Source organism: Bartonella sp. MF74HXZ, assembly GCF_042194445.1.
Taxonomy (GTDB): Bacteria; Pseudomonadota; Alphaproteobacteria; order Rhizobiales; family Rhizobiaceae; genus Bartonella; species Bartonella grahamii.
In genome coordinates, this window is the sequence record NZ_JBHIMW010000003.1 from 173015 (window position 1) to 230685 (window position 57671).

The window sequence follows — 57671 nt, forward strand, 5'->3', positions numbered from 1 at the left end:
TTTTTAGCAAAAGCATCTTTTGCATATCCAGAAACGAAAAGAAATTTGATATCAGGATAGTTTTTACGTACTTCCTTCAATAAAGTGGGCCCATCCATTTCTGGCATCACCACGTCGGAAACAATAATATCAACAGCTCCTTTTTGTTCCTCAAGAATAGAAAGTGCTTCCACCCCACTCGCTGCCTCTAAAACCGTATATCCCCTCATTTGAAGAGCTCTTACCCCCCCCATTCTAACCGCATCTTCATCTTCAACCAATAAAACAGTTGCAGATCCTGTTAAGTCTATATTTTTATCTTTCTCTTCATCTTTTTCAATTTTTTGAGAAGTTTCTCCTTTTATATTGGGGATATAACGGGGAAGAAAAATATGAAATGTTGCTCCTTCACCTTCTTTACTTTCACAATAAATGTACCCACCACTCTGCTTGATAATTCCATAAACCATTGATAAACCAAGTCCAGTTCCTTTTCCAACTTCTTTTGTTGTAAAAAATGGCTCAAACATTTTTTCTTGTATAGCAGCAGATATACCAGCCCCTGTATCTGAAATAGTCAATTGTACATACTCACCAATTGCTAAACCAAGATGATTAAATTCAGCACTTTGTTGCTTTGTAATATTGTTTGTCGCAATCGTAACAATACCTCCATCTAACATGGCATCACGCGCATTAATAACCAAATTCATAATAACACGCTGAAAAGATGCTTGATCAACTTCAACGCTCCACAAATCTCTTCCATGGATAATTTTTAACTGAATATTATTTCCCAAAAGTGGTACAATAAGATTGCGAATATCTGATAAAAATTCAGTAAAATCAACTTCTTCAGGTCGAAGTGTTTGCTTTCTAGAAAAAGCTAATAATTGCTGTACAAGAGCAGCTGCACGATTAGCATTATTTTTAATATTGATCAGATCAGCATGAGCCGGATCAGAACTACGATGCGTATTTAAAAGAAGATCACACGACATTAAAATTGCTGTTAAAACATTATTAAAATCATGAGCAATGCCGCCAGCCAATTGTCCAACAGCTTGCATCTTCTGACTTTGCATCATTTTATCTTCAAGCGTTTTTTGTTCGGTTGTTTCAATCACAGAGATAATAAGCAAATCTTGCAATGCATCACCATGATAAGGCGGTACAGACATAATATGGAGCCGTAAATGGCATTCTTCATTTTTTTCTAAAACAGTTTCTAGAGAAACAACATAATTTTTATTTGTCGCAATTCTCTGAAAAGAACGTTCTAACTGCACACAATCACGACGAGAAATAACATCATAAAAATTAACAGCTTTGTCCGTACATCCCGTGAGTGATGAAAAAGCTTTATTCATATGAACCAATTGCCCTTCATGATCCACCACAGCTATTGCAAAAGGACTCGCATCAAAATATTCTCCTAATATAGTGGGTAATTTTAATTGGTCGTCCTCTTCTTTTTGTATTTGTTGTGGAATGATCACAATACGATAAACGGCTTCCTCTTCTAAGAGAGAAGAAACAGAGATAAGACAATGGAATATTTTCTCACAAGTCGCTTGTGAATTTAAACATAACGAAAACTTATAAGGTAAAGAATAGCCTGAACTTTGATATCTGTTGGTTTGCAAACAGATATCACTCCATGAGCTCTTAGCGCCAACGCTATCAAATAACGAATCAAAATTATATTGACCAACTGAGAAACTCGCTAAATCAATTGAAAACCATTCGGCAAAAACCGCATTAGCATAAAGAATAGTTCCTTGTGTATTAACTGATACAAAACCAATAGGAGCTTGATCCAAGTGATTGATAGCTTCTTGAAGGTTCGAGAAAAAAACTTCTCGCGTTTGTTGTAAATGCGAAATATCAGCAATACGCCAAAATAAAAGCTTTTTTTTCTGTTTTGTGATAGGTTGAACGGAAATATTATACCAAACAGATTTTTTTGGTGTAGAATCGGTAAAAATTGGTTGTTCTACTCTTAATTCCTCTTGTGCTGCAAGATTATTACAGGCTGCAACCTTTAAACGGTACGAAAGTGCACCAGCTCCTGGAAGATCAGCAATAACCATATAACAAGACACTTCAGGCTTATAGGTCAGAATTTTTCGATAGTTTTGATTAGAATAATAAACAAAACCAGAAAGGTCAGAGATTACAATTGCATCATCGCTCCCATTAAAGATGCTAAAATCAAAATCTTCATGCGACCACACATGGTATCTTAAAATTCCCATTCCACACAAAACAAGTGTTGCAACGCCGATAATTGCTAGAATCAAAAAAGATATCAATATAGCCTTTTGCAAATAGCTTTGCGGATAAAAAAAACCTAAAATACCCACAATGAAAAGAGAAACTAATATAAAAACAGTACTAAAAATCACAACTCTTCGATGAACAGAAGACGCTGATCTTTTATTATTATCAAAACCTTTATCCATCTCTCATTGCCTTAGATTTAGCTGTTTCTTATATCACAAAACTTCCTTTATATTCATTGTTATAAAGTATATACTATGATATTATCCTTCTAAGAAAGCTCACTTAATGTTAAAAAGTTTATTTCTTGTATTTAAGTGAACCTTTTAAGGGTGTGTTTATAAATTTATCTCGATAAAAAACGATATTTTCACACAAAAATGGGAGAAAATCTATGTATATCTGGTTATCAGAGCAAATAGGTGTATCTGCTGCGAAAATAACGATAAGCTTTTTGTTTTTTATAATAACAATCGTTGCTATTACCATAATTATCTTGTTTTTACGTCGTTTAAGTACGAAAAGATTCAGCATTAATAGAAAAAAAAGTCTATCACGGTTAGCATTATGTGAAGTAATTTCTATAGATCGAGCACGCCGCCTTGTTTTAGTCCGTTGCGATAATAAAGAACATTTGCTCCTTATTGGCGGATTAACAGATGTGGTTGTAGAATCCGATATTACCGGTACATCCAAAATACAAAAGAGAGAAACACTTACACATCCAAATTCCGCCCCTACAGAAAGAAACGATATACCGGATAAAAATCCCTCTCCTTTTACGAATCAAGCGGTAAAAGATTCAGCAATTACCGCCGAAATTGAGGGGCGGCAAGAACCATCTTTATTCATTCCTACCCCTCAAAAATAAAAATATACAATTTTATCACCACGAGTTTTGTTTGTTTATCATTTCAATGACCTTAATCATCGCGATAAACTCTTTCACGTCGTTCGTGACGTTCTTGCGCTTCCAATGACAAAACGGCTATTGGCCGAGCCTCAAGACGCTTTATACTAATGGGTTCGCCGGTTTCTTCACAAAAGCCATATGTCCCATTATCAATACGCTCTAAAGCAGCATCTATTTTTGAAATAAGTTTCCTCTGACGATCCCGCGCACGTAATTCGATTGTACGATCAGTTTCACAAGAAGCCCTATCAGTCAAATCAGGCTGACCAACGTTCTCTTCCTGCAAATTTTCCAAAGTCTCACGAGCTTCTTTTAATATATCATTCTTCCAAGAAACCAATTTAGCACGAAAATACGCCTTTTGCCGCTCATTCATAAAAGGCTCATCTTCACTAGGGCGATATTGACCATCAATCTCTTCGCTCATGCAATAAAAAACCTCCACATATGCTATGTGCGGTCTATATATTGTGCAATACCCATCAACACAAGAGTAAAATGTTTTTTCATAACAATCTACAAATATGTCTAAATACACTGTTTAGATTTGATCGCTTTTCTATGTAGGTTGGATTCTTGATCAAATCTCATCCAGAACATTTTTCTTGCTTACTGAGAAACTTCAAAAAGAAGGAAATCTAATATCAGAGTCATCCCTCCCCTGCTTTCTCATTGTTTAAAATCTAAATGAAGAAACAATAAATCATTTCAGCAATGCAAAAAAATAAAATCTTTATAAAGGCAAAGTGTGATATTCACGTTTCAAATACATCAAAGCATCTTTTTCTTTATTACAGTTGATTGCAACAACCTCACCAATCAAAACACAATGGGTTGCATGCTCATGCCAACAAATCAAACGACAATCAAACGACGCTAGAGCGTCTGAAAGACTAGGCGCCCCCGTTTGCAAAACTCCCCATTGAGCAGCATCAAAACGCTCATTTTGTGTAAGAGTGCAACACCTCGAAAAAACATCCGCTAATGGACGATGTTTTCCTGCCAAGCTATTAACACAAAAATTTCCATTCTCCATAAACACCTGATTCTTTAAATTATGGCGCATGAGACAGACAAGAAGGGTTGGAGGATTATCAGATAAAGAACAACACGCCGAAACAGTCACCCCACGTCTTCCCTTAATGCCATTTGTTGTCACAATATGCACAGCTCCTGCAAAAAGACTCATGGCATCTCGATATTCTTGGGAAGAAACCGCAATATTATGTTGAAGTTTAGGCATCAAATATGTTTTATGATTCGACATATCTTTCACTTATAAAGCTTTAAAATTTCAAGCGATCTTTCCATAACAAAGACCTATAATACATATTTTTCTTTTCCGTCATAACACAAAAGATATTTGTGTATACACAGCGATATGATAAAAACAGCCAATCAAGGAGATTTTAATGCCCCATTCTCATCTCATTTCGCCTTCACTCTTGGCTTCTGATTTTTCTAAACTTGGACAAGAAATGTTAGATGTTGTTGATGCTGGTGCAGATTGGCTTCATCTTGATATCATGGATGGACACTTTGTTCCTAACATCACCTTTGGTCCTGAAATAGTCAAGGCTCTGCGCCCATTAACCAAAGCAACATTTGATGTCCACCTGATGATCGCACCGGTAGACCCTTATTTGGAAGCTTTTGTAAAAGCGGGTTCAGATATTATAACCATTCATGCTGAAGCAAGTCCACATCTTCATCGTTCATTACAAACAATAAAAAAAATGGGAAAAAAAGCAGGAATTGCACTCAATCCAAGCACCCCAGAACATGTACTTGAATATTTGCTTGATCAATTAGATCTCATTCTCATCATGACGGTTAATCCCGGTTTTGGTGGACAAAGTTTTATTCCAGAAATAAAAGATAAAATTAAGCGCGTTAAAAGCATGATTGCAAACCGCCCTATTGATCTTGAAGTTGATGGTGGTATCACCGTTGATACAATTGGGATAGCTGCAAAAGCTGGTGCAAATGTATTTGTCGCAGGCTCTGCAATTTATAAAAACGGAAATAAAGAGCTTTACAAAACACGTATTAATGCATTGCGCCAAGCCGCAATCCTCTCACAAGAAGGAAAAAAATAATGATCGCACGTTATTCCCGCCCTGCAATGGTAGCAATTTGGTCTCCCGAAACAAAATATCGTATTTGGTTTGAAATTGAAGCCCATGCCTGTGATGCCCTTGCTCACTTAGGGATTATTCCGAAAGAAGCCGCCAAAGTCATTTGGGAAAAAGGAGCAGCAGCTAAATTTGATATCAATCGCATTGATGAAATTGAAGCAATTACCAAACATGATGTTATCGCATTTCTGACCCACCTAGCTGAATTCATTGGACCAGAGGCACGTTTTATCCACCAAGGCATGACATCATCTGATGTTCTAGATACAACGCTAAACATTCAATTGATGCGTGCTAGTGATATTTTGCTAGAGGATATAGATCAACTTCTTGAAGCATTAAAAAGGCGTGCTTTTGAGCATAAAGAGACAATCACCATTGGGCGGAGTCATGGCATTCATGCTGAACCGACAACATTTGGAGTAAAATTTGCTCTCGCATACGCTGAATTTTCCCGTTGTCGCAAACGTCTTCTTGCAGCACGAGAAGAAATTTCTACTTGCGCAATTTCAGGAGCTGTAGGAACTTTTGCAAATATCGATCCCCGCGTTGAAGAACATGTAGCAAAAGCCTTGAGGATGCGTGCTGAACCGGTTTCCACCCAAGTAATACCAAGAGATCGTCATGCTATGTTTTTTGCAACACTTGGTGTTATTGCTTCCTCTATTGAAAGGTTAGCAATAGAAATACGCCATTTACAACGAACAGAAGTTCTTGAAGCAGAGGAACATTTCTCACCTGGGCAAAAAGGTTCATCGGCGATGCCTCATAAACGTAATCCAGTTTTAACAGAAAATCTAACTGGATTAGCCCGCATGGTACGTGCATTTGCACTCCCAGCCATGGAAAATGTTGCACTTTGGCATGAACGTGATATTTCCCATTCATCTGTTGAGCGTTATATTGCTCCAGATGCGACTATTACACTTGATTTTGCTCTTTCTCGCCTCACATCTGTCATTGAAAATCTCATTGTCTATCCAGAAAATATGCAAAAAAATCTCAATAAATTCCGTGGTCTTGTTCACTCACAACGGGTGCTTTTAGCACTTACGCAAGCAGGAATCAGTCGTGAAGATTCTTATCGGATTGTACAACGAAATGCGATGAAAGTTTGGGAACAAGGAAAAGATTTTTTAGAAGAACTCCTCAACGACAAAGATGTTACCAAAGTTTTAAGTGAAGAAGAACTTCGTGAAAAATTTGATCTTTCTTACCACACCAAACATATCAATACGATTTTTAAACGTGTCTTTGAAGAACAATAAAGCGACATAGAAAACCCAAATCTGTTCCACCTATGATCAAAAATCTGTTGTAACAAAGAAAACAATTCATGAAAGCAAATCAACTCGATATTCTTATTGTTCCTGGCTACAAAGGATCTGGTCCAGATCATTGGCAAACACGCTGGGAAAAAAAATTGTCGACAGCCCGCCGCATTGAACAACTCCATTGGTCAAAGCCTGTTTGTGAAGAGTGGGTTAACAAAATTAAAACTGCCATCGCAAAAGCTCAAAGGCCTGTTATGCTTATTGCCCATTCATTAGGAGTTCCCAGCGCTATTCATGCAACTGTACAAAATACAGAAAAAATTTGTGGCGCTTTCTTTGTTGCACCTCCAGATGTCGCCAATGAGAAAATACGTCCCAAACATTTAATGACATTTGGCCCCTATCATCGTCAAAAACTGCCTTTTCCTTCTATTGTCGTAGCCAGTCGCAACGATGAGTTTTGTCAATTCTCAGTAGCAGAAAAAATTGCCAATGATTGGGGATCACTCTTTGTTGATGCTGGGTATTCTGGCCATATTAACGCAGAATCCGGACACGGACCTTGGCCTGAAGGGCTTATGGTCCTTTCTCACTTTCTTGCAAAAATTTGATCAAAGAGAGGTAATCTTCTTTCTCATCACTTATGTATTTCACCTTTGGGTAGACGTGTAATGACAAAAATTATAAAAGTATCATAGCAATATCATTGAGAAATTCTATCAATTAGGATAGTATCATTTACCAATGTTATTAAAAAACTCTCAAGATAAATAGAGAATCATGATGAATCGTCGCCACCGTATTTATGAAGGCAAGGCTAAAATTTTATATGAAGGACCTGAACCAGGAACTTATATTCAATTTTTTAAAGATGATGCAACTGCCTTTAATGCAAAAAAACATGAAATTATCGACGGAAAAGGGGTTTTAAACAACCGAATTTCGGAACATATCTTTAGCCATCTTGGGCGTTTGGGCATCCCAACACATTTTATCAAACGTATAAACATGCGCGAACAGCTTATTAAAGCAGTGGAAATCATTCCGTTGGAAGTTGTTGTTCGCAATGTTGCTGCCGGCTCTCTTGCTAAGCGCTTAGGACTGGAAGAAGGAACCCCACTTCCGCAATCCATCATTGAGTTTTACTATAAAAATGATTCTCTCGATGATCCTATGGTAACGGAAGAACATATCACAGCTTTTGGATGGGCTGTCCCACAAGAGATAGAAGATATCATGCAACTTTCAATTCGTGTTAATGATTTTCTTTCTGGGCTTTTTGCCGGTGTTAACATCCAATTAATTGATTTTAAAATGGAATTTGGTCGCCTGTGGGAAGATGAAACGATGCGCATTGTTCTTGCTGATGAAATCTCACCTGATTCTGCACGACTATGGGATATGCACACACAAGAAAAAATGGATAAAGACCGTTTTCGTCGTGATATGGGTGGGCTTATTAATGCCTATCAAGAAGTTGCCAAACGCCTTGGTATTATGAATGAAAACGAACCAACACGACCAAGTGGTCCCGTTCTCGTAAAGTAAAAACAGGGCAAAAAAACATCACCTTATATAAATACCTCTCTTCAAAGGAGAGGTTCTTTTAACAAGCAGGAAGCAAAAAATGAAAGCACGCATTACAGTTACTTTAAGAGAAAGCGTTCTTGATCCACAAGGAGAAGCAATTGTCGGTGCTTTAAAAAGTTTAGCTTTCGAAGGCATTCAATCCATTCGTCAAGGAAAGGTTTTTGATATTGTTCTTGATGATCTACCTTCTGAAACCGCAAAGAAAAAACTTGAACAAATGTGTGAAGAGTTACTCGCAAATACTGTCATTGAAAATTATACAATCGAACTTTTTTAAGTGGAACACTCATGAAAACTGCCATCATTCAACTTCCTGGATTAAATCGTGATCGAGATATGGTTGCAGCATTACATCATATAACGGGAGTTGAGCCACTAAAAATTTGGCAAACAGAAACAACAATTCCAGATGTAGATGTTATTATTATTCCTGGTGGTTTTTCCTATGGCGACTACTTAAGATGTGGTGCTATTGGAGCGCGAACTCCCATCTTAAAAGCCATTCGTGAAAAAGCACAAGAAGGTACTACAATAATAGGTATCTGTAATGGATTTCAAATTTTGTTGGAAGCAGGATTATTACCTGGAACTTTAATGCGTAACGCTTCTTTAAAATTTGTTTGTCGTGAAATCAAACTTGAAGTCGTTAACGCCAAGACGAAATTTTCTCGATATTATTCTCAAGGACAAATTATTCGTTGTCCTGTTGCCCATCACGATGGAAATTATTTTGTTAATAGTGAAACATTAAAGCAAATGGAAGACAATGAACAAATTGTTTTTCGCTATGCAGAAAATACAAACCCGAACGGCTCAATGAAAGATATTGCTGGTATTGTTAATAAAGCTGGTAATATTCTTGGTATGATGCCTCATCCTGAAAACTTTATTGAACCCGCCCACGGAGGTATTGACGGTCGTTTACTTTTTCAAAGTGCTTTAGAGTTGGTAAATGGATGATGTTGCAAAAATACTCGCGCTCCATGATTGTCAAAAACAAGGATCTATACTATTCCTCGCATCGTAAATCTATGAACAAAGCTCTTCACAAACAACAATGGATATTATTTTCTAAACACACAAGTATTTAAGACCATTTTAGTCTTAAATCCCACCAAACAAACGAACAAAATCTTCAGCTTACTATCATAACTATTTATTATTAAACAACATTATTGCTTATAATATAAACTACTAGATTAAAAAAATAAAAATGCTAAATTTCGATTAATTTAACGGATAAATACTCATGAAGCCTTGCAATAACATCACTATTACACCAGAACTCATTGCACAACACGGGCTAAAAGAGGATGAATATCAACGTATCCTGACGTTAATCGGTAGAGAACCAACATTTACTGAACTAGGAATTTTTTCTGCAATGTGGAACGAACATTGTTCCTATAAATCATCTAAAAAATGGCTAAAGACTCTTCCGACAAAAGGAAAATGTGTCATCCAAGGACCTGGTGAAAATGCTGGTGTTGTCGATATTGGTGAAGGGCAATGTGTTGTTTTCAAAATGGAAAGCCATAACCACCCTTCTTATATTGAACCTTATCAAGGTGCAGCGACAGGTGTTGGTGGTATTTTACGTGATGTCTTTACAATGGGAGCCCGTCCTATTGCTGCTATGAATGCATTGCGATTTGGTGCTCCTGATCACCCAAGAACACGCCATCTTGTTTCTGGTGTTGTTTCTGGAATTGGTGGTTACAGCAATGCTTTCGGCGTTCCAACTATTGGTGGAGAAGTAAATTTTGATGAGCGTTATAATGGCAATATCCTTGTTAACGCTTTTGTCGCCGGTATTGCAAAGACAAACGCCCTTTTTTATTCTAAAGCGCAAGGTATTGGACTCCCTGTTGTTTATCTTGGTGCAAAAACAGGACGTGATGGTGTCGGTGGAGCAACAATGGCTTCTGCTGAATTTGATGATTCAATCAGTGAAAAACGCCCAACTGTTCAAGTAGGTGATCCTTTTACAGAAAAATGTCTTCTTGAAGCATGTTTAGAGCTCATGGAACTTGGAGCCGTAGTTGCTATTCAAGATATGGGGGCAGCAGGACTCACCTCTTCTGCCGTTGAAATGGGTGCAAAAGGAAATCTAGGGATACAGCTTAATCTCGATACAGTTCCTGTTCGAGAAGAAAACATGACAGCCTATGAAATGATGCTTTCTGAAAGTCAAGAGCGCATGCTCATGGTTCTTAAACCAGAACTAGAAAAGCAAGCAGAAGCAATTTTTCATAAGTGGGGGCTGCATTTTTCTATCATTGGAAAAACAACCGATGATTTGCGTTTTCGTGTATTTCATCAAGGAGAAGAAGTTGTCAATCTTCCCATCAAAGAGCTTGGTGATGAAGCGCCTGTTTATGATCGTCCTTGGAGTGAACCGGCCAAAAAAACACCCTTGAAAGCAGAAGACGTCAAAAAGGTTGAAAATCTTGGTGATGCGCTTCTATCCTTATTGAATTCTGCTGATCAAAGTTCACGGCGATGGGTTTATGAACAATATGATACCCTTATCCAAGGAAATAGCCTTGTTTGTCCAGGAGGTGATGCAGGCGTTATCCGTGTAGGAAACAACAGCAAACGTGCTCTTGCTTTTTCTTCTGATGTAACACCTCGTTATTGTGAAGCAGACCCTTATGAAGGAGGAAAACAAGCTGTCGCAGAATGCTGGCGAAATATTAGTACGACAGGTGCAACACCACTGGCTGCGACAGATAATCTCAATTTTGGTAACCCTGAAAAACCTGAAATTATGGGACAGCTGGTTTTGGCTATTAAAGGTATAGGAGAAGCTTGTAGAATCCTCGATTTTCCTATCGTTTCAGGCAATGTTTCTCTTTACAACGAAACAAATGGGGAAGCCATTCTTCCAACCCCCACAATTGCTGGTGTAGGACTTCTTAATGATTGGTCTAAAATGGTAACAATAAGTGGTATGCAAAATGGAGATATTCTTGTTTTAGTAGGAAATTGCGGCTCTCATTTAGGACAATCAATTTATGCACGTAACATTTTAAATATTGATGCAGGTGCCCCCCCCCCTGTAGATTTACAACTTGAAAAAAAGCATGGTCAATTTGTTCGAGATGCCATTAATAGCGGTTTTATTCATGCTGCTCATGACATTTCTGACGGAGGATTAGCGATAGCACTTGCCGAAATGGTGATTAAAGCAGGTAAAGGAATCAAAGTAACGTTAAGCAATAAATCACCCCATCATGCAGAACTTTTTGGAGAAGACCAAGGACGTTATCTTTTAGCCGTCAAACCTCACTCTCTCAATAGTCTTAAAGAGCGTGCACAAATCAATACAGTTTCTTTAACAGAGCTAGGTCAAGTTGAGGGAACTTCTCTCAATATAGATGGGATATTAACACTTTCAGTAGACAAACTCACAAAAGCCTATGAAAACTGGTTTCCACAATTTATGGGTGAGGAGTAAAAATTGTTTTTTTCTCTTAAACAGCCTTTATAAAAAATGAATAACATAGGAGAATAATGATGGCAATGAGTGCCCATGCAATTGAAACGCTTATTCGTGAAGGCATTCCTGATGCTACTGTAACAATTCGTGATCTTGCTGGAGATGGAGAACATTACGCTGCAGAAGTTATTTCTGAAAGTTTTCGTGGTAAAACCCGTGTTCAACAACATAAAATGGTCTATGATGCCCTTAAAGGCAATATGGGAAATGACCTTCACGCCTTAATGTTGCAAACAAATATCCCAAAATAATCTAAAATTTCTTCTTGCATTCACTCATTTAATACGATTAAAAACAGTATGAATATAAATTACACACTTATAAAAATCTGAAATATCGAGGGATAAAAATGACCACTGTTCATGATTTTATTGACAACGAGATTAAAACAAACGACGTCATTTTATTCATGAAAGGAACACCTGACGCTCCGCAATGCGGGTTTTCAGGACAAGTTGTTCAAATCCTTGACTATTTAGGATTGAATTATAAAGGAATTAATATCTTAACTTCTAACGAATTGCGTCAAGGAATTAAAGATTACTCAAATTGGCCAACAATTCCACAGCTGTATATCAAGGGTGAATTTGTCGGAGGCTGTGATATTGTTAAAGAGATGTTTCAAAACAATGAGTTACAGGAACTTTTGAAAGAAAAAAACATTCCCTGTAATCAATCATAGGTATCTTTCATTTTATTCAGACTCTTAAAAAGAGCTGTTTTCAGACGAAATTTATATTTCAAGGATGCCGTATGTCATATTCAGTCGACGAACAAAAGCATAGTGATGCGATTAGAAAAAAAATTGGCTATAAAGAATTTGTTATTCTCATTGCTTCACTCATGGCCATCAATTCTATAGCTGTTGACATTATGTTGCCAGCTATGCCCAACATTTTAAACAGTTTAAATGTTATCAATGAAAACGATCAACATTATATCATTTCGAGTTATCTTATCAGCTATGGCGTCACACAGATATTTTTTGGTCCTATAAGCGATCGTTATGGGCGACGTAAACTTATTCTTATTGGTCTTGCTTTTTATTCATTTACAGCGATTGGCTGTGCATTTGTATCTAATTTTTCTCTCTTGCTTATTTTGCGTATCCTGCAAGGTATGGGAGGAGCTGCTATGCGCGTGCTCACAGTTTCCATTGTACGTGATCTCTATAGTGGTCGGAAAATGGCCGAAGTGATGTCTATCGTAATGATGGTTTTCCTTATTGCACCAATGATTGGACCAGCAACAGGACAGATCATTTTACTGTTTGGAAACTGGCAATTTATTTTCATATTCATGGCAATTATTGGTTTAGGACTGATGATTTGGATTCAACTGCGCTTGCCTGAAACTCTTTATGCGCAACGCTCTCTTTCCTTTTCTTCGGTCAAACATAATTTATGGATTGTAATAACCAATCGCACAACACTTTGCTATACACTAGCAACTTCCATTATTTTAGGCTGTATCTTTACTGCTGTTAATACATCACAACAAACGTATGAAGGGATCTATAATCTAGGACTTTGGTTCCCTATTGCCTTTGCAGTTGGTGCTGCATTTCAAGCTCTATCATCATTCTTTAACTCTCAACTCGTTGGACGCCTTGGAATGCGGCGTATTGCTCATACTATGCTTTTGCTCTTTTCTATCACTTCATGTGTATGGTTTGTTGGCTCTATCTTAACAGATGGTATTCTTCCTTTTTCTTTTTACATGCTGTTATTCTGTATACTGATGTTTGCCTGCGGTGGTATTATGGCAAACTTCAATACACTCGCTCTTGAACCTGTAGGAGAAATAGCTGGAACGGCGTCGTCTATATCTGGTTTTCTGCAAACATCTATTGGCACAGGTCTTAGTTTTTTTATTGCTCAACAATTTAATGAAACAACCATCCCAAACTCAGCAGGATTTTTCTTTTTGAGTCTCGCTGCCATACTTCTCGTCTTATGGGCTGAACGTGGGCATCTTTTTAGGCAATATCATAGCAATCCTAACGAATAAATATTACTACGAAAGATTAATAACATCTCTCTTAAACAATAAGGAGATAAACCGATCAGACAAATAAAACATCTCCAAATAGAACACTCTTGTGTTAAACATTCACATTGTTTGTTTAAAGATACAGCTCTCAAAATATCAAATCATTTCACGACAGCACCCATAAATGCTGTAATGTTAAAAAACAGTTTTGATTGATTTAACCTGAACAAGATCGAAATAGAAAAAACTCACGCTTTAGTTTTTTTTCAATATAAAAAATAATAAATTATCCTTATAAATTAATATCTTACACAATCATAAAACCATAGGGAATTTTCCCCATTTATAAAATACATTTAATTAATAAATTTTCCTGATTTTGGAAATCCTTTTGGAACCAAACGCCCGACGCCTGCACGCGTCCCCATCCATTCAAAGAGATCGTCCGCCTGACGGTTAAAGATTCGTTCAGCTGTATCTTGCCAACTTAAGCCTTCTGATAAATTGAAAGTCTTGGCATCAACAACACCACCTTCTTTATAACGCTGTAAACGAACACCTTTACCGCGATTCATTTCTGGTATTTGTTCAATAGAAAAAATAAGCATTTTACGGTTTTCTCCAACCACCGCAACATGATCACCATTTACTTGAACACAAAGCTTCACCTTATCAGGAGCTTTCACATTCATCACTTGCTTTCCTTTTCGTGTATTGGCGATCACTTCTGCAGAAGGAACAATAAAACCATTACCGTGAGATGAAACCAAAAGCAATTTTTCCTCGGCGTGATGCACAAAAGCTGTAAGAACATCGTGCTCATCATCCATATCAACTAAAAGACGAATAGGTTCACCATGCCCCCGCCCTCCAGGTAAGCTATTTGCACCAATAGCAAAAAACTTTCCCCCCGTACTTATCAGCACAATCTTGTCGGTCGTAAATGCTGGAAATGCTAACTTTAAACTGTCTCCTTCTTTAAAAGAAAGTGCTTTATAATCGCTCAAATGTCCCTTCAAAGCACGCATCCATCCCTTTTCAGAAATAACAATAGTAATCGGCTCTTTTTCGATCATTGCCTGTTGAATATCATCAAGATCATGTCTAGGTGCCTCTTCAAATGTCGTACGTCTTTTCCCTAAGAGTGTTTCAGGACCAAAAGTATTTCGAACTTTTTTGATTTCTTCTGAAATTATTTTCCATTGTTTTATAGGAGAAGCCAACAAATTCTGTAGCTTTTCTTTTTCAGCTTTCAAACTTTCAAATTCTTTACGAATTTCAAATTCCTCAAGCTTACGCAAAGAACGCAAGCGCATATTAAGAATAGCTTCAGCTTGATTTTCTGTTAATTCAAAACGACTAATGAGCTGCTTTTTAGGTTCATCCTCTTCACGAATAATCTGAATAACCTCATCGAGATTTAAATAGGCAATAAGATATCCATGAAGAATTTCTAATCGACAATCAATTTGATCAAGCCGATAATGAGAGCGACGAATAAGGACTTCTTGACGATGTTCGAGCCATTGCTGTAAACTCTCACGCAAAGAGAGAACATTGGGTATTTTTCCCAAAGACAAAACATTCAGATTAAGGGGAAATCTTACTTCAAAATCAGTCAATTTAAAAAGAGACTCCATAAGAAGCTCCGGATCAACCGTACGATTTTTAGGAACCAGCACAATTCTGATATCTTCTGCTGATTCATCTTGGATATCCTCAAGCATTGGCAATCGCCGTGCAAGCAATAACTCTGCTGTTTTTTCAATAAGACGTGACTTTTGAATCTGATAGGGAATTTCAGTCACAACAATCACATAAGAACCACGGCTACCCGATTCCTGATGCCAACGTGAACGCAAACGAAAGAATCCACGCCCAACACGATAAGATTCCTCAATACTTTTTTTAGGCTCAACTAAAATTCCCCCTGTCGGGAAATCAGGACCAAGAACGAATTGATTTAATTCCTCATCATTTACATCGGGATGCGCAATCAAATGGAGCGCTGCATCACAAAGCTCAGCAACATTATGGGGTGGAATAGATGTTGCCATACCAACAGCAATACCAGAAGAACCATTTGCTAAAAGATTAGGGAAAGCTCCTGGTAAAACAACAGGCTCTTCATCTTCTTCATTATAGGTTAAACGAAAATCAATAGCATTCTCATTAATTCCTTCAAGTAACAATGCAGCCACTTCAGTCATACGTGCTTCCGTATAACGCATGGCAGCAGCATTATCACCATCAATATTACCAAAATTGCCTTGCCCATCAACCAACGGATAACGAACAGCAAAACTTTGAGCCAAGCGCACTAAAGCATCATAAATAGACGCATCCCCATGAGGATGAAATTTTCCCATGACATCACCGACAATCCGCGCGCATTTCGCATAAGACTGTCCAGGATTTAGTTTGAGAAGACGCATCGCATGAACAATCCGCCGGTGGACAGGCTTCAATCCATCACGTACATCAGGCAATGCACGATGTGTAATCGTAGAAAGTGCATAAGCCAAATAACGTTCCTGTAAAGCAGAACGTAATTCTATTGGTTCAATATGTTCTTTATCAAAAGGTAAATTCATTTTATCAGACATAGTATTAAAATAACAATTCCCACAATAATAAGAAATTATTTTATAGGATTTATTTAATGAAATCTTCTATGAGTCGACTTTTTTATTAAAAGTCAATTACATAAAAACAAACGCTGCGATTAGAACATGAACAGAAAATTATATCAATTTGAAAAATTTATACACGCCCTTCCCCCCTTGTCCTAAGTAATTTATTGAAAGCTTTGTCAAATCTGATAATAATTTAACTGCTCACAAAGAGTTATTTCATTCTTTTTGGAATGACAAAAGCACCTTTCAAACATCATCTTTTATTATAAAGATAAATTATACAACAACCCCATTCAGTTTTTCCATGAAAAACTAAAAAAATATTCAAAGCTTATAAAATTTAAACTTTTCAGAGTAAGTCCATAGAATAGAAAACCGCATTATTCTCATAAAAACGAAGAGACACAATTCTCTGCTACAACACTGTAAAAACTTCAATAAAAAATAAATAATATATTGTCGTATAAAGATAATTCATTTTTTTCAACTAAAATGAGACTCCTAAATATTATAGAATTCTCTCATTTCTAATTTATTCATGATAAAACAATCACAATCATTTCCTCACCTATCACAAAGGGAAGAGCCACTATAAAAACAAGGAATAAAAAAGCCTCGTAAAGAATCAACACAATAGCGTTTTTGTCTATCTAAATTTCACAAACAGCGCACACACACACATGATGCTCTTGAGAGGCATCAAAACTTCACTCTGCATAAGAAAGATGAAAACAATCCATAATTAATTTTATGAGCTATTTTTGTGAGTAGGAGCCATACGGATTCCTAAATCACGTAATTGTGTAGGAGACACATCAGACGGAGCACTCATCAAAAGATCAAGTGCCTGTTGATTCATAGGAAATAAAGCAACTTCACGCAAATTTTTAACACCCTGCAACAGCATAATGATGCGGTCAATTCCCGCAGCCATACCACCGTGTGGCGGAGCCCCATAATGGAATGCACGATAAAGACCACCGAAACGATCTTTCACAACTTCCTTAGAAAGTCCTACAAGCTCAAAAACTTTAAGCATCATTTCTGGTAAGTGATTACGAATTCCACCTGATGCAATTTCATAACCATTGCAAACAAGATCATATTGAAAAGCTTTAAGAGTAAGAGGATCTTGGGTCTCAAGAGCATTTTCTCCCCCTTGAGGCATGGAAAAAGGATTATGTGCAAAATCAATCTTTTTCTCATCTTCATTCCATTCAAAAAATGGAAAATCAACAATCCAAGCCAAAGAGAAACTCTCTCTATCGAGAAGATCTAATTCTTCCCCTACCCGTGTACGGGCTGCTCCAGCAAAAGATGCGAATTTTTTTGGATCTCCAGCCACAAAAAAACAAGCATCACCACTTTCAAGTCCAAGCTGTATACGGAGCGCTTCAGCTCGCTGTTGACCAATATTTTTGGCGATAGGCCCTGCTCCTTCAAATTTTCCTTTTTCCTCACGCCAAAAAATATAACCGAGCCCTGGTTGCCCCTCGCCTTGTGCCCATACATTCATACGATCACAAAAAGCACGACTTCCACCCGTTTTAGCCGGAATAGCCCACACTCGTGCATTCTCATCATTCGCTAAAATTTGAGCAAAGACTTTGAAACCAGAATTATAAAAATGTTGAGAAACATCTTCCATAATGATCGGATTACGTAGATCAGGCTTATCAGAACCATATTTTTGCATTGCTTCATCATAGGAAATGCGAGGAAAGCTTTGTGTCACAGTTTTTCCATCTGCAAATTCTTCAAAAATAGAACGCATAATAGGTTCCATAGTTGCTAAAACATCTTCTTGCTCAACAAAACTCATTTCAACATCTAATTGATAAAATTCACCAGGAAGACGGTCGGCCCTTGGATCTTCATCTCTAAAACATGGAGCAATCTGAAAATAACGATCAAAACCTGACATCATCAACAACTGTTTATATTGCTGTGGTGCTTGCGGTAGTGCATAAAATTTTCCCTGATGAACACGACTTGGAACCAAAAAATCACGTGCTCCTTCCGGTGATGAAGCTGTCAAAAGTGGCGTCGTAAATTCCGTAAAACCATTATTTTGCATAGCCCGTCTCATAGCAGCAATAATTTCAGTCCGACGCATGATATTTTTGTGCATAGTCTCCCGACGCAAATCAAGAAAACGATATTTTAATCGAATATCTTCTGGATAATCAGGTTCACCAAAAACCGGTAAAGGAAGTTCATCAGATTTTGAAAGAATTTCTACCTCTTGTGCAACAATTTCAATCTCACCTGTTGGAAGCGTTGCATTAATAACCTCATCAGAACGTGCACATACCTCTCCATCCACACGAATAACCCATTCAGAACGCACTTTTTCAATAACTTTAAAAGCCGGCGAAGCAGGATCAGCAACAATTTGTGTAATTCCAAAATGATCACGTAAATCCACAAAAAGAATTCCTCCATGATCACGAACACGATGAACCCATCCCGAAAGACGGACTTGTGCTCCTACATCACATCTACGAAGAGCCGCACAATGATGACTGCGATAACGGTGCATGTTTTTTGCCTTTGATTATAATATTCACATGCGCTACAAACGCTTTTTAATAACCATTTGTCAAGATATGAGAATAAAAACTCAAAAATAAAGTCAATAAAGGACAAATTTAATTTATCGAATTATAATAAAATGATGAATCTTATTACACAAACAACAGATCTTGAAATTGCACTTAACGCTCTACGTACCTCTGATTTTGTAACAGTCGATACTGAGTTTATCCGCGAGACAACTTTTTGGCCTCAACTGTGTTTAATCCAGCTCGCATCACCAGATGTCACAGTTTTGATTGATCCCATAGCACCAGATATTAATTTACAACCTTTTTTTGACCTTATGATCGATAAAAAAGTTGTAAAAGTTTTTCATGCTGCGCGCCAAGACATTGAAACAATTTATCATCTTGGAGGTGTTATTCCTTCCCCTCTCTTTGATACGCAAATAGCAGGATCAATTTGTGGGTTTGGTGATTCTATCTCCTATGATCAAATTGTACAACGTTGCACGGGGCATCATCTTGATAAATCTTCCCGCTTTACAGACTGGAGTTGCCGACCTTTGTCTGAAAAACAACTGCTCTATGCACTTGCCGATGTAACCTATTTAAGAGATGTTTACCTGTTATTGAAAAAAAGGTTAGAAAAAAATCAACGTGCTCACTGGATGGATGATGAACTAACAATCCTTTTAAATCCTAAAACCTATGATATGCCAGAAGATGAAGCATGGAAAAAAGTGAAAGGACAAATTAAAAAGCCTCGTGAACTTGCTGTATTACAAAAGATAGCAGCTTGGCGTGAACGTGAAGCACGAAGATACAATATGCCACGTCGTCATATCATAAAAGATGAATGTCTTATAGAAATAGCAACCCAACAACCAAAAGATGAATCTGCATTAAAACGATTACGCAGTCTTAATAAGAATTGGGATAAACTCTCAATTGCTCAATCATTAATCAAAGCTGTCCACGAAGGCTTAGAGGTGGATCTTTCTACTTTACCTCCCATTCCTAAACATAATCCACTCAATGATACGACGGCCGCTGTTATCGATCTGCTCAAAGTATTATTAAAAATTGTTGCAAACGAAAACAGCATTGCCCCTAAAATTATTGCAACATCTAATGATTTAGAAAAAATTGCCAATGGAGGAATAAAGAAAAATATTCCCGCTATGAATGGCTGGCGCTATGAAATATTTGGTCAAAAAGCCGAACAACTGCTAAAGGGTCAGATAGGGTTTTACTTTAACGATGGAAAAATAAGCACAAAACAGCTTTAATTTACATTTTCATTTTTAAAAAACCATTACGCTACTTATTATCTACATAAATTGGTATGCCCTATGGACCAACGCAAATAGGATAACTAAAGCCTACTTCTGACAAAGTTAAAAACTTAAATAGTAAACTCTTATTAAAAATGGCAGCTAAATCTTTATCAGGTCAATCAAATAGCAATCTTATTAAAAAATCTAAAAACACAGACAGCTCCTCATTTAAAAGTTTTAAAAAGAAAAAGTTCTTATAATAAAAGCGCATTCGTTACAAAAATAGCAGCCTCGCAATAGGAACAAACAAAGATATAATGCCTCACGTCACCATATCGTATTAAAAACGACCGAGATTACAATCTAACAATCAAAACCATTCTCTTGCACACCATAAGCGGGGCTGGCGTGTGGATAAAAACTGTACAAGAAAGGACTAAAATGGCTCTTATGAATCGCCTCAAGTGCCAAGGGCTGTCGCAACATTGGGAGCTGGCAAATATAATAATGGTGCCGGCTTGCTTCTTCATAAGCGTAAAGATGGAGGTGCTCAATGGATTTACCGTTATACCATTCATGGTCGGCGCCGCAAAATGGGCTTGGGTGCGTTGCGAAATGTTTCTTTAAAAAACTCGTGAATGTGCAACCGAATGGCGTTCTGTTTTACGTGAAGGTCGTGACCCTATTAAAGAACGCAACAAACAAAAACGTGAGGCAATGCGTAATCTCCGTTACTTCAAATACATTGCTCTAGATGCCTTTGAAAGCCGTAAAGCTGAATTCAAAAATGAAGGCAAAGCTGGGGATTGGTCTTATCTTTACGCCTTCATATTCTCCCCAAATTAGGCTGTCTGCCTGTTTCAGAGAGTATACAAACAGAGATACGCAATACCCTTGCCCCAATTTGGTATACAAAAGATGCAACAGCAAAGAAAGCACTTGAACCGTCTTAATCTTTATCTCAAATATACTGCGCCTTAGATTTGAATGTTGATTTACAAATAACAGAAAAAGCACTCTCTCTTAAGAAAACAACGCCATAAAACACAAAATTTACCAGCAATGGATTGAAGAAATGTACCATCTTTTTATAAAAAACACTTTGCCAAACAACAACCCTAACACTATTGGCTTTGCGTCCACTCATCCTTACAGGATTCGCACTTTTCCTTTGTGTCATATTCATAAAATCAAGTGGATGGGGGTATATGGACTATCCCTGCTGAGAATATGAACGGTTTGCATGACGCTACAACAGAATTTCGCGTGCCCTTATCAACAAAGACATTAGAAATTTTAAAACAAGCGCGCTTGCTTTCTCGCAATGTTTTCTTTTTTTCTGCAACCAGTCGTAGTCCCCTTGCTCAGAATTGTATGTCAAAGTATATGAGAAAAAATAAACTTTATGTCTGCCCCTATGGGTTTCGTTCTAGTTTACGCGATTGGCTTACTGAAACAACCGCTCCCCCTTATGAAATCGCAGAAACCATCCTAGGTCATACAGTCGGAAGACAAGTAGAGCGTGCCTATCGTCGAACAGACTATCTAGAACAGCGCCGTGTCTATATGGATAAATGGACGGCTTATGTTACAGATCAAAGCTAAGATATGGGATACATAACCCCATTATTTGTGGATAACTTTCTCTCTCTTTTCTCTCATATCGTCTCAATAAGAATCATAAATAATCACATCAGAAATTATATGATAAAATATTGTTTTTTATAAATTAAATACCTTTCAAAGGATTCGAAAATATGGTTAATAAATGCTTATGATTTGTTTCTATTTTTTATAGTGAAAGAATTTTATAATGACAGAAAATGATATTCTTTTAGCGGACCGTGAAAGTGCAAATTCCATCCTGTGACGCCAGTAGCAGGATAAAAAATTGTGTTTTCTTTTATGAATGCTCAGGGCATTACAAATGCCTTACGTGGGGGATGACACGGGCGTTATGGAACAAAACTCCCCGTTGTCCAGCTCATGATGATAGGTTGCCTAGTTTATCCCTTGTCAATGGCACTATTATAAGACATAAAGCCCGAATAAATTAGAAAAAAATCAAAAAATTTCAAAAGCAAGAGGTTTTTTTATTATTTTTGATAACTTTTTTAATCGTCCAAGAGGACGTTCTCCTAATAACCCAGCGTAATTCTTTGGGATCTGCAAAATAATATGATCTTCTTTTTTACGCCACAATAGATGAGGTAAAATACCTGCAACAGAAGCACTAAAAAGATGAGCAATCCGCATGGTTTCGCCAAGAATACGTGCTTTTTCAATTATATTTTGAGTTGCTAATTGAAAAATGGGGAGAGATTCTTTATCAACCAGTAAACTTGTATTGCGAAAAAAAACAGCAAGCGCCGCATAAAGGCGCCCTTCATGAGAAATTCCTGGATAAGATCCTAAAGCTATTTGATTTGCTGCTTCATTGCCTCGATAATCTGGATGTATACGCCAACCAATATCCGCAAGAAGACAAGCGGCTTGACGATAACGGCATTCATTTTCAGTTTCTGAAATTCCAAAAACTTCAAAAGCATTCGTCGTAAAATCAATGAGTTCTTCTGCTTGTTTTGGTGAACGTGCCCGTAAAATAGCCATTTCTGTACATGCTGCAATGAGAGGATCTGAAAGTCGAATCGCCTGCGACAATCGTGAATAAAGAAAACCTTCACGAACGCCAGCACCAGAAAAAATTATCTTTTCAAACTCCATACACTGAATGAGTTCAATAAGAACTATTGCCCCATAAGATAAAAGTTTCCGACGATTCTGAGAAACCGCTGTAATCCCTCTCATATTATCAATATTGCCACGTGCTACAAGACGTAAAAAGTTCTCCATTTCAACGGCATCAACTTCATAGCCATGCATAACAGGGAGCCGATAGTGTTTCATTGCCATATGGAGTTTTGCCAAATTACGCCATGTCCCCCCCACTGCATAAAAATAACGTGCTATACCTTTACGAGTACGAACAACTGACGATTTATAAAGTTGCTCATGTACAATTTTTGTAGCTACAGCACTATCATTATTTGACATATACTGTAGCCTTAAACCACCCAATGGGAGAGTTATCCCTTCACCAACATCAGAATGATCAATATCAATCAGCTCAAGACTTCCACCACCAAGATCCCCAGAAATACCTTTTGGTTGATAAAAAGTAGACACAACTCCATATGCTGAATACATAGCTTCTTCACTTCCTGAAAGAAGATATATTTTACTTTGCAAAATATCTTCAGCATGCTGAATAAATGCTACACCATTCTTTGCATCTCGTGCTGCTGCTGTTGCTAAAGTATAGACCTCATCTGCCCCAATCTGTCGACAAAGCGTACGAAACCGTTTCAGTGTTTGCAACGCCATTTTCATCGATTTTTCTTCTAAAAATCCTGTTTTTGCCACACCATGACCGAGACCACAAAGAATCTTTTCATTAAACAAAACCGTTGGTGAGCGAACAAGCCCCTCATAAATAACCAACCGAACAGAATTTGAGCCAATGTCAATAACAGCAACAGGCTTACGCCCTTTTAACCGACCTTGAGCATCTATATATGTCATTGGATTTTAATCTTTATGTATTTCGGCTTGTTGCCGACGCAACGCAATCAAGCGCGAAACAGAAGATTCAAAGGACTCTTTTCTCCCCGCAAAACTTGTATTAGCCATAAAATACTCCTGCGCATTAAACAGACTTTCACCTATCTGCGGTGTAATACGTTTTGATGTTCCATCCTTAAGTATATCAAAGCTTTGTTGATTATCAATGATATTAGCCAACATAATTTGTAAAAGAATTTTTTGACGCACTATTTTATTAAAAACTGGAACCAATATTTCAATACGATAGTCTAGGTTACGAGGCATCATATCAGCAGATCCTAAGTAAACAAGTGCATTTTCATTAGGCAAATCTTGACCATTCCCAAAACAAAAAATGCGACTATGTTCAAGAAAACGCCCGACAATTGATTTTACACGAATATTATCTGAAATTCCTAGAATACGAGGACGTAAACAACATATCCCCCGCACAACCAAATCAATTTGCACCCCTGCTTGACTGGCACGATATAAAGCATCAATAATTTCAGGATCAACCAATGCATTAACTTTCATCCAAATAGCAGCAAACCTTCCCTGTTGTGCATGAGCAATTTCTCCCTCAATATGCTCTAAGATACGACCACGCAATGTTAAGGGTGAAAAAGCAATCTTCATTGTTTCATTCGGACGCTCATATTGCGCAATATAATTGAACAATAACGCAACATCATGAGCGATATCATCATCCTTGGAAAAAAAAGAAAGATCCGTATAAGTTTTAGCGTTAATGGGATGATAATTTCCTGTTCCAAGATGAACATAAGAGCAAAGACGTTTTCCCTCACGTCTCACAACCAATGACATCTTGGCATGAGTTTTTAATGCAATAAAACCAAAAATAACTTGAACCCCAGCACTTTCAAGATCCCGTGCCCAACGAATATTTGCTTCCTCATCAAAACGTGCTTTAAGTTCTACCAAAGCAGTCACAGACTTTCCCTGTTCTGCTGCTTCAATCAAAGCGCCGACAATTGGACTATCATTTGATGTACGATAAAGTGTTTGTTTAATTTCCACAACATCAGGATCGCAAGCAGCTTGACGTAAAAATTGGACAACAACATCAAATGTCTCATAAGGGTGATGAATCACAATATCATTTTCACGAATAGCCGCAAAACAATCCCCTTTATGTTCACGAATACATTCTGGAACACGGGGAATATAAGGAATAAATTTGAGATCATTACGGGGAATAGAAACAATTTCTGATACCATATTAAGCGCTAAAAATCCATCACGAACATTAATACAATTATCAGGAACAGCAAGACTATTCGCTATAAACTGGCGTAAACTCTCTGGCATTTTTGCGTCAAATTCAACTCGAATAACCTGCCCACGGCGCCGCCTTTTGAGAGCAGTTTCAAAAAAATGAACAAGATCCTCAGCTTCTTCTTCTACTTCAATATCACTATCTCGGATTACTCTAAATGTACCAATTCCTTTAACCTCATAGTTAGGAAATATATGTTTAATAAAAAGGCAAATAACATCTTCAGATGCAATAAAACGAAAATGATTACCCTCTTGAGGAAGAAGAATAAAACGCCTTAAAAGCATTGAAATAGACAACAACACTGTGTGTAAGTTCTGATCAGTTTCTCCAGACAATTGAAGAGCAATAGAAAGCCCTAAATTAGGAATAAATGGAAAAGGATGAGTAGAATCAACAGGCAAAGGTTTTAAAACAGGAAAAATTGTCTCAAGAAAATATTTTTCAAGCCATGATTTTTCAATTTCTAAAAGATCATCAGAACAAATAATTTCAATATCATTCTTTTTTAATTCATCACGTAAAACATTCAATTCTCGTAGTTGGTGAGCCTGCAACTTTGAAATCTCAGCTAATACAATATCAAGTTGTTCCTGTGGAGTGTGTCCATCTGCACTGCACGCTGTAACGCGAGCACGAATTTGAGCTGCTAGTCCTGCAACACGAACCATAAAAAACTCATCAAGATTTGCCGCTGAAATAGAAAGAAATTGTAGACGTTCTAATAAAGGATGTTTAGAATTAGCCGCTTCCATCAAAACACGATTATTAAATTGTAGCCATGAAAACTCTCGATTAATAAACCGTACCGGATTTTTCATTGTTATATTCGATATAGAAATTTTATCTACCACCCTCTGTTCCATATATCCTAAATAATTTTCTTTTATATTTTCTAAAATCCTTGACGAAATATCCCATATAACATTTTATAATGTGTTATCATCATAATAATATATCAATGCCTAACTTTTCTCATCGTGTTTTCATTTAATATTTAAAAATACTTGGAACTATTTCTATGCGCAAAGCGCTAAAAACACGACAATTATTCTAATATAGCATAAAAGGAGGAGAAATTTGTCTTAAAAAGCAGCTTGCATTATTATAAGCTTTATTACAAACTCACGCCTATAAAATAAAAGAGCCCAATTATAGCTGATGAGACAATTTATTCTGGAGTTTGTACGCCATGGCTGATCACAATATTCCCCATTTCCAAAATGACCTTGGATATAAAACAATCGAAATTGGTGTGAAAGAATTTATGTGTGTAGGCGCTACACAACCATTCGATCATCCCCATATCTTTATCGACATGGGAGAAGCAGATGAGAAAATTTGCCCTTATTGCTCAACCCTTTATCGTTATGTTCCCTCGCTATCATACGATCAAACAAACCCAACAGGATGTTTATATCATCCAGAAAAGCTATTATAATCGCGTTTTTGGGCTTTCTTAATAACCACTCTTTTAATTCTGCTTGTTTAATATGGAATCATTTGTGAACCGATCACCCTTCATTGTTGGAGGAGGAATTGCTGGTTTAAGCACCGCTTTAGCACTCGCTCATAAAGGAATTGCAAGCACCATTATCGAAAAGTGTAAGCAACTTGAAACAATAGGCGCTGGTATTCAACTGACACCAAATGCAACATCTATTCTTGCTCGCTGGGAACTTCTTAACAAACTCACTGAAGTCGCGACAATCCCACATTTTCTTGAGTTAAAAGATGGATTATCTTTAAAAATACATCTACGGGCTCATCTTATCAATCTAACAGAAAAATATTGGAAAGCCCCTTATATGACGATCCACCGTGCGGCTTTACAAAAAATTTTATATGATGCAGTGATTGAAAATCCTTTGATCAAATACAAAGCAGGCGAAACGATTGTATCTTCTACCCAATCTGCAACCAACATTAAAATAAAGACAATAAAAACAAATACAACAACAGAACAGCTTCATTCAACGCCCCTCCTGATCGGATGTGATGGAGTTTGGTCAACATTACGGCAACAATCTCCCTTTCATGAAAGAGCAAATTTTAGTGGCTTTATTGCTTGGCGTGCAACAACAACATTTGATAATCTTCCTCAAAAATTTCGTTCTTCACTGCAAAATATGAAGACAATTACAGCTTGGATGGGACCCCAAAATCATCTTGTTGTCTATCCCATTCAATCGTCAGAAAAAATTTTTAATTTTGTCGCCATTACGCATGGAGAAAATTCAAAAGAAGGATGGGCTCATAAAGGAGATAAAGAAAAACTCAAATCTCTTTTTAAAGGTTGGAATTCAAAAATCTTACAAATCTTTGATCATATCGATGAATGGAGCTATTGGCCACTCTTTCAAATGAAACAAAATCGTTTTATCGGCTTAGAGAGACAAGTATTTGTTGGCGATTGTGCACATGCAGCCTTACCTTTTGCAGCGCAAGGTGCCGCTATGGCAATCGAAGATGCTGCCACATTAGCAGAAGCACTTTCATTGAAAGATTTTTCATTAACGAAAGCACTTTCGCTTTACGAAACAACACGCACCCCCCGTATTGTAGCAGTAAAAAAACGCGGAGATTTCAATAGATTAGCCTATCACGCAACCGGTCCTATAGCAATTGCACGCAATCTCATGATGAAAATTCGTACACCAGAGAGCATTATGTCAGATCTCAATTGGCTTTACATGTATGATGCGATGAATTCCATAAAAAATAATGATAAAAACTTATAAAATTCTTCCAGTACTTTGAATATTACGAAAGAAAGAAATTTTTTGACACTATGACACTAAAAAAACATCATAATTCACTCAAATAAAAGCAATATTTTCCGAAACCTACAATCCGATTTTAAATGCTCAATTTTTAGCTCTCTTAAAAGCAAAAACACCACTCAAAATCAGCTCCGATCTTTAATCTTTCTGTTAACTCAATTCTACATCAACAACCCCCTGAATTAATTTCATAGCATTTGCGACATGTGAATTTACCTTATATCGCTTAGGAAGCGCAATTTCGACTTCTCGCAATCCATCCTCTTGAATTAAAATAAGCCCAACCTCTCCATTCCCCCCAAGATTTAAATTTTGTTCAATTTGTGGAAGCATATCAACTGTTTTTATAAAAAGACGCATCATTTTATGCTGTTTTAATGATTCCTTTTCCAACGACTGAATTGTTTCAATTCGCAAACTAACCCCTTCAGAACGATTTTCTGCGCTCACCGTAATAATAAAAGATTTTCCGGGTTCTAGCATCTCTTCATAATCTGAGAGTGCCTCAGAAAAGAGAACTGCTTCATATTGTCCACTTGTATCAGAAAAATGAATAATTCCCATTTTTTTACCAGATTTTGTTTTGCGCACGTTTTTTGCCACAACAGTTCCCGCAAGCCGTGCAGCCGTTGCTCCTCCTTTAACGGCGTTGGCAAAATTAACCCAAGTCTGAATGCGTTTTTTGTTCAGAATAGCTTGATACTCCTCCAATGGATGCGCAGAAAAGTAAAAACCTATAGCTTGAAATTCTCGATAAAGTTTCTCAGCCGGCAACCAAGGAGTTGTTTGCGATAAAATCAATGGTTCTTTTAATCCGCCTGCCATTCCAAATATATCAACCTGCCCGCTAGAATTGTCATCGAGAATACGAAGTGCACGCGCATGAAGGGTTCCAAGATTGGCTAATAAAACCTCACGTGCAATGTTAAAACAATCAAAAGCACCAGCACAAACTAAACTTTCCATCGCACGCTTGTTAACAATACGAGGATCAACACGCGCACAAAAATCTTCCAGATCCTTAAAAATCTTATCCCCACGACAAGTAACAATATGATCCACAACAGTTTCTCCCACTCCTTTAATGGCAGCAAGAGAATAATAAATACAGTTATCACCAACCTCAAAAACACGATGAGATGTTTGTATAGAAGGTGCAATAACTTCAATACCCAGCCTTAATGCTTCACGCCGAAAATCATTAAGTTTATCTGTATTCGTCATATCATACGTCATTGAAGCTGCTAAAAACTCAACGGGATAATTTGCTTTCATATAAGCTGTTTGGTAAGAAACAATTGCATAAGCAGCAGCGTGCGATTTATTAAAACCATAATCGGCAAATTTTGCTAAAAGATCAAAGATAATATCAGCTTGATCTTTATCAACACCACCAGCAACAGCTCCATTGACAAAACGCGTACGCTGTTTTTGCATTTCAGCATGAATTTTTTTCCCCATAGCACGACGTAATAAATCGGCTTCTCCAAGCGAATAGCCAGAAAGCACCTGAGCAATCTGCATCACCTGTTCTTGATAGACAATAACACCTTGTGTTTCTTTGATCAGATGATCTATTTTAGGATGAATGGAAGCAATTTCCTCTTCCCCATGTTTGCGTGCATTATAGGTTGGAATATTCTCCATTGGACCTGGACGATAAAGTGCGACCAGCGCAATAATATCTTCAATACGGTCTGGCTTCATTCCGATCAACGCCTTGCGCATACCAGAACTTTCCACCTGAAACACACCAACCGTTTCACCACGTGCCATCATAGCGTAGGTTGTTTCATCATTCAGAGGGATATTTGATAAATCTATTTTTATCCCCTTTCTGGCAACAAAATCGACTGCCATTTTCAAAACAGTAAGCGTTTTTAATCCAAGAAAATCAAATTTTACCAGCCCTGCCTGTTCAACATATTTCATGTTAAATTGTGTAACAGGCATATCAGAACGAGGATCACGATACATCGGGACAAGCTCCCAAAGCGGACGATCTCCGATAACAATCCCAGCAGCATGAGTCGAAGCATGACGATAAAGTCCCTCCAACTGGAGTGCGATATCTAATGCGCGTCCAACAACGGGATCTTTTTTCTTTTCCTCTTCAAATTTAGGTTCATCCTTAATAGCATCAGCCAATTCTACCTGACTTCCTGGTGTGGCAGGAATTAATTTTGTAAGATAATCCACCTGACGATAAGGAACTTCTAAAACACGCCCCACATCACGCAAAACTGCACGTGCCTGTAACTTACCAAAGGTAATAATTTGAGCAACTTGATTACGTCCATATTTTTTTTGAACATATTGAATAACTTCTTCGCGCCGCTCTTGACAAAAGTCGATATCAAAATCTGGCATCGAAACACGATCTGGGTTGAGAAAACGTTCAAAGAGAAGAGAAAACCGCAATGGATCAACATCAGTAATCGTCAATGCATAAGCAACAAGTGAACCAGCACCAGAACCCCGTCCTGGTCCAACGGGAATATCATGAACCTTTGCCCATTTTATGAAATCTGAAACGATAAGAAAATATCCAGAAAATTGCATACGCGTAATAACTGAAATTTCATAATCAAGCCGCTGCTCATAATCTGCAATCGTATACCCTTCAGCCAATCCAATTGTTTCAAGCCGCATCTTCAAACCAGCTTTAGCCTGATTTAACAACTCACTATCTTCTACTTCCAAAGTATTTTCTGAATTAGCAGATTGTTCTATAAAACGAGGCAATATCGGTTTTCGAAGAGGCGTGGCAATATGACAACGCAATGCAATTTCAACACTATTTTCTAAAGCTTCTGGAAGATCAGAAAAGAGTGTAACCATTTCATCTTGTGACTTCAAATAATGATCTGGCGTCACACGTTTGCGATCTGGATTAGAGACTATTTGCCCTTCTGAAACAGCCATCAGCGCATCATGCGCTTCATACCCTTCTCTCTTCAGAAAAAAGGCTTCATTTGTTGCAACAAGAGGAATTTCATGCGCATAAGCCAATTCAATAAGATCAGCTTCTACTCTCCGATCATAAGAGCCATGCCGTTGTAATTCCACATAAAGACGATCAGCAAAAGATTTTTTCAAATAAATTAAGCGTTCAACAGCATGTTCTTTTTTCTCTTCTGCCAAAGAAAGATTAATAGGTCCTCCCTTGCCTCCCGTTAAAACAATTATTCCTTCACTGTGTGCCGACAACCAATTAGCTTTAATATGAGGAAGATCAGTATCACGTTTATCAAGATAAGCACGGCTCACAAGACGAACCAAATGAGCATAACCGATTTCACTAGCAGCCAACAGAACAATAGAGCAAAAATCAGAAGGATTACGCCATTTAGCCAAACGTGAATGATCATTTTCATCACAAAAATCAACAGTAAGCTGACAACCAATAATAGGTTGGACCCCATGAGCAAGACAATGCTGTGAAAATTCCAAAGCACCAAATAAATTATTGGTATCGGTAATAGCAACCGCTGGTGCATAATCTGAAATAGCCTGTTGAATAATTTGGGGGATTTTTAAAGCCCCTTCGAGCAAAGAATAAGCTGAATGCACTCTCAAATGAATAAAGCGAGGAAGAGAATTTTTGTTTTCTTGCATTTTATTTTTATTTTTTACCACTCTCACAATTTCCCACTACAAAATAAATGCCAAACAGCACCCCTTATAAAAGAAAAAAACTTCTGTTTATCATAACTTTAAAGCTATAAATTCATCATCCTACATAGGAGCAATATCCCAATTTTATTAATATTTATAAGAGAGTTCTATCAAGAAAATGCTTCTATTCACAGCAAATAAACAGCTAAAATAAAAAGAAAACAATATAGCTCATCTAAGCACTTTAATTTTAGCACCCTTTTATTGTATTTATCTTTAAATATTAATTTTTCTTCCTAAAATTCAATGTGTAAGTAAAGCAACCTCCTCTTTATGACTTTATCCCCAAAAAGCTCTTCTAAAGGTCTAGAAAAAACAAAAAGAGCAGGTTAAATTCGCTCATGCCTCCAAGTCTTCTTACCCCTCTTTTTAATTCTATTCGAACTCTTTCTGGTATTACACCTAAAGTCTATGGTTTACTGACCAAACTCTTAAATGTTAATCCTACACAACGCGAAGCAACTCTTATTGATCTTCTTCAATTAATGCCTCATTCCGTCATAGACCGCAGAATGCGTCCCAACATTGCTTGTGTAACAGAAGGAGACACTGTTACGCTCGAAATTATCATCGATCAACATCAACCACCGCCCCGTGGTCACAACAAAATCCCCTATCGTGTTATTGCCCATGATCAAACAGGAAAAATAAATTTAGTCTTTTTTCACGCTCAGCCTCTTTGGCTAAAAAAACAACTCCCTGAAGGAAAAAAAGTCACTGTATCAGGAAAAATTGAATGGTTTAATGGGCAATTTTCAATGGCGCATCCCGACTATATTGCTCCAAGCGAACAATCAAATCAGATTCCTCTCATCGAACCTGTCTACCCCTCTACTGCAGGACTAACTGCAAAGACACTAAGAGGCGCCATACAAAACGCTCTTGATTTTATTCCTGTGCTCCCAGAATGGATAGATGAAAATGTGAAAAAGCAGCAAAATTTTTCTTCTTTTTCTGTTGCTTTACGCCGTATCCATGCGCCCATTAATCCCAACGATCTATCCCTAGAAAGTACAGCACGCAAACGTCTTGCCTATGATGAATTGCTCGCTTGTCAATTGGCGCTAGGACTCGTGCGTTTGAAAACTAAATCTCTTGTTGGCACTTCTCGACCATCAACAGGAATTTATACTAAAAAATTGCTTAATGTTCTCCCCTTTCAACTCACAACCGGACAAAAAAAAGCAGTAGAAGATATCGCGAATGATCTTGCTTCGCCAGAACCGATGCTAAGACTGCTTCAAGGTGATGTAGGCGCAGGAAAAACTGTTGTTGCATTGATGGCAATGGCACAAATTGCTGAAAATTCAGGACAATCAGCTTTAATGGCACCAACCGAAGTGCTTGCCAGGCAACATTTTTCCACCATTGCTCCTCTTGCCGAAAAAGTCGGATTACAAACAACTCTTTTAACAGGACGAGAAAAAGGGAAATTGCGGACAAATATCTTGAATGATATTCTCTCAGGTCAAGTTTCTATTATCATCGGAACCCATGCTCTCATACAAAACAGCATTACTTATAACAATCTTGCCTTAACCATTATCGATGAACAACACCGTTTTGGTGTCCATCAACGTATCGCTCTTACAGAAAAAGGCAATAAACCTGATATGCTGGTTATGACCGCCACGCCCATTCCGCGGACACTTGTCTTAACAGCTTTTGGTGATATGGATGTATCTAAAATTACAGAAAAACCAATGGGACGACAACCCATTACAACAGCAATGCTTTCTTTGAAACGTCTTCATGAGCTTATAGAGCGAATCGCAATTGCATTAGAAAAAGGAGAAAAGCTCTATTGGATTTGTCCTTTAGTGGAGGAATCGACAGCTCTTGATCTCACTTCAATTGAAAACCGCTTTGCATTTCTCCATGAACGCTTTGGTGCACACGTTGGTATGATCCACGGAAAAATGTCTACAGCAGAAAAAGAAGCCGCTATGGCATCTTTTAAATGTGGAAATACACGTATTTTAGTTGCAACCACCGTCATTGAAGTGGGAGTAGATATTCCAGATGCTTCAATCATTATCATAGAACACGCGGAACATTTTGGCCTTTCACAATTGCACCAATTGCGTGGACGTGTAGGACGAGGCGATAAAAAATCTTCCTGCATTTTGCTCTATAAAGATCCACTGACTAAAACAGCAGCAACACGCCTTAATATTATCCGCAATACAGAAGATGGTTTTGAAATCGCTGAAGAAGATTGGCGCCTGCGAGGCGAAGGAGAGCTTTTAGGTACCAAACAATCCGGAGTCCCTGAATTTCATATAGCAAACCTTGCAGTTCATAGTGATCTTTTGTCAATGGCAAGAAAAGATGCTCGTTTATTTTTACAACGCGATCCTCATCTTTCTTCTCAGCAAGGACAAGCTTTACAGTTGCTGCTTTATCTTTTCGGACACGATGATGCTACACGCCTCTTGCGAGCAGGATAACAAAGCCCCTCTAATAAAAAATTAAAATACCTCTCTGTTCAAATACGATTTTCTCTCTTAGAATAACCCATAAACGATCTATGCAATCCCTTACCATCTTTATGCTTCATGAAAGAGTAACAACCCAACAACAGCATCTTTTCTTTCAATCTAAATTATTCTTGCATTAAAACAGTAGAAGAAATATTGCGCATTTTTCTATCATTATATTCACATAGCTGATCTATTTTTTGACAGGTAAGAAAATATTTTTTGTTTTATCGTAAAGAATTTAGAAAGAAAAATCCCGTCTCCGGTATTCTCGTTCAACAGAGAAAAGTGGAAAAAATAAGCTATCGTTATAAATCAGTTTCTTACACTTGATTATTCTCCCAAAGATTCAGAAATATACTTTTATTCAACCGTGACTGATTTTGCTAAATTACGGGGTTGATCGACATCTGTTCCTAATAAAACAGCCGTATGATAAGCGATTAACTGAACAGGGAGTGCATAAATAATAGGAGAAATAAATTCTGGAACTTCTGGCAAAGTGATCGTTGATAAAGTCTTAAGACAAGCTACTTCTGCTCCTTTTTTATCGGTTATTAAAATAATACGACCATTACGCGCTACCACTTCTTGCATATTAGAAAAAGTTTTTTCAAACCACCGATCATAAGGTGCAACAACAATAACAGGTATTGTCTCATCCACCAAAGCAATTGGTCCATGCTTCAACTCACCCGCCGCATAACCTTCAGCATGAATATAAGAAAGCTCTTTCAGTTTAAGGGCTCCCTCCAAAGCAATCGGATAAGAAGTCCCACGTCCCAGATAAAGAACACTTTTTGCATTCACTAAATCACGACAAATACATTCAATTTTGCTCTCTAATTTTAAGACCTCATTTAAAATACGTGGAACTTCTGCCAATTGTTGAACCAATTGCTGTTCCATTTGAACAGAGAGATAGCCACGTTGTTTAGCAGCACTAAGTGCTAGTGAAGCAAGCGTTGCCAATTGACAGGTAAAAGCTTTTGTTGACGCAACACCAATTTCCGGTCCGGCAAGTGTTGGGAGAATAAAATCAGCCTCCCTTGCCATTGTTGATTGCTCTACATTCACAATTGTTGCTGTTTTTACACCCCGCTCACGACAATAACGCAAAGAAGCCAATGTATCAGCTGTCTCACCAGATTGAGAAACAAACAGCGACAACACATCAGACGTTATAGGAGGTTCACGATAACGAAACTCCGAAGCAACATCATTATCAACACTTAAAGCGGCAAATTTCTCAAACCAATAGCGCGCAACTAAGGTTGAATAATAAGCCGTTCCACAACTAGCAAAAAGGAGACGATGAATGTTTTTCCAATCAATCAAATTCTCAAAGGGTCGAACGGCATAATTTCCAAGATCAAGATAATGCGCCAAATTATGAGAAATCACTTCAGGTTGTTCAAACATTTCCTTGTGCATAAAATGACGATGATTACCCTTAGAAATCAATAAAGCCTCTTCAAGTAATGTTGTCACAGAACGTTTTACCGGTTGATTATATACATCATAAATTGTGACGCCTTCCTGTGTGAGAACAGCCCAATCCCCATCTTCCATATAGCTAATATGATCAACGAATGGTGCCAAAGCAATCGCATCTGACCCCACAAAAAATTCATCTTTTCCATAACCAATTGCCAGAGGTGGACCAGAACGAGCCGCAATCATAAGGTTATCTTCACCTTCGAAAATAAGAACAATAGCAAAAGCCCCCTGCAGCCTTTTCCAACTGGTACGTACAGCTTCTTGCGGAGAAAGACCTTCTTTTAATGCACGCGTTATTAAATGTGCAATAACTTCCGTATCCGTCTCTGTTTCAAAGATATAACCATCTTCTATGAGTTCCTTTTGCAATTCTACAAAATTTTCAATAATACCATTATGAACAATCGCAAGCTTTTCAGTCACATGGGGATGCGCATTGCGTTCAACAGCAATTCCATGCGTAGCCCAACGGGTATGACCAATCCCTAAACTTCCCTCTAGAGGTGTTTTTTTTAATTTTTCTTCTAAATGAACAAGCTTCCCCTCAGCACGTACACGATAAAGATGCCCATTATGGACTGTTGCCACCCCAGATGAATCATACCCTCTATATTCAAGACGTTTTAACCCCTCAACCAAAGAGGACGTAACCCCCCTCTTTCCAAGAATTCCAATAATTCCACACATTAAAAAGCTCCAACCCACATCTTAAGATTTAAATCTTATAAAACAATCCAACAGCCTTTATTTAAAACTATAAATAATAAAATAATTCAAACATGGAGTACGGCAATCTTTAAGAATAAACATCCTATCCATCGTTAGATTAACACGAAACAAAGGAATAGACTGAAAATAATCATTTTTTCTGTTTATTTTCTAACAAGCGCTCTCGAAATTTTGTCGCATAGCCCTCTTTTATAACCTGTCGTGCACGCCCAAAAGCCATACTGTTCATAGGAATATTTTCAGTAATAACACTTCCTGAAGCAACATAAGAGCCATCCCCTATTACCAATGGGGAAACAAGTGCCGTATTAGACCCAACAAAAGCATGATCACCAATTATGGTTTTATATTTGTTAAATCCATCATAATTACAAGTAATCGTACCAGCTCCAATATTGGTATGTGCACCAATTTCGGCATCACCAATATAACTTAAATGATTGATTTTAGAAGATTCTCCTACCTTAGCTTGTTTGACTTCACAAAAATTTCCAATCTTTACGGACTTCGCCAACTCTGTTCCTGGACGCAAACGTGCATAGGGACCAATCTGTGCATCCTTACCAACCACAGTACCCTCGAGATAACTAAATGCATGAATAACAGCACCAGATTGTACTTTTACGCTTAATCCAAAATAAACATTTGGTTCTATCACCACCCCTGGTTCAATTTCTGTATCATAAGAAAAATAGAGTGTTTCTGGTTTTAAGAGTGTAACACCCGATAACATTAAATCGCGCGCTTTACGTTTTTGCCACAAAGAATCAGCCTCAGAAAGCTCAAGACTGTTGTTAATTCCTACAATATCTTCAAAAGGAACTTCAACAACACGCACATCTAATCCTTCGCGTGTTGCAAGAGCAGCAATATCTGTTAAATAATATTCTTTTTTCACATTGTTATTACCAACCTTCTCTAAAAGAGAAAGTGCATGTTTTCCACGCATAGCGAGTATTCCACCGTTACAAAAAGAAATCTTTTTTTCTTCATCGCTAGCGTCTTTTTCTTCTACAATTGCGATCAATTGACCATTTTTCTCGAGAAGACGCCCATAACCTGTTGGATTTTGGGTATGAAAACCTGCAAAAACAACATCTGCTCCATCAGCAAGCTGTGCACGCATTTGGTGCAATGAATCTTGCTGAATGAGAGGCGTATCCCCAAAAACAATGAGAACATCATCCACTTCCTTTTGCAAAGCTAAACGAGCAGATAAAACAGCATGAGCTGTTCCTAAACGCTCTTTTTGTTCAAAAATCATCGCATCTTTTACAAATGACTGAACAACGTGCGTAACCTCCTTAGCACCAAATCCCACAACGACTGCTAATTGTGAAGAGCCTGCCAATTCTATTTGTTTTAGAACATGGCATATAAGAGGCAATCCAGCAATTTTATGAAGTACCTTAGGCAGAGACGATTTCATGCGCGTCCCCTCACCTGCAGCAAGAACAATAGAAAGACAACTTCTAACCATAAAAACACATAAGACTAACGAGAAAATCCAAAAAAATTCATAATATCGTGCCAACGAATATCTTCAATATAACTCAACGAAGGATAATGTTCTAAAAGCCAAAATGAAAGATCCTGCATAGAGCCTGTTAAAAACAAAATCCCTGTAAGAATAAGAAAAACACCAATAATTTTTTCAACTTTTCCTAAATGAATACGAAAAGCTCCTAAAAATCGCATAAAACTGCTCGAAAATAAAGCTGCCAACATAAAAGGAATAGCAAGACCTAATGCATAAACCGCTAATAGAACAGCTCCCTCTCCCACAGTTTCTTTTGTTCCAGCAAGCGTTATAATAGGGCCTAAAATGGGGCCAATACACGGTGTCCAACCAAAAGCGAAAGCTAACCCAATAATATACGCGCCTAAAGGACCAGCAGGTGTTTTTTTGGTCTGAAAACGCGCTTCACGGAATAAAAAAGCGATCTTGAAAATCCCCAAAAAATTTAAACCAAAAATAATAATGACAATTCCAGCAGCAAGGGCGAACCAATCACGATAATAACCGATGAATTTCCCAATTGTGCTAGCACTGGCACCTAAAGCAACAAAAACAGTCGTAAACCCGAGAACAAAAGCAATAACAGAAGACAATAAAGCCCACCGTATAAAGACTTTCTCATCACGATTTTCTGAACGAAAATCATCAATACCAACACCTGCCATATAGCACAAATAAGGAGGAACTAATGGCAAAACGCAGGGCGACAAAAAAGAGAGTGCCCCAGCAAAAAACACACCAACTGTTGAAATTTCAATCAAAACTCATACCCCGTCTCTCATCATAGTTTACCCCCATGAACAACAATCAATCCACATCTTCATCAATTCGTTGCATATTTTGCTCATTCGCCACCACACTTATATCTTCATCATGACCAGAAACGACTGAAAAAACTTTTTGATAGATTTTATCTTTATTTTTAGCAATTGCAATATACTCTCCCTCCGCTAACACGAGTGAAACATAAGCACCAACTGTTTCATAAACGATATCACCAGAATCATTGGCAAGAGACCAACTTGTATCTGCAAGCGCTTCCCCTCCTTCTTGTCGTACCAGCTTTAAGACAATCTGAGCAGCCTGATGTTCAAGGGTAACTTCTGTCATTTTACCAGCATCCACTTGAATATCCGAACGAGCCGTCGCATTAATAGAACCATAATGGGAAGCAACATGGTAGCGGCCAGCTTTTAAACGCACAACTGATTGGGGTTTAACATTTGATAAAATCACCCCCGTATCATCATTTTCTTTTTCATCCTCATAAATGGTAAAACGTAATTCCTTTTCATTCATTACACCATTGAGCAGTGTTGCATTTAAAATGACTCCCCCAGCCTCAAGATTAAAGTTTTTTACAAGACTCTGTCCATTTTTTAAACGAATATGGCGCACAGCACTCATATGACCAAATGAGACATGAACAAGATAACTTCCTGGTTCGAGATCAAAACGCGCACTTCCCCCCTTATAGGTTGCCACTAATGGTAATTTATTATCAATCCCTAGAATAGGGGCATAAACCCGCCAGACAAGCCCTTTTTCAATATCCGGATGACTATTTGTTAATCGAGCATTCAAAATGAGTTGTGTTTGAGATGCTACATTTTCTTTTTCCTGCTCTTGAGACTTTACAATAAAACTCCTTGATTGTCCCTGCTGCTGATCTTTCCCTTCTCCTTCTTCAGAAAAAGCACAGTGGCTCCAGATCAATAAAGCAAGCACCACGCACAACCATACACATCGGTGCACTATTTTTATAAGAATACCCATTTTCACATTGTTGACCAACATGATATTTTTTTCAAGAAACAATATCACAAAGCCATCATTTTAAATTGAAAAACTCACACCACAACCACATGATGAAACAGCATTGGGATTGTGGATTTGAAAAGACTGCCCCATAAGATCATCAACAAAATCAATCTCAGCTCCTTCCATGAAAGGAAGTGATAGTAAATCAATAAACACAACTGCCCCATCTTTTTTGAGAACGAGGTCATCTTTACACATTTCAGAAACCAAGTCATATTTATAAGAAAAACCAGAACACCCACCACCTTCAACAGAAATACGCAATGCTATTTTATCGGGTTCACGCAAAAGTATCTGTGCAATTTTTTTGGCAGCAACATCTGAAATTTTCACATTCATTTTATATATCCTTGCATTAAACCATCAAGAAAGAGTATCCCATACTCAAAGAGCAGTTTATTTGTCATAAACCACTCTCAATTTTAAGATGATAATGGGCAACTTGCAATGGATATAGGCAATATCAACTTTAATTACCAATCTCGAGCAGTGTACAGTGCTCATCCGCAAACAAGCCGTGGTAGATTATTCCATGAAACGATGAGCACCACACGCTCACCTTTTCAACGAGATAGAGATCGTATTATCCATTCTAATGCATTTCGACGTCTTAAACATAAAACGCAAGTGTTTATTGCTGACGAAAGCGATCATTATCGTACTCGCCTAACCCATTCCATAGAGGTCTCTCAAATTGCAAGAACATTAGCCCGTGCCCTTTGTCTTGATGAAGACCTTGCCGAAGCCATTGCCCTTGTTCACGACTTTGGACACACGCCCTTTGGCCATGCTGGAGAAGATGCACTTAATGAAGCCATGGTACATTATGGCGGCTTTGATCATAATGCACAAGCATTACGCATTGTCACAAAACTAGAACAGCGCTATGCAAATTTTGATGGACTTAACCTTACATGGGAAACCCTCGAAGGACTTGTAAAGCATAATGGTCCCCTTTTAGGTCCTCACGCGACGAATAAGGAAGTTCCTATCGATATTTTACAATACAATGCAGAGCAAGACCTTGCACTCGATTGTTTTGCAGGACTAGAAGCGCAATGTGCTGCTATTGCAGATGATATCGCATACAATGCGCATGATATTGATGATGGTCTACGTTCGCAATTTTTAACACTCGATCAATTTGAACATGTTTCACTAACAGCAGCAATATTAAAAGATATAACAGATGAGCATCCCCACCTCGACCAAGCGCGTCGCGGTTACACACTTGTACGAAGACAAATAACAACCATGGTTGAAGATGTTATTAAACAATCACAAGAAAATTTAGCACGCATCAAACCAACAAGCATAAACGATATTCACCAAGCAAAACAAACTATTGTCACCTTTTCACCAACAATGACCGTTTATGAAAAAGAACTAAAAAACTTTTTATTTAAAAATCTTTACTACCATGAACAAGTTCTTAGTCGTCGCAATGCAGCAAAATGCATTGTACAAAAATTATTCAATTGTTATTATGAAAATCCAAATACAATGCCTGAAAGTTGGCAGAGCAAAACAGTGCACTTAAAAAATAAAGAGTTAGCACGTTTGATTGCTGACTTTCTTTCAGGCATGACGGATCACTACGCTCTACGTGAATATCACCGTTTATTTGACCATACAGATAATTTCGTCTAATGGCTTTTGGCATCATCATGGAAGCTAAATATGAATATCTTTAAAAACTTCGAAAAAAAAATTAAGAGATCAATTGAATTATCTGATATAAAAGGAAAAAATGGAGAAGATCTAGATTTATCAAAAATCACTGTTGATCCTCCGCGTGATTCCTCCCATGGTCATTTATCAACCAATGCTGCTATGGTGCTTGCAAAATCTATTGGAATCAATCCACGTGCACTTGCAGATAAAATCATAGAACTTCTTAAAAATGATTCCTCTATCGAAAATATAGATGTTGCCGGTCCTGGTTTTATAAACATAAAGCTTACAAAATTATTTTGGCAAGATGCTATAAAATCCATGCTTGAATCAGGCACTTCTTATGGTCGTATCCCAATGGGACAAGGAAAACGCGTCAATGTTGAATATGTCTCAGCAAATCCGACAGGACCAATGCACGTAGGACACTGCCGCGGAGCGGTTATTGGAGATGTTCTCTCCAATTTGCTGCAATTTACGGGCTATAACATTACGAAAGAATATTATATCAATGATGCTGGTCAACAAATCGAAGTCCTCGCCCACTCTGTACTATTGCGCTATCGTGAGGCTCTTGGGCAAGAAATTAATGAAATTCCAGAAGGGCTCTATCCTGGAGAATACTTGATACCATTGGGACAATCACTTGCTCAAGAGTTTGGTGACCAACTCCTCACGATGGATAAAGATGAAGCCTTATCTCTTGTGAAAGAACGTGCAATTCATGCAATGATGACCATGATTCGCGAAGATTTGGCTGCTCTTAATATTTATCATGATATCTTTTTCTCTGAGCGAATGCTTTATGCAGATAATGCACGCGCCATTCGTAACACCATCAACGACCTCACTTTAAATGGTTATATCTACAAAGGAAAACTCCCCCCTCCCAAGGGACAAAATACAGAAGATTGGGAACCAAGTGAACAAACTTTGTTCCGTTCAACAAATGTTGGTGATGACCAAGACCGTGTTTTAGTCAAATCTGATGGTTCTTACACTTATTTTGCTGCTGATGTTGCTTATTTTCGGGATAAATTTAATCGTCATTTTGATGAAATGATTTATATTCTAGGCGCAGACCATGCTGGCTATGTAAAGCGGCTAGAGGCAATGGCAAAAGCAATTTCTGGGGATAAAGCTAAATTAAGCGTCTTCTTATGTCAATTGGTAAAACTTTTTCGCAACGGTCATCCTGTACGCATGTCAAAAAGAGCGGGATCTTTTGTCACTCTACGGGATGTTGTCGAAGAGGTTGGGCGTGATCCTGTGCGTTTTATGATGTTATACCGTAAGTGTGAAGCACCTCTTGATTTTGATTTTGCAAAAGTAACAGAACAATCAAAAGATAACCCCATCTTTTACGTACAATATGCAAGTGCACGTTGTCACTCAGTCTTTCGTCAAGCACAAGAAGCGCTTCATATTAAAAACTTTTCAAATGATACATTAATCGCCCATCTTCATCGATTAACAGATGACCATGAAATATTGTTAATACGCAAACTTTCTGAATATCCACGTATCATTGAACAGGCCGTCGCTCATAAGGAACCGCATCGATTAGCGTTTTATCTTTATGACCTTGCTTCCAGCTTTCACACCCATTGGAATAAAGGGAGTGAAAATCTCAATTTACGCTTTATTCAACCTGATGATAAAGAGTTATCCTTTGCAAGATTGGGGTTGATACAAGCTGTTATCAATATTTTATCATCAGGACTTACCATCATAGGAGTCGAAGCACCAATAGAAATGCGTTGAAAAAGTTCTATAAATACATACAATAGGTACTCTATTGATAAACTTTTTCATGTATCCTTGCATGAGAGGGGGAAAATTTATAATTTTAATATAACAAATCAAAATCAACCATTGATTGCACGCAGATGCAAATCACCATGTGAGAAAAGCTATGAGCGATAACGATCGCAAAAATCTACACGAAACAAAACACGATCATGAACACCATGATCCTTTGGAAAGGCTTACGCGCATTTTTAATCCGCACAAACAAAGCGGAAACAAAAATGAGCAATCTTCTTTACAAACAGATCGATCAACATCTCACCCAGAAACATCATCCCATGATGATGATTTTGACTTGTCCTTTCTAGAAGAGGAACTTGAAAATAATTTAGCACATGACTTACCGTTTGATGATCAAAAAAAACAATGGGACTTGCATGCAACCAGCAACGCAACAGCCTCAGATATTGCACAAACTGTTTCTTTCAACCATTCAAAACAAAATAATTTATCTGAAGAGAAATATTCTTCAGCTAGCAGTCATGATGAAGAACAAATTTTAGATGAGCTTTCTCCATTACCAATCCCAAAGAACCAATCCCCTCAACAGAAAACAACAGCAACCAGTGCTGATTCGTTTCTTAAAAAAAGTAATCTTATTTCACAATCAGAATCAGAAAATTTCTTTTTTGATAAATCTGAAAGGCGCGAAAATAAGAAAGAGATTCCAGAATCTGTTGAACAAACCAATCGTTTTTCACAAACAAATTCACAACAGCCTAAAGCTACGAATATACAACAAACTCATGATGACAATCAAAACCTCTATGACACTCCTGTAAACCATCCCTATAAAATTTCAGCTGATCAAGAAAATTGGATCAAAAAAGATTATTCTGATGTCTCCTCTTCTTATCCTGATGTCTCCTCTTCTACAGAGGCAAATGAGTTTTTCTCATCTTCTAACCTTATGTCAGAAAGACAAAACACTGCAAGAAATCAAACAAAAAGTACCTTCTCCTCACCTTTGGATTCTCCACTAGTTGATAGACAATCTTATTTAAAGGGGGCTTCACAAGAAGATCATACAACCAATTATCCCCATTTTTTTGAAGAAAACCCTTCACAACAAGAAACTTATAGCGAAAAAGTTCCAATATATAATGAGGCTCAAGCCCAATACATCAATAACACCGAAGGTACCTCTAACCCAAATAGAGAAATTTCATATAATGAAAATAATTCAGATGAGTTTCTTTCCTCATCAGCCTCTTTGAATACAAAACAAACGGATGGCTTTTTTGCCCATAACTATACGCACAGAGATACTCCCCCTCCCAATGTTGATACTTATAAATTTTCAGAGGAAATCGTAGAAAAAACTGGCCCTATTATGGTTCCAGAAGTCCCGTATGAAGCGCCAGAATATGATGTGCCAACTAGTGGTGGTTTAGAAGAAGAATTTGCTGATGTACTTAATGTAGGAAATGTCCCAACGGATAACTTTTCTCAAAAACAACAGAAAAATGAGGTTTTTAGTGAGGTTTTTCATCGGTCTATGCAAAATTCAAAAGAAGGTGTTTATATAAACTCTAAAGAACAAAATTCCGACTATTTTTCTTCTGCCAATATGGAATATAATTTTCCCCCTTTTAGCGAGAATTCATCATACACAAGCTCAGATGAGGTTCCCACGCATCCACCAGCTCCTCCTCCCTTTAAAAGTTTTATTTTTGGTAAAACTTTCATTAAAGGTATTTTTATACTTATTTTAATAGGAATTGGATTTGCTGGTTATTCGCACTTTTTTATGCCATCACAAAAAAATGAAGAAACGATCATTATCCACGCTGATAATGCGCCTTTTAAATTCAAACCAGAAACAACTGAACCGAAAAATGATGTTGCACATAATTTAGATATCTATAAACAAACAACTGAACAAAATGAAAAACAAGAAAACACACAACAATTTCTTATTGATAACTCTGAACAACCTGAAAATTTAAAAGAATTGAATCCTGAAGAATCTTCAAACGCTTCATCTTCTTCTTTAAATGAATCTGATGTTGAAGATGCAGTCACAGAAGCCATAAACCATACTATTCCCACGCAAGAAGTACAAACTGTTATTGTAAATCAAGATGGTACAGTTACACTAGCTCCCGTACATCAAACAAAGAGCAAAACTGCTGCTCAATCTGAAGAAAACATTGATCAAACTCCTAATGAACTTCAAGATTCGTCCCTTGTTTCGTCGCATGATTCTGATATAAACAATCAAGAAATAGACCTTGATCTCAAAAATAATATTGATAAAATAATCGCAGAAAATACTTCTAGCTCAAATATTGAAGAAAAATTTATCCCTATTCCTTCTCATGCAGAAAGAAATACACAAGTTGAAACACCCGCCGCATCTCGCCCCACATCACCAAACAGAGTCGCAGCACAAAATTCAGAAAGTTATTACGTACAACTTGCATCTCAGCCAACGCATGAGCTAGCTAGAAGTTCTTTAAAAAATATGAAATCTAAATTTGGATTCCTTATCGGTGCCCGTTCTTTAAATATTCAACCCGCTTTTATACCAGGAAAAGGTACTTATTACCGTGTTCGGATTCAAACACAAGACCGTAATGAAGCCATAATCCTTTGTGAATCCATTAAAAGTTCTGGAGGAAGTTGCTTCATCACACGCTAAACCAATAATGCAACGGTTATTAAAACCGTTGCATTATTTATTTCCATACCATTTAATTACTTATCAAAAACTTCAGAAATTAAAATCGTCTAATCTTTTTTATGTCTTTGTGCTGACTTTATTCTTTAATCTACGTCGATTTGCGTCCTATCTAAAAGATTATATTTATGAAAAAATCACTACGTACCCTTATAAGTATAAGGTACAGAAGGAAGCGAATTTAAATCTTTTTTGGGCGTTGTTACGCTTTGGCTTGTTTCTGGAGTATTATAACGCGAACTATGTTCAGGAGATTTTGCAAAAAAAGATCCTAAAAAACCAAAAACAAACCAGATAATAACGACCGCAAGAAGAATAGCAAAAATACCCTTAGCAATTGAAACACGTTGTTCACTATCTCTTCTTTCTGCTGCCATACGTTCTTCATATGTGTGATAATTTTTATCAATCATAGTAGATTCCTTTTCTCAATTCCCTTACCTTTTAATTTCTAGACAATATGCATATATGAAATTATTCAGATACTTATTTTGAGAAAACGATAATTATAGAAAAAAGTTCCAGCTTACTTCATAAAGTTGAGAAAAAGAGGCGAGAGTAGAATTAAAATATCTATCATAGCCTTTGAATTCTATAATAAACCTCTTTGTGTTTTATAATAAAACATTGACACAAAGGTTTTGTTAATAATAGAGTTGTGATCAAAATATCTCATTATTTTTATTAATAAAAATGAAACATACTCAAAAGGTTTTTTTATGAAATCTCCTATATCGTCGCTTCCCTTTAAAATAGAAAAACACCCATCTCCTCTGTCAGAAGAAAAATGTGAAGAAATTTTAAAAAGTCCCGGTTTTGGTCAATTTTTTACAGACCACATGTGTACTATTCAATGGACTGAAGACAAAGGCTGGCATAATGCCATCATTTCTCAATACAAAGCTTTAGAAATTAACCCTGCAAGTACCGTTTTACATTACGGACAGGAAATTTTTGAGGGTTTAAAAGCATATCGAGCAAAAGATGGGCGCATCTTGCTCTTCCGTCCTGATGCCAATGCACAACGCTTTATAGAATCAGCGAGGCGTTTAGCTATGCCAGAATTGCCAAAAGATATTTTTCTGGATGCCGTTCATCAATTAGTAAAAATTGATCAAAAATGGGTTTCTGATCATCCCAACGCTAGCCTCTATATCCGTCCATTTATGTTTGGCAATGAAAACTTTTTGGGAGTCCGCCCTTCTCAAGAATATCTTTTTTGTATCATAGCCTCTCCAGTTGAATCCTATTTCAAAGGAGAAGAAAAATCTGTCAGTGTATGGATTGAAACAGATTATAGCCGCGCTGGTCCAGGGGGCACAGGCGTTGCAAAATGTGGCGGAAACTATGCAGCAAGCTTACTGGCACAAAAGTGTGCAACGCAAAATAATTGTAGCCAAGTACTCTTTCTTGATATGATTGAACATAAATGGATTGAAGAACTTGGTGGTATGAATGTCTGCTTTATTATGGCAGATAATACACTTGTAACCCCTGCGCTTAACGGCACTATTCTTCCAGGGATAACTCGTGATTCAATCTTAAGATTAGCTCAACAAATGGGATTAAAAATAGAAGAGCGTCCTTATTCTTTTGCAGCACTTCAAGAAGATGCAAAGAGTGGACACCTTAAAGAAGTCTTTGCTTGTGGTACAGCTGCCGTTGTCACATCAATTGGTCGTTTTAAATATAAAGGGGGAGAATTTATTATTGGAAATGAAACAGTTGGAGAAGTTACAAAGCAGCTTCGTACACAATTGGTTGGCCTTCAAAAAGGGAACATAGAAGATAAAAATGGCTGGGTTCATTCTGTCCAGCTCTCATAATAATAAGATATTCTCATATCTATAAACGCTTCCATGAAAATAGATTCATGGAAGCGTATTTCCTAAAAAACTCCCTCTATTTTTAGTGACGAAAAAAGAAAACATTAATCAAATTTTGAATGATCTCTATGCTGCGCTTTAATATTACGGACTGTACCCGTATGGGAGCGCATTACGAGAGTTTCCGTTTGAATGTAACGAGATGTAAATTTAACACCAGAAAGCATATTGCCATCTGTCACCCCTGTTGCTGCAAACAAAACATCACCCTTTGCCATTTCTTCCATTTTATAAGCTTTATTGGGATCACTAATCCCCATTTTAGCTGCACGAGCAATTTTCTCTTCTGTATCTAGCAGCAAACGACCTTGCATCTGTCCTCCAATACAGCGCAAAGCAGCAGAAGCTAAAACACCTTCAGGTGCTCCCCCAATCCCCATATAGATATCAATACCTGTTTCTTCTGGATCAGTTGTATCAATAACAGCAGCAACATCTCCATCCCCAATCAAGCGAATCGATGCCCCTGTCGCTCGTACTTCATTAATTAACTTTTCATGACGAGGCCTATCCATAATACAAACAACAATCTGATTAACAGCCACTCCTTTAGCCTTCGCAAGAGCATGGATATTATCGGTAGGACAAGCATCTATATCTACTACTCCCTTTGGATAACCAGGACCAATAGCAATTTTTTTCATATAAACATCAGGAGCATAAAGGAGATTACCTTTTTCAGCAATTGCAACTACTGCCAAAGAATTGGCAATATTTTTAGCACAAAGTGTTGTTCCCTCTAGTGGATCAAGTGCAATATCGATCGCCAATCCACTTTGAAGACCTACTTTTTCTCCAATATAAAGCATAGGCGCTTCATCCCGCTCACCTTCACCAATCACCACTGTACCATCAATAGGCAATCGATTAAGTTCCTGCCGCATTGCATCTACAGCAGCCTGATCCGCAGCTTTTTCATCGCCACGCCCGCGCCAGCGTGCAGCAGCAACAGCAGCACGTTCAGTAACACGTACCAATTCAAGCGTCAAAATACGATCAAGTCCATTTAAAATCTTCTGAGTTGTGGGCATATGAAAAAATCCTACCGAATGAATACCAGAAAAAATATGAGTCCTTATTAAATACTAAGAATAAAGTTTTTGGCAAAGATGAAAATTTTCCACAAGAGACAAAATAACTCAAGCTTGCCTTTTTGTCATTATCAAGAAAGTTATCAATTCTCTGCCATAGGCTCAATACGAATAAATTGAGATTTTGCAACAAGATGTCCATCTTTTTCAATTTCTGCAAGTGCCTTTCGTACATTCACCTCTGTTGTTTCATGCGTAATTAAAATAATTGTTTTTTCAATTTGATCTTCTACAAAAGATCTTTGAACAATCGACTCCAATGAGATGTGATTATCAGCCATATGCCTTGCGACCGCAGCAAAAACACCAGTACGATCATGAACATTTAAACGAATAAAATAACCCCCTGCATGATGCGAAATACGTGCTTTTTTATGAGGAGTAAGTTCTAATGCTGGACGTCTTAAAACAGGTGCATACTGAAAACCAGAACGCGCTTTTGCTATATCAGCCAAATCACCAATAACGGCTGATGCTGTTGCCATTCCTCCGGCGCCAGGACCAGAAAACAGTAATTCACCTAATAAATCACTTTGAATAGAAAGAGCATTGGTTACGCCATTTATCTGTGCAATCATTGAAGATGTTGGTACCATTGTTGGATGAACGCGTTGCTCTATTCCAGAATCCGTTTTTAATGCAACCCCTAAAAGCTTAATCCGATACCCTAATTCATCAGCTGCTCGAATATCAATTTGCGAAATATTATGAATTCCTTCAACATAAACATCATCTAAGGAAACAGCTGTTCCAAATGCCAAGCTTGTCAACAAAGCTAATTTATGAGCAGTATCATTTCCCTCAATATCAAAACTTGGATCTGCTTCAGCATACCCAAGTCTCTGTGCATCTGCTAAACAATCTTTAAATGAAAGACCTTCCGTAAACATGCGTGTTAATATATAATTACAGGTTCCATTGAGAATACCATAAATTCGCGATATCTGATTACTGACAAGTGATTCTCTCATCGCTTTGATGACAGGAATTCCCCCTGCAACAGCTGCTTCAAAATGAAGAAAAACACCTTTTTTTTCTGCAATTATAGCCAGCTCTACTCCATGTCGAGCAAGAAGGGCTTTATTGGCTGTTACAACATGATGTCCCGCCTCAAGCGCTCTCTTAACAGCGGTGTACACCACATCCAATTCACCACCAATTAACTCTACAAAAACATCAATCTCATCAGAAGAAGCCAACTCCACAGGTGAATCAAACCATTTTATATCACTGAGATCAATTCCACGATTACGGTTTTTATCGCGCGCACTAACAGCAACGACTTTGATGAATCGCCCACATTGACAAGCTAAACTATTCGCTTTTTCACATAGAGCTCGAACAACTGAAGTACCAACCGTACCAAGTCCTGCAACACCAACTTTTAAAGCTTCTGCCATTATTAACCACTGATCCCTATCTTCACCGAAAAATCGTTTAAATGATGTGCCAAACAACACAAAGAGTACTTACATCAATAAGAACAAAAGAAATACCCCGCTCTATTCACTTCATGTTCTCCAATAGAATTATCCCCGCTTGTTCAATCAACATTCCTAAAAATATAATATTTATTGTCTTCAAAGATTTCAGAATCTTTATAAAATATCTAATTCAGAATGAAAATCTGTAAAACTGATAAATGCAAGTTGCCATAAAGAAAAGTTCTAAAAAATAATCAATAACAAGTTAAAGAGTATTAAGGACTTAGTAAGAAAGAATAAAAACATCTCTTCTAAATTAACAAATACGGAACAAAAAACATTCTTTCATATGATAAATTAAGAGAATGGATAAAACAAAGTAGATCAGTAAATAATAACACATTTCTTCCTACCATTCCATAGTTTGAAATATAAATCTTTAATGCAAAAATCTTAATGCACTTATATATCAAAATAGAACCTTACATTAAAGTAAAAAACAAGACTTAATATGTGCACACCATAATTCTGAAATATTATAAATATGGAAAATAAATTTGCAAAACTCAAATATTTTACCTAGACTTACTGCCACCCCTTTGAAAAACCAGCGAATTGAAATGACAAAAACCTCAATCTACCCTTTACCCATGCTAATTCATTTTCAAATAAATAACCTTCTCAACATGTGAGGGAACAAAAGAAGGGGTTTTAATTTTAAATTCCTTATAAACATGTAAAAGTAAAGATAAGAAAAATATTTTTAAATATTCTGTAAAAATTGCTTTAATATTTTTATTTTCATCATACAGAATCTATTTATATTTTTTAAACTAAAATTAATCTATGGTTTATGCCTCAAAAAACTTTTGTATTATTGGTATTATTTGTTAATTTGGTAATAAATATTTGCTTTATACTTCATAAATTATACAGTTTTTTGCTTTATGATAAGCTCAAATGAGAAATCTTCTGTATAAAGGCTCTTTCAAGCAAGTTAAATAATATTCTCATGTGCAAGCAAAGATAACAAACGATAAAATATGCAAAAAATAAACACATTTAAAATAATGTTTTGGTCATTTTTGCCTACTACTCAAACTGAAAAGAAACAATCCAAACAGGAATTGCTCAAAAATTATTCAATAAAACACACTTTTTTCAAAAAAAATGACACAGAGGGCTTGCGAAGTAAAAAGATCCTCTCTATAAGCCTCATCAATGGTTTGCGCCCATCGTCTAGCGGTTAGGACATCGCCCTTTCACGGCGGAAACAGGGGTTCGATTCCCCTTGGGCGTACCATAATCCTTTTTTCTATGTGTAATACATTCATTTTATTTGTATTTTTAAAAATGAGGAATGCATAAATAAAAACGAGGGAATAAGATTTTTAAAGGGATCTCTTCGTAAAAAAGACACAAGAATCATTAGATAATTGATTTCTTTGTTGCATTTCGAGGATAGTGTTTTACTGCGCACAGTTAATAACAATAAAAATCGATAAAATATAAAAATTAGAGGGTTCTAGCTCGTGATCTGGTGAGTTTATGAGCCATATTTTCGCGTATACCGTTAATTTTTAAATTAAAACCAGCCACATCATTTATACGTTTCTTCCAACCTTCAAAACTAAAATTCACCCCAAAACACATCTTATATGAAGCATTTTTAATTACGGTGCCTTTGTATTACATTAAACTTTTCTATAAACAAACAGACCGTAATCTTAGAATTGAAATGCGATATAAAAATAGATTCTTATTCACCTAACACAACAAATCAAGAAACTATAATTTAGAATACGATCAACTTATTAAATGGAAACTCTGATAATAAAAATGCATAATTCCTGCCCCCCAGTGATCTAACTACCTTATCTATTAAACAGATTCTTCATCAATCATAGAATAATTATAGATTTGCAAACACATCACTTCTTTTCAAAAATTAAACCCTCCAACAAAATTTACACTCTATTGATCATAGATTCTAAAAGCTCATATTTGAGTGCTTTTTTCCCTTGTTTTTACTTTTCATTATAAACTTGAAAGTGCTATAAAGTAGTATCGCTTAAAAAAAAAGGACTTCTAATGGCAAAGATCAAAGTAGAAAACCCCGTTGTTGAACTTGATGGGGATGAGATGACTCGTATCATCTGGAAATATATCAAAGATAAATTAATCCATCCCTATCTCGACATTGATCTCAAATATTATGATCTTTCCGTCGAAAATCGTGATGCAACAAATGATCAGGTAACTATCGATTCTGCCAATGCTATCAAAAAATATGGGGTTGGTATAAAATGTGCAACCATCACACCTGATGAGGCACGCGTTAAAGAATTTAACCTAAAAAAAATGTGGAAATCACCTAATGGCACAATCCGCAATATTTTAGGAGGAGTCATTTTTCGCGAACCCATTATCTGTAAAAATGTCCCTCGCCTTGTTCCTAACTGGACAAAGCCAATTATTATTGGACGTCACGCTTTTGGTGATCAGTACAAGGCAACAGATTTTAAATTTCCAGGAAAAGGGAAATTAAGTATTAAATTTGTAGGTGATGACAATCAAGTTATTGAACATGATGTTTTTGATGCCCCAAGCGCAGGGGTTGCTATGGCTATGTATAACCTTGATGAGTCAATTCGTGATTTTGCCCGAGCATCCTTTAATTATGGACTACAAAGGAATGTCCCAGTTTATCTTTCAACAAAAAATACCATTCTAAAAACTTACGATGGTCGTTTTAAAGATATCTTTCAAGAAATATTTGATACGGAATTTAAAACTGAATTTGAAAATCGTAAATTATATTACGAACACCGCCTCATTGATGATATGGTTGCTTCTGCAATTAAATGGTCAGGAGGCTATGTATGGGCATGTAAAAACTATGATGGTGATGTTCAATCTGATATTGTTGCCCAAGGCTTTGGTTCTCTCGGTCTCATGACTTCTGTTCTTATGACACCAGATGGTAAAATTGTTGAAGCAGAGGCAGCACACGGCACCGTAACACGCCATTACCGTCAGCATCAAAGAGGCGAAGAAACATCAACAAATTCTATTGCATCTATTTTCGCATGGACGCGTGGACTGGCACACCGTGCTAAACTAGATAACAATGAGAAATTAAAAAGCTTTTCCACGACATTGGAAGAAGTTTGTATTAAAACCGTCGAAGAGGGTTTTATGACTAAAGATCTCGCACTTTTGATTGGGCCTAAACAAAAATGGCTTTCTACAACAGGTTTCCTCGACAAAATTGATGAGAATCTTAAAAAAGCAATGGGCAATTAAGTTATTACTTAAATTAAAATTCAAAGCTCTAAACAGAGCTTTGAATTTCTCTTGGCAAATTCAAAGAAGTACCTTATAAGTAAAAAGAGGGTAAATTTTTATTAAATAGCAAAAAACAGTGAAAAAACAAAGCTGGTCTGCGCTTTTATTAGGTAAAAATGGTCTTTGCTTTTTAACGTTTACAGGTGGTGTTGTATTACACGCCACCAACGTCTATATTGTTATTACTATTTTACCCTCCCTTATGAATCATATTGGCAGTGAGATATATTATTCTTGGGTGGCGACTGTCTTTATTACAGCTTCACTCCTTGGTACTTCACTTGCAACAAAAATATTAGGAAAATTAGGTCCTCGCAACGCTTATGTTATCTCTGGACTTATCTTTACCCTAGGCACTTTCCTCTGCAGCATTTCTTCGTCTATGTCATTATTTTTAATAGGACGCTTTATTCAAGGATTGGGAAGTGGTTCTTTGTTATCTCTATCCTATTCCATGGTACGTATTATTTTCAGCCCCTCTTTATGGTCACACGCATTAAGTGTTATCTCTGGAATGTGGGGAATATCAACCTTGTTAGGACCAGCTATCGGTGGCATTTCTGTACATTATGGCGTATGGAGAGCATCCTTTTGGGTTATCGGCATATTAGCGATAATCTTCTTGCTCATAGCTCTTAGAGTTTTACCTAAAAAGAATGAAAACTATGTTCCAACATCCCCCCTCCCTCTTCTCCAGCTTTTCATACTCACCTTATTGATTTTTATCATTTCTGTTGGAGGAGCTATGGACACAACAATGGCAAAAATTTGCGGATTAGTTATCGGACTTAGTCTTCTCTTTGTTCTAGCAAAAATCGAATCATATAGCTTTCATCCTATGTTGCCGCGCAAATCCTTTTCTTTCTCTTCTGAAATTTTTCCCGTTTACGCATTAATACTCGTGATGACAACAGTCGTGTACAGTATAGAACTTTATTTACCACTTTTTCTTCAAGAACTTCATGGACAAGCTCCCCTTATAGCCGGTTATATAGCAGCACTTATGAGCCTAGGGTGGACGTGTGGAGCCCTCTCAAGTGCGGCTGTCTCCACAAAAAAAATTCGCAACATCATTATATACTCGCCCCTATTTAAACTGTTAGGCATAGCGATTCTTTTATGGCTCATCCCAACAGAAGTTTCCGCACTCGAATATATTTTTATTATTTGCTTAGCACTATTTTCTATTGGAATCAGTGCGGGCATAGCATGGCCACATTTGCTCACACGGATCTTACAATGTACAAATGATGAAGATGCTCTACGTGCCAGTGAATCCCTTACCTCCGTACAACTATTTTCAGCTGCATTGAGTGCAACTCTAGCCGGAGTGATCACCAATCTTGCCGGTCTCTTTAATCCTGGAGGAACAATAGGAATGATCTTAGCAGCAAAAACTCTTCTTATAGTACTCATTGGTTTTTTATTTTGTTTTGCTATTCCATTAGCGCTGCGCATTTCTTACTGCATATTAAAAAACCCAACAGGACATTCCAATAATTAAATAAACATAAAAATACCTTCTTCATTAAAAAAATGAAAAGTATTAAGCATGCTTTTCCATATACCATGAGACGTAAAAAATCACTAATCCACACAAAGTTAGAACACTTCCTAAAATAGCTGTATATTCATAACTATAGCCCAATTTTAAAACTAATGCTCCAGATTCTGCACCAAGAGCATTAGCAATATTAAAAGCAGACTGCATTAATGCTCCTGCCAAAATCTGTCCCTGTAGTGCAACATCCATAATTTTTGTTTGTATAGAAGGCATAGCAGCAAAAGAAGTCCCAACAAAAAAGCATCCTATTGCCGCTGTTAACGGAGCATAGGACAAAAAGAAAAAAAGAAAAAAAACAAATACGCTCCAAAGCATAGAAAAAAATATCATCGGCGAAATACCAATTTTAACAGCTAATTTAGGTCCCAAGAGATTTCCTACCACCATTCCCAATCCAACTAACGGCATGATAAATGGTACCCACTCAAGTGAAATACCAGAAATATGCATTAATGTTGACTTGATATAAGTAAAAACAGAAAATAATCCTGACGCTCCCACCGAAACCATCAACAAAAGAAGCCATACCTGCTTTTGCTTTAATGCACCCATTTCGTGCAAAGGATTCGTTTTTGGAAAACTTAAATCACAAGGTAAAAAATTCCAAATAAGCAAACAACATAATAAAGCAATCATACCCACAAGGACAAAAGCAATCTGCCAACCAATAAGTTGACCAATCCAAGTAGCACTGGGTGCTCCAAAAACAGTTGCAATTGTTAAGCCAAGCATAACATATCCAACAGCTTTAGAACGTTCTTTCATTTCTACCATTGAAGAGGCAACCATAGCCGCAAGTCCAAAATAGATTCCATGGGGAAGTCCACTGAGAAAGCGTAATACTACTAATATGCTAAAATCAGAAACAAAGGCACTAGCAATATTTGCTAAAGCATAAAAAAGCATCAATCCTATCAAAACAGTTTTGCGTGATACCTGAGCTGTTGCCACAGCTAAAAGAGGTGCTCCAATCACAACTCCTAATGCATAAGCAGAAATATATTGACCAGCGGTAGGAATATCAACATATGAACTTCGTGCCATCTCTGGCAGTAGCCCCATTGCAACAAACTCTGCAGTACCAATAGCAAAACTCCCCACGGCAAGAGCTAAAATTATTAAACGCCGTATTCTCGAATCAATTTCCAATGCAAGAACCTTTTGTTTATAAGAATCCCTCATATCATCACTTCTGGATAGGAGTTTTAACTGTAGATATCTGTAATACACACAAACAAAAATTCAAAACATTGTTATACGCATGCTCAATAGTCCCCAATAAAGTTTTAGAAATATTTTGATATATAAAGCATTTTATGAAGCTTTAGGTAAGATTCTTTAATGGAAAATCTTTGAAACCCTCAAAGTTATAAACGTATTCACCTATTTTTATCATATCTGCCAAACAATAAACTTTGTCTTCTATTTTCAGCAGTTCCAATTTTACAATGAAACCTTTATTTTGCAACGATATACCATACCCTATAAATAATTCTAAAATTTGTCGAATAATGCACTTCAAACAAGTGAACCACATCTCATCATTATCTTGATACAAAGATAAAACTTCTCACAAAATTATCGTTGCATTGTTTTTGTTATCTAAATGCAGATCATCCAAATTGATAAGCTATAATTTCAACTTTACGCCATTCTTATAAATTATTATAGAATCTTTTAAAAATTCTTATGATAATAGTGCTTGGTTTCTAGATTTATTAAATACCCTCTTTTAGACATCTTTACCCCTCCCTCCTCTAACAGAGGAATCGCATCAGGTATCTAACTCATTATCTTTAAATTAAAATATTCAATTAAATATATTATGCTTATTTTCAGATAAATTCTATAAACAGAGCAGAAAACAAATATAATAATTTTTATCTCAATATATTTATCGATATTTTATAAATGTGCTAATTATCGTGATTAATATTTAAATTTTTTATGACTTAAAATATATAATTATCTTATAAATAAGACTTATTATTAAGATATAAAAATAATAAAAACTTAAAATATATAATTATAATATTTAAAATGTTGTAATCTTATTTTAGTTTTCTTTTAATTTCCTAAAAATTTATCTATTCGATTGTATATAACCTATTCTTTACCTTTAGTAATAAAAAACACAAATTAGCTCATAAAAATACAATTTTCATACTTCTTTAAGAGTTCGCTAACGCCTCATTAACATTGTTGCTTTAAACAGTCATCAGAAACAGAAATAAACTGTTTTTCTCCGGATCAGGTAGCGCGTACCGGAGTAACAGTTTCTGTTTTATATAGTAATTAGAAAAAGAATATATGCCCTATAAAACCGCACTTCTATATCTTAGGATAGTGGAATTTATAATTTTGGAAGGTGTTTCTAATTTCATATTTTTAGCCAAATTTGTAAGTGCAAGAATAAATTCAATAAAAAAATGAAACGCTATATTACGATTAATATTTTAGCGTCCTTGTGCCCATAGAGCGCGCGTTTCAGCGCAAAAATCAGCATAACAGCCTTCTTCAATGGCATCACGAATTCCCTGCATCAGTTGTTGATAATAAAAAAGATTATTCCAAGTCAACAACATACCCCCAAGAGATTCACCAGATTTGATCAAATGATGCAAATAAGCACAACTATAATCATGTGCTGCTGGA

39 protein-coding genes, 1 tRNA gene and 1 pseudogene (2 of these 41 running past the window's edge) are annotated in these 57671 nt (G+C 37.0%); 23 read left to right on the forward strand and 18 right to left on the reverse strand.

Annotated features, from left to right (window positions below):
• A protein-coding gene (locus ACFIJ8_RS03615) for a response regulator (protein ID WP_375639019.1) crosses the window boundary here: on the reverse strand, window positions 1-2444 show its 5' portion. The gene continues 91 nt to the left of window position 1, outside the view; only the first 2444 of its 2535 coding nucleotides appear in the window; the start codon lies at window positions 2442-2444; its stop codon lies beyond the left edge, outside the window.
• Window positions 2445-2656: 212 nt separating this feature from the next.
• Between ACFIJ8_RS03615 and ACFIJ8_RS03620 the strand changes: the two genes are divergently transcribed.
• Window positions 2657-3133, forward strand: a complete 477-nt coding sequence (locus ACFIJ8_RS03620; RefSeq protein ID WP_375629391.1) for a hypothetical protein — start codon at window positions 2657-2659, stop codon at window positions 3131-3133.
• Window positions 3134-3185: 52 nt separating this feature from the next.
• Here the strand turns inward: ACFIJ8_RS03620 and dksA are convergent, their stop codons facing one another.
• Window positions 3186-3602 carry an RNA polymerase-binding protein DksA gene (dksA, locus tag ACFIJ8_RS03625; RefSeq protein WP_015856486.1) on the reverse strand — a complete coding sequence of 139 codons (417 nt, stop codon included), beginning with the start codon at window positions 3600-3602 and terminating at the stop codon, window positions 3186-3188.
• A gap of 306 nt (window positions 3603-3908) precedes the next feature.
• A complete protein-coding gene (locus ACFIJ8_RS03630) occupies window positions 3909-4442 on the reverse strand; it encodes a flavin reductase (protein ID WP_273788183.1) in 534 nt (177 codons plus the stop codon).
• A 145-nt stretch (window positions 4443-4587) separates the two neighbouring features.
• Between ACFIJ8_RS03630 and rpe the strand changes: the two genes are divergently transcribed.
• The 10 genes from rpe to ACFIJ8_RS03680 all read left to right on the forward strand — a co-directional run bounded on the left by rpe (window position 4588) and on the right by ACFIJ8_RS03680 (window position 13689).
• Window positions 4588-5274: a ribulose-phosphate 3-epimerase gene (gene rpe, locus ACFIJ8_RS03635; RefSeq protein WP_375629394.1), complete on the forward strand. Its 687-nt coding sequence runs from the start codon at window positions 4588-4590 to the stop codon at window positions 5272-5274.
• Window positions 5274-6581, forward strand: a complete 1308-nt coding sequence (gene purB, locus ACFIJ8_RS03640; RefSeq protein WP_375639020.1) for an adenylosuccinate lyase — start codon at window positions 5274-5276, stop codon at window positions 6579-6581. The genes rpe and purB overlap by 1 nt, the downstream gene beginning before the upstream one ends.
• 68 nt (window positions 6582-6649) lie before the next feature.
• Window positions 6650-7198, forward strand: coding sequence for an alpha/beta hydrolase (locus ACFIJ8_RS03645; protein ID WP_273788186.1), 549 nt, complete (start codon window positions 6650-6652; stop codon window positions 7196-7198).
• 172 nt (window positions 7199-7370) lie between these two features.
• Window positions 7371-8135 carry a phosphoribosylaminoimidazolesuccinocarboxamide synthase gene (gene purC / locus ACFIJ8_RS03650; protein WP_015856491.1) on the forward strand — a complete coding sequence of 255 codons (765 nt, stop codon included), beginning with the start codon at window positions 7371-7373 and terminating at the stop codon, window positions 8133-8135.
• 79 nt (window positions 8136-8214) lie between these two features.
• Window positions 8215-8454 carry a phosphoribosylformylglycinamidine synthase subunit PurS gene (gene purS, locus ACFIJ8_RS03655; RefSeq protein WP_375623949.1) on the forward strand — a complete coding sequence of 80 codons (240 nt, stop codon included), beginning with the start codon at window positions 8215-8217 and terminating at the stop codon, window positions 8452-8454.
• Window positions 8455-8465: 11 nt separating this feature from the next.
• Window positions 8466-9137: a phosphoribosylformylglycinamidine synthase subunit PurQ gene (purQ, locus tag ACFIJ8_RS03660; RefSeq protein ID WP_375639021.1), complete on the forward strand. Its 672-nt coding sequence runs from the start codon at window positions 8466-8468 to the stop codon at window positions 9135-9137.
• 289 nt (window positions 9138-9426) lie between these two features.
• A complete protein-coding gene (gene purL, locus ACFIJ8_RS03665; protein ID WP_375639022.1) occupies window positions 9427-11637 on the forward strand; it encodes a phosphoribosylformylglycinamidine synthase subunit PurL in 2211 nt (736 codons plus the stop codon).
• Between the two features lie 59 nt (window positions 11638-11696).
• Window positions 11697-11930 (forward strand): BolA/IbaG family iron-sulfur metabolism protein, encoded by a 234-nt coding sequence (locus tag ACFIJ8_RS03670; RefSeq protein ID WP_005773427.1) that lies wholly within the window; start codon window positions 11697-11699, stop codon window positions 11928-11930.
• Between the two features lie 98 nt (window positions 11931-12028).
• Complete coding sequence (gene grxD / locus ACFIJ8_RS03675; protein WP_015856495.1) at window positions 12029-12361, forward strand: Grx4 family monothiol glutaredoxin; 333 nt, start codon at window positions 12029-12031, stop codon at window positions 12359-12361.
• 71 nt (window positions 12362-12432) lie between these two features.
• Complete coding sequence (locus ACFIJ8_RS03680) at window positions 12433-13689, forward strand: multidrug effflux MFS transporter (protein WP_375639023.1); 1257 nt, start codon at window positions 12433-12435, stop codon at window positions 13687-13689.
• A 338-nt stretch (window positions 13690-14027) separates the two neighbouring features.
• Here ACFIJ8_RS03680 and parC read toward each other — a convergent pair whose 3' ends face one another.
• Both parC and aspS read right to left on the reverse strand, forming a co-directional pair.
• Window positions 14028-16277: a DNA topoisomerase IV subunit A gene (parC, locus tag ACFIJ8_RS03685; protein WP_273788191.1), complete on the reverse strand. Its 2250-nt coding sequence runs from the start codon at window positions 16275-16277 to the stop codon at window positions 14028-14030.
• 778 nt (window positions 16278-17055) lie between these two features.
• On the reverse strand, window positions 17056-18849 hold the full coding sequence (aspS, locus tag ACFIJ8_RS03690) for an aspartate--tRNA ligase (protein ID WP_375629413.1): 1794 nt from the start codon (window positions 18847-18849) through the stop codon (window positions 17056-17058).
• Window positions 18850-18981: 132 nt separating this feature from the next.
• Between aspS and rnd the strand changes: the two genes are divergently transcribed.
• Window positions 18982-20136, forward strand: a complete 1155-nt coding sequence (gene rnd, locus ACFIJ8_RS03695) for a ribonuclease D (protein ID WP_375639024.1) — start codon at window positions 18982-18984, stop codon at window positions 20134-20136.
• A 429-nt stretch (window positions 20137-20565) separates the two neighbouring features.
• Window positions 20566-21729: pseudogene (locus ACFIJ8_RS03700) on the forward strand (tyrosine-type recombinase/integrase).
• A 459-nt stretch (window positions 21730-22188) separates the two neighbouring features.
• On the opposite strand, the gene ppx reads toward ACFIJ8_RS03700, so the two are convergent.
• Together ppx and ACFIJ8_RS03710 are read right to left on the reverse strand one after the other, a co-directional pair.
• On the reverse strand, window positions 22189-23706 hold the full coding sequence (gene ppx / locus ACFIJ8_RS03705) for an exopolyphosphatase (protein WP_375639025.1): 1518 nt from the start codon (window positions 23704-23706) through the stop codon (window positions 22189-22191).
• 6 nt (window positions 23707-23712) lie between these two features.
• The gene (locus ACFIJ8_RS03710) at window positions 23713-25893 is read right to left on the reverse strand and encodes an RNA degradosome polyphosphate kinase (protein WP_375639026.1); all 2181 of its coding nucleotides are present in this window, start codon (window positions 25891-25893) and stop codon (window positions 23713-23715) included.
• Between the two features lie 326 nt (window positions 25894-26219).
• On the opposite strand from ACFIJ8_RS03710, the gene ACFIJ8_RS03715 reads away from it, so the two are divergent.
• The gene (locus ACFIJ8_RS03715; RefSeq protein WP_273788196.1) at window positions 26220-26468 is read left to right on the forward strand and encodes a zinc-finger domain-containing protein; all 249 of its coding nucleotides are present in this window, start codon (window positions 26220-26222) and stop codon (window positions 26466-26468) included.
• 52 nt (window positions 26469-26520) lie between these two features.
• Complete coding sequence (locus tag ACFIJ8_RS03720) at window positions 26521-27768, forward strand: FAD-binding protein (protein ID WP_375639027.1); 1248 nt, start codon at window positions 26521-26523, stop codon at window positions 27766-27768.
• 192 nt (window positions 27769-27960) lie between these two features.
• Here ACFIJ8_RS03720 and dnaE read toward each other — a convergent pair whose 3' ends face one another.
• Window positions 27961-31428, reverse strand: a complete 3468-nt coding sequence (dnaE, locus tag ACFIJ8_RS03725) for a DNA polymerase III subunit alpha (protein ID WP_375639061.1) — start codon at window positions 31426-31428, stop codon at window positions 27961-27963.
• Window positions 31429-31829: 401 nt separating this feature from the next.
• Here dnaE and recG point away from each other — a divergent pair, with 401 nt between their 5' ends.
• Window positions 31830-33938 (forward strand): ATP-dependent DNA helicase RecG, encoded by a 2109-nt coding sequence (gene recG / locus ACFIJ8_RS03730; protein ID WP_375639028.1) that lies wholly within the window; start codon window positions 31830-31832, stop codon window positions 33936-33938.
• Window positions 33939-34331: 393 nt separating this feature from the next.
• Here the strand turns inward: recG and glmS are convergent, their stop codons facing one another.
• From glmS to ACFIJ8_RS03755, 5 genes are all read right to left on the reverse strand, one after another.
• Window positions 34332-36155, reverse strand: coding sequence for a glutamine--fructose-6-phosphate transaminase (isomerizing) (gene glmS, locus ACFIJ8_RS03735; protein WP_375639029.1), 1824 nt, complete (start codon window positions 36153-36155; stop codon window positions 34332-34334).
• Between the two features lie 172 nt (window positions 36156-36327).
• On the reverse strand, window positions 36328-37677 hold the full coding sequence (gene glmU, locus ACFIJ8_RS03740) for a bifunctional UDP-N-acetylglucosamine diphosphorylase/glucosamine-1-phosphate N-acetyltransferase GlmU (RefSeq protein ID WP_375639030.1): 1350 nt from the start codon (window positions 37675-37677) through the stop codon (window positions 36328-36330).
• 14 nt (window positions 37678-37691) lie between these two features.
• Complete coding sequence (locus tag ACFIJ8_RS03745) at window positions 37692-38477, reverse strand: cytochrome c biogenesis CcdA family protein (protein ID WP_273788202.1); 786 nt, start codon at window positions 38475-38477, stop codon at window positions 37692-37694.
• Between the two features lie 46 nt (window positions 38478-38523).
• Window positions 38524-39513 carry a carboxypeptidase regulatory-like domain-containing protein gene (locus ACFIJ8_RS03750; protein WP_375629498.1) on the reverse strand — a complete coding sequence of 330 codons (990 nt, stop codon included), beginning with the start codon at window positions 39511-39513 and terminating at the stop codon, window positions 38524-38526.
• A 39-nt stretch (window positions 39514-39552) separates the two neighbouring features.
• A complete protein-coding gene (locus tag ACFIJ8_RS03755; protein ID WP_015856510.1) occupies window positions 39553-39876 on the reverse strand; it encodes an iron-sulfur cluster assembly accessory protein in 324 nt (107 codons plus the stop codon).
• Between the two features lie 108 nt (window positions 39877-39984).
• Between ACFIJ8_RS03755 and ACFIJ8_RS03760 the strand changes: the two genes are divergently transcribed.
• The 3 genes from ACFIJ8_RS03760 (at window position 39985) to ACFIJ8_RS03770 (ending at window position 45664) form a co-directional block, all read left to right on the forward strand.
• The gene (locus ACFIJ8_RS03760) at window positions 39985-41187 is read left to right on the forward strand and encodes a deoxyguanosinetriphosphate triphosphohydrolase (RefSeq protein WP_375639031.1); all 1203 of its coding nucleotides are present in this window, start codon (window positions 39985-39987) and stop codon (window positions 41185-41187) included.
• Window positions 41188-41217: 30 nt separating this feature from the next.
• The gene (argS, locus tag ACFIJ8_RS03765; protein ID WP_375639032.1) at window positions 41218-42975 is read left to right on the forward strand and encodes an arginine--tRNA ligase; all 1758 of its coding nucleotides are present in this window, start codon (window positions 41218-41220) and stop codon (window positions 42973-42975) included.
• Between the two features lie 151 nt (window positions 42976-43126).
• Complete coding sequence (locus ACFIJ8_RS03770; protein ID WP_375639033.1) at window positions 43127-45664, forward strand: SPOR domain-containing protein; 2538 nt, start codon at window positions 43127-43129, stop codon at window positions 45662-45664.
• 179 nt (window positions 45665-45843) lie between these two features.
• Here the strand turns inward: ACFIJ8_RS03770 and ACFIJ8_RS03775 are convergent, their stop codons facing one another.
• Entirely contained in the window at window positions 45844-46116 is a 273-nt protein-coding gene (locus tag ACFIJ8_RS03775) for a membrane protein (protein ID WP_015856514.1), read from the reverse strand.
• 306 nt (window positions 46117-46422) lie between these two features.
• Between ACFIJ8_RS03775 and ACFIJ8_RS03780 the strand changes: the two genes are divergently transcribed.
• Window positions 46423-47529: a branched-chain amino acid aminotransferase gene (locus ACFIJ8_RS03780; RefSeq protein WP_375639034.1), complete on the forward strand. Its 1107-nt coding sequence runs from the start codon at window positions 46423-46425 to the stop codon at window positions 47527-47529.
• A 104-nt stretch (window positions 47530-47633) separates the two neighbouring features.
• On the opposite strand, the gene glpX is transcribed toward ACFIJ8_RS03780, so the two are convergent.
• Window positions 47634-48620, reverse strand: a complete 987-nt coding sequence (gene glpX, locus ACFIJ8_RS03785) for a class II fructose-bisphosphatase (RefSeq protein ID WP_375639035.1) — start codon at window positions 48618-48620, stop codon at window positions 47634-47636.
• Window positions 48621-48763: 143 nt separating this feature from the next.
• The gene (locus ACFIJ8_RS03790; protein WP_273788209.1) at window positions 48764-50080 is read right to left on the reverse strand and encodes a homoserine dehydrogenase; all 1317 of its coding nucleotides are present in this window, start codon (window positions 50078-50080) and stop codon (window positions 48764-48766) included.
• Between the two features lie 1252 nt (window positions 50081-51332).
• On the opposite strand from ACFIJ8_RS03790, the gene ACFIJ8_RS03795 reads away from it, so the two are divergent.
• From ACFIJ8_RS03795 to ACFIJ8_RS03805, 3 genes are all read left to right on the forward strand, one after another.
• A tRNA-Glu gene (locus tag ACFIJ8_RS03795) sits at window positions 51333-51407 on the forward strand.
• Between the two features lie 788 nt (window positions 51408-52195).
• Complete coding sequence (locus ACFIJ8_RS03800) at window positions 52196-53410, forward strand: NADP-dependent isocitrate dehydrogenase (protein ID WP_375639036.1); 1215 nt, start codon at window positions 52196-52198, stop codon at window positions 53408-53410.
• A gap of 118 nt (window positions 53411-53528) precedes the next feature.
• Window positions 53529-54956: an MFS transporter gene (locus ACFIJ8_RS03805; protein WP_375639037.1), complete on the forward strand. Its 1428-nt coding sequence runs from the start codon at window positions 53529-53531 to the stop codon at window positions 54954-54956.
• Window positions 54957-54998: 42 nt separating this feature from the next.
• Here ACFIJ8_RS03805 and ACFIJ8_RS03810 read toward each other — a convergent pair whose 3' ends face one another.
• Together ACFIJ8_RS03810 and tgt are read right to left on the reverse strand one after the other, a co-directional pair.
• A complete protein-coding gene (locus ACFIJ8_RS03810) occupies window positions 54999-56198 on the reverse strand; it encodes an MFS transporter (RefSeq protein ID WP_375639038.1) in 1200 nt (399 codons plus the stop codon).
• Between the two features lie 1274 nt (window positions 56199-57472).
• Window positions 57473-57671: the 3' portion of a tRNA guanosine(34) transglycosylase Tgt gene (gene tgt, locus ACFIJ8_RS03815; RefSeq protein ID WP_375639039.1), read on the reverse strand. 920 nt of this gene lie beyond the right edge of the window; only the last 199 of its 1119 coding nucleotides appear in the window; its start codon lies off the right edge, out of view — the gene reads right to left on this strand; the stop codon is at window positions 57473-57475.

What these genes read in the sequence shown, in the direction of transcription:
- ACFIJ8_RS03715 (WP_273788196.1), top strand. Translation starts at nt 26,220, where the DNA reads ATGGCTGATCACAATATTCCCCATTTCCAAAATGACCTTGGATATAAA.
- ACFIJ8_RS03710 (WP_375639026.1), bottom strand. Translation starts at nt 25,893, where the DNA reads ATGGAACAGAGGGTGGTAGATAAAATTTCTATATCGAATATAACAATG.
- glpX (WP_375639035.1), bottom strand. Translation starts at nt 48,620, where the DNA reads ATGCCCACAACTCAGAAGATTTTAAATGGACTTGATCGTATTTTGACG.
- recG (WP_375639028.1), top strand. Translation starts at nt 31,830, where the DNA reads ATGCCTCCAAGTCTTCTTACCCCTCTTTTTAATTCTATTCGAACTCTT.
- ACFIJ8_RS03680 (WP_375639023.1), top strand. Translation starts at nt 12,433, where the DNA reads ATGTCATATTCAGTCGACGAACAAAAGCATAGTGATGCGATTAGAAAA.
- ACFIJ8_RS03670 (WP_005773427.1), top strand. Translation starts at nt 11,697, where the DNA reads ATGGCAATGAGTGCCCATGCAATTGAAACGCTTATTCGTGAAGGCATT.
- ACFIJ8_RS03645 (WP_273788186.1), top strand. Translation starts at nt 6,650, where the DNA reads ATGAAAGCAAATCAACTCGATATTCTTATTGTTCCTGGCTACAAAGGA.
- purQ (WP_375639021.1), top strand. Translation starts at nt 8,466, where the DNA reads ATGAAAACTGCCATCATTCAACTTCCTGGATTAAATCGTGATCGAGAT.
- ACFIJ8_RS03775 (WP_015856514.1), bottom strand. Translation starts at nt 46,116, where the DNA reads ATGATTGATAAAAATTATCACACATATGAAGAACGTATGGCAGCAGAA.
- ACFIJ8_RS03800 (WP_375639036.1), top strand. Translation starts at nt 52,196, where the DNA reads ATGGCAAAGATCAAAGTAGAAAACCCCGTTGTTGAACTTGATGGGGAT.
- grxD (WP_015856495.1), top strand. Translation starts at nt 12,029, where the DNA reads ATGACCACTGTTCATGATTTTATTGACAACGAGATTAAAACAAACGAC.
- ACFIJ8_RS03760 (WP_375639031.1), top strand. Translation starts at nt 39,985, where the DNA reads ATGGATATAGGCAATATCAACTTTAATTACCAATCTCGAGCAGTGTAC.
- ppx (WP_375639025.1), bottom strand. Translation starts at nt 23,706, where the DNA reads ATGACATATATAGATGCTCAAGGTCGGTTAAAAGGGCGTAAGCCTGTT.
- purS (WP_375623949.1), top strand. Translation starts at nt 8,215, where the DNA reads ATGAAAGCACGCATTACAGTTACTTTAAGAGAAAGCGTTCTTGATCCA.
- rnd (WP_375639024.1), top strand. Translation starts at nt 18,982, where the DNA reads ATGATGAATCTTATTACACAAACAACAGATCTTGAAATTGCACTTAAC.
- ACFIJ8_RS03720 (WP_375639027.1), top strand. Translation starts at nt 26,521, where the DNA reads ATGGAATCATTTGTGAACCGATCACCCTTCATTGTTGGAGGAGGAATT.
- ACFIJ8_RS03770 (WP_375639033.1), top strand. Translation starts at nt 43,127, where the DNA reads ATGAGCGATAACGATCGCAAAAATCTACACGAAACAAAACACGATCAT.
- ACFIJ8_RS03810 (WP_375639038.1), bottom strand. Translation starts at nt 56,198, where the DNA reads ATGAGGGATTCTTATAAACAAAAGGTTCTTGCATTGGAAATTGATTCG.
- rpe (WP_375629394.1), top strand. Translation starts at nt 4,588, where the DNA reads ATGCCCCATTCTCATCTCATTTCGCCTTCACTCTTGGCTTCTGATTTT.
- ACFIJ8_RS03620 (WP_375629391.1), top strand. Translation starts at nt 2,657, where the DNA reads ATGTATATCTGGTTATCAGAGCAAATAGGTGTATCTGCTGCGAAAATA.
- ACFIJ8_RS03780 (WP_375639034.1), top strand. Translation starts at nt 46,423, where the DNA reads ATGAAATCTCCTATATCGTCGCTTCCCTTTAAAATAGAAAAACACCCA.
- parC (WP_273788191.1), bottom strand. Translation starts at nt 16,277, where the DNA reads ATGTCTGATAAAATGAATTTACCTTTTGATAAAGAACATATTGAACCA.
- glmU (WP_375639030.1), bottom strand. Translation starts at nt 37,677, where the DNA reads ATGGTTAGAAGTTGTCTTTCTATTGTTCTTGCTGCAGGTGAGGGGACG.
- dnaE (WP_375639061.1), bottom strand. Translation starts at nt 31,428, where the DNA reads ATGCAAGAAAACAAAAATTCTCTTCCTCGCTTTATTCATTTGAGAGTG.
- glmS (WP_375639029.1), bottom strand. Translation starts at nt 36,155, where the DNA reads ATGTGTGGAATTATTGGAATTCTTGGAAAGAGGGGGGTTACGTCCTCT.
- dksA (WP_015856486.1), bottom strand. Translation starts at nt 3,602, where the DNA reads ATGAGCGAAGAGATTGATGGTCAATATCGCCCTAGTGAAGATGAGCCT.
- aspS (WP_375629413.1), bottom strand. Translation starts at nt 18,849, where the DNA reads ATGCACCGTTATCGCAGTCATCATTGTGCGGCTCTTCGTAGATGTGAT.
- ACFIJ8_RS03630 (WP_273788183.1), bottom strand. Translation starts at nt 4,442, where the DNA reads ATGTCGAATCATAAAACATATTTGATGCCTAAACTTCAACATAATATT.
- argS (WP_375639032.1), top strand. Translation starts at nt 41,218, where the DNA reads ATGAATATCTTTAAAAACTTCGAAAAAAAAATTAAGAGATCAATTGAA.
- ACFIJ8_RS03750 (WP_375629498.1), bottom strand. Translation starts at nt 39,513, where the DNA reads ATGTTGGTCAACAATGTGAAAATGGGTATTCTTATAAAAATAGTGCAC.
- purL (WP_375639022.1), top strand. Translation starts at nt 9,427, where the DNA reads ATGAAGCCTTGCAATAACATCACTATTACACCAGAACTCATTGCACAA.
- ACFIJ8_RS03755 (WP_015856510.1), bottom strand. Translation starts at nt 39,876, where the DNA reads ATGAATGTGAAAATTTCAGATGTTGCTGCCAAAAAAATTGCACAGATA.
- purC (WP_015856491.1), top strand. Translation starts at nt 7,371, where the DNA reads ATGAATCGTCGCCACCGTATTTATGAAGGCAAGGCTAAAATTTTATAT.
- ACFIJ8_RS03790 (WP_273788209.1), bottom strand. Translation starts at nt 50,080, where the DNA reads ATGGCAGAAGCTTTAAAAGTTGGTGTTGCAGGACTTGGTACGGTTGGT.
- purB (WP_375639020.1), top strand. Translation starts at nt 5,274, where the DNA reads ATGATCGCACGTTATTCCCGCCCTGCAATGGTAGCAATTTGGTCTCCC.